This is a genomic window from Pedobacter montanisoli (assembly GCF_022809115.1).
Taxonomy (GTDB): Bacteria; Bacteroidota; Bacteroidia; order Sphingobacteriales; family Sphingobacteriaceae; genus Pedobacter; species Pedobacter montanisoli.
In genome coordinates this window covers 748721-806391 of sequence record NZ_JALGBH010000001.1, presented here as the reverse complement: position 1 = coordinate 806391, position 57671 = coordinate 748721, and the positions used below count along the sequence as shown (strand labels likewise).

The 57671-nt window shown below is 35.3% G+C and carries 55 protein-coding genes (2 of these 55 running past the window's edge); 25 read left to right on the top strand and 30 right to left on the bottom strand.

Annotation, left to right across the window (positions count from 1 at the left end; all coding sequences use genetic code 11):
• From MMF97_RS03580 to MMF97_RS03540, 9 genes are all read right to left on the bottom strand, one after another.
• Positions 1-1760, bottom strand: partial view of a multicopper oxidase family protein gene (locus MMF97_RS03580; RefSeq protein WP_243359246.1) — the 5' portion only. It extends 373 nt beyond the left edge of the window; the window shows 1760 of its 2133 coding nt (coding positions 1-1760); it begins with the start codon at positions 1758-1760; its stop codon lies off the left edge, out of view.
• A gap of 9 nt (positions 1761-1769) precedes the next feature.
• Complete coding sequence (locus MMF97_RS03575) at positions 1770-1985, bottom strand: heavy-metal-associated domain-containing protein (protein ID WP_243359245.1); 216 nt, start codon at positions 1983-1985, stop codon at positions 1770-1772.
• 119 nt (positions 1986-2104) lie between these two features.
• Positions 2105-2929 carry a 4,5-DOPA-extradiol-dioxygenase gene (gene ygiD, locus MMF97_RS03570; RefSeq protein ID WP_243359243.1) on the bottom strand — a complete coding sequence of 275 codons (825 nt, stop codon included), beginning with the start codon at positions 2927-2929 and terminating at the stop codon, positions 2105-2107.
• A 73-nt stretch (positions 2930-3002) separates the two neighbouring features.
• Positions 3003-3575 carry a YceI family protein gene (locus tag MMF97_RS03565; protein ID WP_243359241.1) on the bottom strand — a complete coding sequence of 191 codons (573 nt, stop codon included), beginning with the start codon at positions 3573-3575 and terminating at the stop codon, positions 3003-3005.
• Between the two features lie 101 nt (positions 3576-3676).
• A complete protein-coding gene (locus MMF97_RS03560) occupies positions 3677-4234 on the bottom strand; it encodes a helix-turn-helix domain-containing protein (protein WP_243359239.1) in 558 nt (185 codons plus the stop codon).
• A gap of 1 nt (position 4235) precedes the next feature.
• A complete protein-coding gene (locus MMF97_RS03555; RefSeq protein ID WP_243359237.1) occupies positions 4236-4739 on the bottom strand; it encodes a DUF3347 domain-containing protein in 504 nt (167 codons plus the stop codon).
• 34 nt (positions 4740-4773) lie between these two features.
• Positions 4774-5583 carry a hypothetical protein gene (locus MMF97_RS03550; RefSeq protein ID WP_243359235.1) on the bottom strand — a complete coding sequence of 270 codons (810 nt, stop codon included), beginning with the start codon at positions 5581-5583 and terminating at the stop codon, positions 4774-4776.
• 6 nt (positions 5584-5589) lie between these two features.
• Positions 5590-6126: a heavy-metal-associated domain-containing protein gene (locus MMF97_RS03545; RefSeq protein ID WP_243359234.1), complete on the bottom strand. Its 537-nt coding sequence runs from the start codon at positions 6124-6126 to the stop codon at positions 5590-5592.
• Between the two features lie 75 nt (positions 6127-6201).
• Positions 6202-6603: an HYC_CC_PP family protein gene (locus tag MMF97_RS03540; protein WP_243359232.1), complete on the bottom strand. Its 402-nt coding sequence runs from the start codon at positions 6601-6603 to the stop codon at positions 6202-6204.
• A 104-nt stretch (positions 6604-6707) separates the two neighbouring features.
• On the opposite strand from MMF97_RS03540, the gene MMF97_RS03535 reads away from it, so the two are divergent.
• Genes MMF97_RS03535 through MMF97_RS03520 form a run of 4 tightly spaced genes read left to right on the top strand, consistent with a single transcriptional unit; the run spans position 6708 to position 10439 of the window.
• Positions 6708-7412, top strand: a complete 705-nt coding sequence (locus tag MMF97_RS03535) for a peptidylprolyl isomerase (RefSeq protein ID WP_243359229.1) — start codon at positions 6708-6710, stop codon at positions 7410-7412.
• The gene (locus MMF97_RS03530) at positions 7413-8180 is read left to right on the top strand and encodes an exodeoxyribonuclease III (protein ID WP_243359227.1); all 768 of its coding nucleotides are present in this window, start codon (positions 7413-7415) and stop codon (positions 8178-8180) included. It abuts the gene before it with no gap.
• 23 nt (positions 8181-8203) lie between these two features.
• Positions 8204-9445 carry an imidazolonepropionase gene (hutI, locus tag MMF97_RS03525; RefSeq protein ID WP_243359221.1) on the top strand — a complete coding sequence of 414 codons (1242 nt, stop codon included), beginning with the start codon at positions 8204-8206 and terminating at the stop codon, positions 9443-9445.
• On the top strand, positions 9423-10439 hold the full coding sequence (locus tag MMF97_RS03520; RefSeq protein WP_243359220.1) for a formimidoylglutamase: 1017 nt from the start codon (positions 9423-9425) through the stop codon (positions 10437-10439). The genes hutI and MMF97_RS03520 overlap by 23 nt, the downstream gene beginning before the upstream one ends.
• On the opposite strand, the gene MMF97_RS03515 is transcribed toward MMF97_RS03520, so the two are convergent.
• The 8 genes from MMF97_RS03515 to MMF97_RS03480 form a co-directional block, all read right to left on the bottom strand.
• Positions 10402-10563: a hypothetical protein gene (locus MMF97_RS03515; RefSeq protein WP_243359218.1), complete on the bottom strand. Its 162-nt coding sequence runs from the start codon at positions 10561-10563 to the stop codon at positions 10402-10404. The genes MMF97_RS03520 and MMF97_RS03515 overlap by 38 nt on opposite strands.
• A 4-nt stretch (positions 10564-10567) precedes the next feature.
• Complete coding sequence (locus MMF97_RS03510; protein ID WP_243359217.1) at positions 10568-11137, bottom strand: 5-formyltetrahydrofolate cyclo-ligase; 570 nt, start codon at positions 11135-11137, stop codon at positions 10568-10570.
• Between the two features lie 85 nt (positions 11138-11222).
• Complete coding sequence (efp, locus tag MMF97_RS03505) at positions 11223-11783, bottom strand: elongation factor P (protein ID WP_243359215.1); 561 nt, start codon at positions 11781-11783, stop codon at positions 11223-11225.
• A 131-nt stretch (positions 11784-11914) separates the two neighbouring features.
• Positions 11915-12547, bottom strand: coding sequence for an ABC transporter ATP-binding protein (locus tag MMF97_RS03500; RefSeq protein ID WP_243359214.1), 633 nt, complete (start codon positions 12545-12547; stop codon positions 11915-11917).
• Positions 12548-12551: 4 nt separating this feature from the next.
• Positions 12552-13337, bottom strand: a complete 786-nt coding sequence (lpxA, locus tag MMF97_RS03495; protein ID WP_243359212.1) for an acyl-ACP--UDP-N-acetylglucosamine O-acyltransferase — start codon at positions 13335-13337, stop codon at positions 12552-12554.
• 19 nt (positions 13338-13356) lie between these two features.
• Complete coding sequence (locus MMF97_RS03490; protein WP_243361162.1) at positions 13357-14751, bottom strand: bifunctional UDP-3-O-[3-hydroxymyristoyl] N-acetylglucosamine deacetylase/3-hydroxyacyl-ACP dehydratase; 1395 nt, start codon at positions 14749-14751, stop codon at positions 13357-13359.
• 5 nt (positions 14752-14756) lie between these two features.
• Complete coding sequence (gene lpxD, locus MMF97_RS03485; RefSeq protein WP_243361161.1) at positions 14757-15824, bottom strand: UDP-3-O-(3-hydroxymyristoyl)glucosamine N-acyltransferase; 1068 nt, start codon at positions 15822-15824, stop codon at positions 14757-14759.
• 99 nt (positions 15825-15923) lie between these two features.
• Entirely contained in the window at positions 15924-17147 is a 1224-nt protein-coding gene (locus MMF97_RS03480) for an HD domain-containing protein (RefSeq protein ID WP_243359209.1), read from the bottom strand.
• Positions 17148-17248: 101 nt separating this feature from the next.
• On the opposite strand from MMF97_RS03480, the gene porX reads away from it, so the two are divergent.
• The 4 genes from porX (at position 17249) to MMF97_RS03460 (ending at position 21189) form a co-directional block, all read left to right on the top strand.
• On the top strand, positions 17249-18802 hold the full coding sequence (porX, locus tag MMF97_RS03475; protein ID WP_243359207.1) for a T9SS response regulator signal transducer PorX: 1554 nt from the start codon (positions 17249-17251) through the stop codon (positions 18800-18802).
• A 6-nt stretch (positions 18803-18808) separates the two neighbouring features.
• Positions 18809-19225, top strand: coding sequence for a tRNA (adenosine(37)-N6)-threonylcarbamoyltransferase complex ATPase subunit type 1 TsaE (tsaE, locus tag MMF97_RS03470; RefSeq protein ID WP_243359205.1), 417 nt, complete (start codon positions 18809-18811; stop codon positions 19223-19225).
• Between the two features lie 62 nt (positions 19226-19287).
• Positions 19288-20514 (top strand): alanine dehydrogenase, encoded by a 1227-nt coding sequence (locus tag MMF97_RS03465; RefSeq protein ID WP_243359195.1) that lies wholly within the window; start codon positions 19288-19290, stop codon positions 20512-20514.
• Positions 20515-20517: 3 nt separating this feature from the next.
• A complete protein-coding gene (locus MMF97_RS03460) occupies positions 20518-21189 on the top strand; it encodes a M15 family metallopeptidase (protein ID WP_243359193.1) in 672 nt (223 codons plus the stop codon).
• Positions 21190-21198: 9 nt separating this feature from the next.
• Here MMF97_RS03460 and MMF97_RS03455 read toward each other — a convergent pair whose 3' ends face one another.
• Genes MMF97_RS03455 through MMF97_RS03435 form a run of 5 tightly spaced genes read right to left on the bottom strand, consistent with a single transcriptional unit; the run spans position 21199 to position 25955 of the window.
• Positions 21199-21708: a histidine phosphatase family protein gene (locus MMF97_RS03455; RefSeq protein WP_243359192.1), complete on the bottom strand. Its 510-nt coding sequence runs from the start codon at positions 21706-21708 to the stop codon at positions 21199-21201.
• 4 nt (positions 21709-21712) lie between these two features.
• Positions 21713-22765: an aminotransferase class I/II-fold pyridoxal phosphate-dependent enzyme gene (locus tag MMF97_RS03450; protein ID WP_243359191.1), complete on the bottom strand. Its 1053-nt coding sequence runs from the start codon at positions 22763-22765 to the stop codon at positions 21713-21715.
• Complete coding sequence (locus tag MMF97_RS03445; protein WP_243359187.1) at positions 22765-23808, bottom strand: glycosyl hydrolase family 18 protein; 1044 nt, start codon at positions 23806-23808, stop codon at positions 22765-22767. The genes MMF97_RS03450 and MMF97_RS03445 overlap by 1 nt, the downstream gene beginning before the upstream one ends.
• 2 nt (positions 23809-23810) lie before the next feature.
• The gene (locus MMF97_RS03440; protein ID WP_243359177.1) at positions 23811-24614 is read right to left on the bottom strand and encodes an alpha/beta hydrolase; all 804 of its coding nucleotides are present in this window, start codon (positions 24612-24614) and stop codon (positions 23811-23813) included.
• A 12-nt stretch (positions 24615-24626) separates the two neighbouring features.
• Positions 24627-25955, bottom strand: a complete 1329-nt coding sequence (locus tag MMF97_RS03435) for a D-alanyl-D-alanine carboxypeptidase (RefSeq protein ID WP_243359175.1) — start codon at positions 25953-25955, stop codon at positions 24627-24629.
• 116 nt (positions 25956-26071) lie between these two features.
• Here MMF97_RS03435 and MMF97_RS03430 point away from each other — a divergent pair, with 116 nt between their 5' ends.
• From MMF97_RS03430 to MMF97_RS03415, 4 genes are all read left to right on the top strand, one after another.
• The gene (locus MMF97_RS03430) at positions 26072-27253 is read left to right on the top strand and encodes an aspartyl protease family protein (protein ID WP_243359173.1); all 1182 of its coding nucleotides are present in this window, start codon (positions 26072-26074) and stop codon (positions 27251-27253) included.
• Between the two features lie 3 nt (positions 27254-27256).
• Positions 27257-28132, top strand: a complete 876-nt coding sequence (locus MMF97_RS03425) for a phosphodiester glycosidase family protein (RefSeq protein WP_243359172.1) — start codon at positions 27257-27259, stop codon at positions 28130-28132.
• 33 nt (positions 28133-28165) lie between these two features.
• Entirely contained in the window at positions 28166-29125 is a 960-nt protein-coding gene (locus tag MMF97_RS03420) for a hypothetical protein (RefSeq protein WP_243359171.1), read from the top strand.
• Between the two features lie 95 nt (positions 29126-29220).
• Positions 29221-29412 (top strand): cold-shock protein, encoded by a 192-nt coding sequence (locus MMF97_RS03415; protein WP_243359170.1) that lies wholly within the window; start codon positions 29221-29223, stop codon positions 29410-29412.
• Between the two features lie 20 nt (positions 29413-29432).
• Here the strand turns inward: MMF97_RS03415 and MMF97_RS03410 are convergent, their stop codons facing one another.
• Positions 29433-30242 (bottom strand): glycerophosphodiester phosphodiesterase, encoded by an 810-nt coding sequence (locus MMF97_RS03410; RefSeq protein ID WP_243359168.1) that lies wholly within the window; start codon positions 30240-30242, stop codon positions 29433-29435.
• Between the two features lie 93 nt (positions 30243-30335).
• On the opposite strand from MMF97_RS03410, the gene MMF97_RS03405 reads away from it, so the two are divergent.
• The 3 genes from MMF97_RS03405 to MMF97_RS03395 all read left to right on the top strand — a co-directional run bounded on the left by MMF97_RS03405 (position 30336) and on the right by MMF97_RS03395 (position 35648).
• Complete coding sequence (locus MMF97_RS03405; protein ID WP_243359166.1) at positions 30336-33647, top strand: DUF4175 family protein; 3312 nt, start codon at positions 30336-30338, stop codon at positions 33645-33647.
• Between the two features lie 22 nt (positions 33648-33669).
• Positions 33670-34089 carry an rRNA maturation RNase YbeY gene (gene ybeY / locus MMF97_RS03400; RefSeq protein ID WP_243359164.1) on the top strand — a complete coding sequence of 140 codons (420 nt, stop codon included), beginning with the start codon at positions 33670-33672 and terminating at the stop codon, positions 34087-34089.
• A 125-nt stretch (positions 34090-34214) separates the two neighbouring features.
• The gene (locus MMF97_RS03395; protein WP_243359162.1) at positions 34215-35648 is read left to right on the top strand and encodes a serine hydrolase domain-containing protein; all 1434 of its coding nucleotides are present in this window, start codon (positions 34215-34217) and stop codon (positions 35646-35648) included.
• A 36-nt stretch (positions 35649-35684) separates the two neighbouring features.
• Here MMF97_RS03395 and MMF97_RS03390 read toward each other — a convergent pair whose 3' ends face one another.
• Positions 35685-36317 (bottom strand): PepSY-associated TM helix domain-containing protein, encoded by a 633-nt coding sequence (locus tag MMF97_RS03390; protein WP_243359161.1) that lies wholly within the window; start codon positions 36315-36317, stop codon positions 35685-35687.
• Entirely contained in the window at positions 36318-37838 is a 1521-nt protein-coding gene (locus MMF97_RS03385; RefSeq protein WP_243359160.1) for a DUF2271 domain-containing protein, read from the bottom strand.
• Between the two features lie 277 nt (positions 37839-38115).
• Here MMF97_RS03385 and MMF97_RS03380 point away from each other — a divergent pair, with 277 nt between their 5' ends.
• The 5 genes from MMF97_RS03380 to MMF97_RS03360 all read left to right on the top strand — a co-directional run bounded on the left by MMF97_RS03380 (position 38116) and on the right by MMF97_RS03360 (position 45259).
• A complete protein-coding gene (locus tag MMF97_RS03380; RefSeq protein WP_243359158.1) occupies positions 38116-38736 on the top strand; it encodes a GIN domain-containing protein in 621 nt (206 codons plus the stop codon).
• A 182-nt stretch (positions 38737-38918) separates the two neighbouring features.
• A complete protein-coding gene (locus MMF97_RS03375; RefSeq protein ID WP_243359155.1) occupies positions 38919-39596 on the top strand; it encodes an MCP four helix bundle domain-containing protein in 678 nt (225 codons plus the stop codon).
• Between the two features lie 129 nt (positions 39597-39725).
• Positions 39726-41585 (top strand): ABC-F family ATP-binding cassette domain-containing protein, encoded by a 1860-nt coding sequence (locus MMF97_RS03370; protein ID WP_243359154.1) that lies wholly within the window; start codon positions 39726-39728, stop codon positions 41583-41585.
• A gap of 85 nt (positions 41586-41670) precedes the next feature.
• The gene (mnmG, locus tag MMF97_RS03365; RefSeq protein WP_243359152.1) at positions 41671-43533 is read left to right on the top strand and encodes a tRNA uridine-5-carboxymethylaminomethyl(34) synthesis enzyme MnmG; all 1863 of its coding nucleotides are present in this window, start codon (positions 41671-41673) and stop codon (positions 43531-43533) included.
• 100 nt (positions 43534-43633) lie between these two features.
• A complete protein-coding gene (locus MMF97_RS03360; protein WP_243359150.1) occupies positions 43634-45259 on the top strand; it encodes an Ig-like domain-containing domain in 1626 nt (541 codons plus the stop codon).
• 6 nt (positions 45260-45265) lie between these two features.
• Here the strand turns inward: MMF97_RS03360 and MMF97_RS03355 are convergent, their stop codons facing one another.
• Positions 45266-45778: a gamma carbonic anhydrase family protein gene (locus MMF97_RS03355; protein ID WP_243359148.1), complete on the bottom strand. Its 513-nt coding sequence runs from the start codon at positions 45776-45778 to the stop codon at positions 45266-45268.
• A gap of 23 nt (positions 45779-45801) precedes the next feature.
• On the bottom strand, positions 45802-47388 hold the full coding sequence (gene nadB / locus MMF97_RS03350; protein ID WP_243359145.1) for an L-aspartate oxidase: 1587 nt from the start codon (positions 47386-47388) through the stop codon (positions 45802-45804).
• 447 nt (positions 47389-47835) lie between these two features.
• On the opposite strand from nadB, the gene nadA reads away from it, so the two are divergent.
• The 3 genes from nadA to MMF97_RS03335 all read left to right on the top strand — a co-directional run bounded on the left by nadA (position 47836) and on the right by MMF97_RS03335 (position 51276).
• A complete protein-coding gene (nadA, locus tag MMF97_RS03345; RefSeq protein ID WP_243359144.1) occupies positions 47836-48828 on the top strand; it encodes a quinolinate synthase NadA in 993 nt (330 codons plus the stop codon).
• Positions 48829-48916: 88 nt separating this feature from the next.
• On the top strand, positions 48917-49957 hold the full coding sequence (gene thiL / locus MMF97_RS03340) for a thiamine-phosphate kinase (RefSeq protein ID WP_243359142.1): 1041 nt from the start codon (positions 48917-48919) through the stop codon (positions 49955-49957).
• Positions 49958-50034: 77 nt separating this feature from the next.
• Entirely contained in the window at positions 50035-51276 is a 1242-nt protein-coding gene (locus MMF97_RS03335) for a glycosyltransferase family protein (RefSeq protein WP_243359139.1), read from the top strand.
• Here the strand turns inward: MMF97_RS03335 and MMF97_RS03330 are convergent.
• Together MMF97_RS03330 and MMF97_RS03325 are read right to left on the bottom strand one after the other, a co-directional pair.
• On the bottom strand, positions 51271-52554 hold the full coding sequence (locus MMF97_RS03330) for a DNA recombination protein RmuC (RefSeq protein WP_243359138.1): 1284 nt from the start codon (positions 52552-52554) through the stop codon (positions 51271-51273). The two genes, MMF97_RS03335 and MMF97_RS03330, sit on opposite strands and share 6 nt — an antisense overlap.
• A 12-nt stretch (positions 52555-52566) precedes the next feature.
• Positions 52567-53706, bottom strand: coding sequence for an NAD(P)/FAD-dependent oxidoreductase (locus tag MMF97_RS03325; protein WP_243359137.1), 1140 nt, complete (start codon positions 53704-53706; stop codon positions 52567-52569).
• Between the two features lie 87 nt (positions 53707-53793).
• On the opposite strand from MMF97_RS03325, the gene MMF97_RS03320 reads away from it, so the two are divergent.
• Entirely contained in the window at positions 53794-54486 is a 693-nt protein-coding gene (locus MMF97_RS03320; protein WP_243359136.1) for a zinc metallopeptidase, read from the top strand.
• Between the two features lie 71 nt (positions 54487-54557).
• Here the strand turns inward: MMF97_RS03320 and MMF97_RS03315 are convergent, their stop codons facing one another.
• The gene (locus tag MMF97_RS03315; protein WP_243359135.1) at positions 54558-57254 is read right to left on the bottom strand and encodes a M14 family metallopeptidase; all 2697 of its coding nucleotides are present in this window, start codon (positions 57252-57254) and stop codon (positions 54558-54560) included.
• A 116-nt stretch (positions 57255-57370) separates the two neighbouring features.
• Here MMF97_RS03315 and MMF97_RS03310 point away from each other — a divergent pair, with 116 nt between their 5' ends.
• Positions 57371-57671: the 5' portion of an acyl-CoA thioesterase gene (locus MMF97_RS03310; protein ID WP_243359134.1), read on the top strand. The gene runs 86 nt beyond the window's last position; 301 of the gene's 387 nt are visible here — the first part of the coding sequence; it begins with the start codon at positions 57371-57373; its stop codon lies off the right edge, out of view.

The window sequence follows — 57671 nt, the reverse complement described above, 5'->3', positions numbered from 1 at the left end:
TCAACATATCTTCCAAAATGTGTTTCAACTTCATAGCCATGCATATTGTTATAGCCTAAACGCCATTCTGTTGTCAAATTCCAGCGGGTATTAGCCAGCATGGCCATACCGTCATTTCCATTGCTTGCAAAATCATTCTCTGCCATAAAATGAAACATCCTATCGTCTGCATACAATTTACGTTGGGCGTATTTAGGGTCAGGTATCTCCGGATTTTTAGGTGAGTTCTCATAACTGAAAATTCTGCCCATACCACTCATCATATGGTACAATATATGGCAATGGAAGAACCAATCGCCACTGGTATTGGCGGCAAATTCAATGGTATCTCGTTCCATTGGCATAATATCCAATACATTTTTTAATGGTGCATTTTTACCTTGCTTGTTTAACAGCCTGAAATCATGCCCATGTAAGTGCATAGGGTGTCGCATCATGCTATTATTGTATAAAATGATGCGTACATTTTCTCCTTTTTTAATCAGGATACGATCTGTTTCTGAAACAGTTTTATTATCTATGGTCCACACATAACGGCTCATGTTCCCTGTCAATTCAAAACTAAGTTCTTTTACCGGCCCCTTGGGCAAGGTTGTTTCTTCGGGAGATTTCAGCATGTCATAATTCAGCGTTATCGGCATCTCTCCTTCTGCTTCAGGATACATTACCGTATTCATGTCCATAACTTGATTCTGCATTTTCATACCTTTCATCTCTATGATATTGCCCTTCGTATCCATCATATCATTCATCATCTTCATGCCTTCAAAATATTTCAGCTTAGGCATTTTTACAGCCTCAACCTTTTCTCCCGAGCCCAGCCATAAAGAAGCATGTTTTGTTCTGTCTTCAGGCGTTACCAGAAATTCATAGCTTTTGTTCTCAGGAATAGTAAGTTCTACATCATAGGTTTCAGAAACTGCGATTAAAAGTCGGTCAACCTCAACAGGAACCACATCATTGCCATCATTTGCAATCACTCTGATTTTGCCTCCGGCATAATTTAACCAGAAATAGGAAGAAGCACCAGCGTTTGCAATCCTCAATTTTATTTTATCTCCCGCTTTTAGGTTCTTATATTCTGAGCTAGGTTTTCCGTTAACCAAAAACCTGTCATAGTACACATCACTTACATCCATGGCGGTCATTCGTTTCCATTCATTTGTAATCTTAGTACCCAAATGACCTGCTCTTATCGCTTCTGCGTAACTCTGTGTTGTCCCTTTTTTAATGGCAAACCAATCTGAAGCATTGTGCAAGCTCCTGTCAATCTCTTCGGGCTTCATATCTGCCCATTCACTTAATACAACTGGAAGTGTTTTGATGGAAGGTTCATGCTTTTTATTGAGAATCATAGCGCCGTACATGCCAATCTGTTCTTGAAAACCACTATGGCTATGGTACCAGTAGGTTCCATTCTGAATGATAGGGAAACGATACAGATGAGTTGTATTGGGTTTAATTGGCATTTGTGTTAAATACGGAACGCCATCATATTGGTTGGGCAAAAACAATCCGTGCCAGTGCAAAGCTGTTTCTTCTTTAAGTTTGTTATGTACGTAAATTTCTGCGGTATCGCCCTCGGTAAAGGTTAGTGTTGGCATTGGGATGCTTCCATTTACAGCTATCGCTCTTTTTACCTTACCTGTATAGTTAACAAGGGTATCGGTTACATATAAATCATATCTAACCACTTTTTGTGCTTTAGCCACATTGCCTATCTGCAATAGCAGTGCAATACCTAACAGAAAATAACGCATAAGCCTTAATTAAATTTGTTCGCTGATCTGATAGTTTGAGGTTACACCTCCAAGTGCTTCCTGAAGTTTATCAGTTGCCACATGTTTGTCCATTGTAATTACAGCGGTATTGGTGTCTTTTGAAGGGATAACTTCTGTAATTTCAGGGATAGCCATTAATTTGGTTTTCACGGCATTTTCACAGCCAGAACAGGTCATGCCTGTTACGTTATAAGTATGTTTCATGATCAATAATTTTGATATACAAAGTTATTACAACACACAGGGCAGGTTGTTATACATTAAGCATAAAAGTTTATAAAATTTTATGCTGTTTCAGAAAAATAGACTTTAAGTTAAATCTTTTAAGCGATTAAAACCGAGGTCATAGTTAAAGAACCTCCTACTTCTTTATCGTTAAAAAGCAATGTGTTTTCTTTTTCTCCTTGTAGCGCAAGACTGTAGATCAATGGTAAATAATGCTCAGGTGTTGGTACCGCCAGACGAGCCTCGCTCCCCATATTCTGATAATTGATTAAAGTTTGATGATCACGATTTATGATTGCTTTTTTAAAGCGATGACTTGCTTCTATAGCCCAGTCGTATCCGCCGCCATGGATCATTTCCCAGCTCATCATCCTTAAATTGTGAACAATGTTTCCACTACCTAATATCAATACGCCCTTTTTACGCAATGCTATAAGTTCTTTGGCTAAATTATAATGATAGGCTGGACCTTGTGTAAAATCGATACTCAACTGCAAAACGGGAATATTTGCTTCTGGATACATATGACGAACCACTGTCCAGGCACCATGATCCAATCCCCAATCGTGATCTAGTTCTACATGGGCAGAAGTTAGTAATTCTGCCGTTTCGCGAGCTAAAATAGGGTTTCCGGGAGCAGGATACTGCACATCGAATAAAGCTTGCGGGAAACCTCCAAAATCGTGTATGGTAGACGGGAAATCCATTGCTGTTATCTTAGTGCCCCTGGTAAACCAATGCGCAGAAATTACCAATACCGCAGCGGGTTTTTCTATTCCTTGCGCTGCATTGGCCCAATTGGCGCTGAATTCATTATTTTCAATACCGTTCATAGGCGAACCATGCCCCATAAACAAAACCGGCATTGTATCTGTTTTTGCTAGATTTTGCGTAAAGTTTTTAAACTGATTTAAGGTTTCCATATCTCATCCCCTCAAAAAAAATAAGCTTGTTAAGTAAACCTAACAAGCTTATATCTAATTAATTTTTATGTTATTATTTAGATTTTACAAACTGTAGGTTTAAAGTAATATCTACATCTTTTGCTACCCCTGTACCTGTAGGGTCATATTTTATGTTGTAATCTAAACGGTTAATCGTAGTTGTTGCAGCAAACCCTACTTTTACATTTCCTCTCTGGTCTTTCACTTCTCCACCGTAAGTAACTTTAAACGTTACATCTTTAGTTACATCCCTAATAGTTAATTTACCGTTAAGCTCATATTCATTACCTTTAAGCTTTTTCATAGATGTACTTTCAAAGGTCATTTTAGGATATTTCTCTGCGTTAAAGAAATCATCAGTTTTTAGGTGATTATCTCTCATCTCAACGCTTGTACTTACGCTGGCTACTTCTACTGTAAAAGAAACTTTTGCATCAGTGAAATCAGCTTTATCAGAGGTAAACTCTCCGTTAAATTTTTTAAAAGATCCATTTACCAGAGATATTCCCGAGTGTTTTACTGAGAAGTTCACGAATGAATGCATGGGATCTGTAGTCCATTTAGTTTGTGCAAATGCAGCAACGCTAAATGTAGCCGCAATTAAGAATAGAAATAATTTTTTCATAAAATGGTATTTTTAGGGTTTTTAATTTTTCTTCTTTATTTATCTTAATCATGCAAAAGTACAATGTTGGTTTTACCCGGTCATTGATGTATGATAAGAAATCAAATCTTATCTATGGTATTACGCTCACTACTGCTTTTAAACTGCGAAGGTGTTAAACCCGTTTCTTTTTTAAACTGGGCCGAAAGATGTGCCACACTACTATAATTAAGTTGAAAAGCAATTTCACTTAAAGTTAACTCATTATACGCTAAAAGTTCTTTTACCCGTTCAATTTTTTGTCTGATATAATAATGTTCAATGGTAATTTTGGCCGTATTAGAGAACAGGGAACTCAGCTGCGAGTAATCAGTACCTAATTTATCGCTCAAATAGCTCGATAAATTAACCTTGAGCGGCTCTACTGTATGGTGAACCAAATCTATGATTAAGGTCTTGATTTTTTCCGTAATGACTTTGGCCCGGTCTTCTAAAAGCTCAAAACCCACTCCGGCTAAGGCTGACCTTACTTTTTCCAGCTGCTCATCACCTATGGTTTTATCCAGCAAAGTCACCTCACCCAATTCAATATCAACAGGGTTAAGGCCGATACTTTCCAGCTCGGCCTTAACCACCATTTTACAGCGGTCGCATACCATATTTTTGATATGCAGCTTCATCTTATTTTTTAGCTATGGTTTCTGTTACTTCTCCACAGTCAAACATTTTGCTTCCAAAGAATGGATTTTGAACTGGTTTTACCTCATTCAACCAGCTTTTTTTAGCCATAGGACAATATTGCACATAAACCTCTTCGTTGTTTAAATTAAGGTTTTTAACCAGTTTAATCATCGAAGATGCTACGCCATCAAAGTTTTTTCTTTGTGCTTTTAAATCTGTTTCTGCTAACATCGGCTGTAGAGATTTTTTCAGCTCTCCGTTTACTTTATTCCAGTCTGCTTGTTGAGTAGCGCTTAATGTTTTTACTGGAAATTCATTAACCACTGTTAACAGTTTTTGCGCACCGGCACCTGCTTCTGTCGCATTATCTTTAGTTAAAGCATTTTTGGTTTCAAAATATGCTTTAAGTGCATTGTTAAATTCTCTTTTTGCACCTACACTCTGTGCATTTACATTTAAGCCTGTAATTACAAACAGGGCTACTAAATAAAATATCTTTTTCATGCTTTTCTTTTCTGTTTTTGTGTTTTATTCATTTTTATTTTAATACGTTAAAGAAGTTTAGCTCCAAACGGGCTAAATACATATTCTTTAAATATCTGTTTTGCATATCTCCTGCTACCTGAAATCTGTATCCCAAATCTATGCGGGTACGGCTGTTAAAAATAAACTGAACGGCCGGAGCAAAATCAAGATAAGAATTTCCGTTTTCGGGATTGGTTTTTCCTAAAACCTCAAAATAAAGGTTAAAGTTTGGCTGCTGATAGTTTTTATAGACAAAAGGCAACAGCAGATAACCTGAAGACAAACTGTAGTTTATCATTTTATCTGGAGAAGGCATACCTGCCACCTGCTTACTTTTTACATTAAAAGCCTGGTTATAGCCCACAGTACCCGAGAGGGCCAATTTATGCAACAATTGCGTAAATATAACCCCTGCCTGCCATCCTGAGTTGTCTCCCTCCAAATTGATGTCTTCTGTTGCTATAGGCAAATTACTTGTACTTACTCTTCCAAATACAGCACCTCTAAAATGGCTTTGTGCCTCATCTAAAGATAAGAAGCGATATTTTGCATACACACTTCCGCCCTCAACAGCGTATTTACCTTTTGTATCAGAAGCAAAACCCTGTAAATGGAACATCAAATTTTTGTTTAACCCAAACATCACTTCAGGCATTATTCTATTGGTAAATTTAGGGTTTATTGTGCCCTCTGTAGTTAAACGTACACCAATAGATTTTTTAGGCATGTTGCTTGCAGGTTCAGAATAAATATACAGTTCTTGTGCAATTGCCGAAAGGCTTGTTAATAAAGCCACCAGCAATATCAATATTCCTTTTCTCATTCGCTATTAAATGCTTAAATGGTAAACCCTGGTTTTTTTGCCATTTATTACACTTGTTCCTGTTGCGTAAGTATCTAATTTTAACTCTTTTGATTTTTGTTTGAACGTACCGTTAGAAACAAAGTTTTTATCAATTACCGTAACCTTTGTTGGACCGCTAAGCGTTTTGTCTTTGGCATTTACAAAGCGATAAACTTTGCCATTTACCACCGTTTGTCCTTTTGAATCAACTTTTGCATTATCAAAGTCAATTGTTGCATCCAGTTTTCCAACAGAAAAGCCGGCATCGATAACTTTTTTACTCAGGTCGTCAAAATTTACTTCTGCGTCTTTTTTAAATGTGATTACAAAAACATTCTTGTTCAGGTCTGGCTGAACATCGCCCACATACGATAATGATCTGATAGATTTTTCTGTAGCCTGCGAACACATTGAACAGGTTAAACCTGTAGCTTGTAATTCAACTTTAGAAACTTGCTGAGCTGATACTTTATTTATAGCAAAAAGCACCAAAAAGCTTAAAATAACTTTTAATGATTTCATGATTTTCTATTTTTAAGATTTATAAATTTTATTTGATAAAATTTCTTCCGCAAACTTTTGTTCACGGTATAAATCCTAAATTCTGAAAACACGGTTAAGCACATATAACCCAAGCTTTGGAGGTTCGGGAGGTGCTTTATTAAAGAAATGCGTTAAAACCGGCTGGTCAATTTTGGCAACATTTGTGATTACCGGGAAAGGTAAGGCCACATCTACCGAAAAAACCTTTGGTAGTTTAATTGCACCCGCCATTTGATGGCTGTCTTTTACTTTTAGATCTACCTGGGTATTTTTACAGCATTTGTTATCTGCTTTGTTTACCGGCTCATTTTTGCAAATTCCGCAAGCCGTTTCATTTGCGAAAAGATCAACCGATGCTAATTTGCCTCCGCAAAAATGCATACTCAAAGCCAGGCCCAATACACTTACAATGTAAAAGACACAGAGACTAAAAGCTATTTTTCGGTTGAACCTCATTAAATACAAATGTAAAATATTTTTTTTTAAACCTTAAAATGCGACACAGCCACCAAGGCTCAAAAATTTTAAATATCTTAGCAAGATTACTAATAAACCACATTATGAAAAGATTTTTAGCTCTTTTTTTTACATTTCTGTGCCTTAATGCCTTTGCTGCAAAACCTAAACATCAGTACATAAAGATTACAACAGAAAAGGGAGAGTGTATCATTATGCTATATAACGAAACGCCTTTGCACCGGGATAATTTTATTAAACTGGCAAAACAGGGCTATTTTAACGGATCATTATTTCACCGGGTAATCAAAAGTTTTATGATACAAGGTGGAGATCCCACTTCAAAAAATGCCCATCCAGATTCTCTTTTAGGTAACGGAGGCCCAAAATATACCATTCCGGCAGAAGTCAGAGACAGCTTATTCCATAAAAAAGGTGTACTTGCTGCTGCCAGAGAAGGCGATAATGTTAATCCGGAAAAAGCTTCGAGCGGCAGCCAGTTCTATATTGTTCAGGGAAAAACATTTACTGACGAGCAGCTTGATCAGTTAGAGCAGAAAAGATTGAAACACAAAATTCCGGATTATCAGCGTGAAGTTTATAAAAGCATTGGTGGAACACCTCATTTAGACAGAAATTATACTGTATTTGGTGAGGTCGTAAAAGGTTTGGATATGGTTGACCGCATTGCTGATGTAAAAACCGGAAAAGCCGACAGGCCTGTTGAAGATGTAGCCATGACCGTTACTGTTTTAAAAAAGAGGGAAGCTAAAAAATTAGAAAAAGCGTTAGGATTAAATAAGATTTAAATGAAAATTATATCATATAATGTTAATGGCATTCGTGCTGCTGCCACAAAAGGTCTTTTTAATTGGTTGCAAGCCACAGATGCTGATATGATCTGTTTACAGGAAGTAAAGGCTTTAAAGGAGCAAATTCCTGATATTATTGCTCTTATTGAGCAATTAGGTTACCATCATTACTGGTTTGCTGCAGAAAAAAAAGGATACAGCGGTGTAGCCATTTTAACAAAAATAAAGCCTAATCATGTAGAATATGGTTGTGGCGAAGAATGGATTGATAAAGAAGGTAGAATATTGAGGGCAGATTTTGACTCCTTTTCTTTGATGAGCCTTTATATGCCTTCTGGCTCTAGCGGAGATGAAAGACAGGCTAAAAAATATGAGTTTATGGCTTTCTTCAACAACTACATCCATGAGTTGCGCAAAGCATATCCTAACTTGATTATCTCTGGCGATTATAATATTTGTCACAAACCTATAGATATTCATAATCCAAAATCAAATGCCAACTCGTCTGGTTTCTTACCTGAAGAACGTGAGTGGATGGAGATTTTTATCAATAACGGCTTTATCGATTCATTCAGACATTTTAACCAAGATCCACATCATTATACCTGGTGGAGTTACCGTGCAGGTTCAAGAGGAAAGAACTTAGGCTGGCGCATAGATTATCATTTAGCTACGCGTGAAATGGAAAACAGCTTAAAAAATGTACGTATTTTACCCGATGCCGTCCACTCTGATCATTGCCCTGTTTTACTGGAGCTTAATTGATTTTATTACTTAGACCCTGAGTTATGCTGATTACCTATATTAAAGGACTTGTAGGTGTGCATGCTAAAGATGTATTGTCGCTTCGCGGCAGTGAGCTTGCACATTTGCCCCTATTAGAAAATGCTTGGCTTTTAATTAAAGACGGGTTAATAGAAGATTTTGGCGAAATGGAAAACATTCCCGCTGAAATAGCTCAAATTCAACCTCAGATTTCTGCAGAAGGGCGCTTTGTTTTTCCTTCGTGGTGCGATAGTCATACCCATATTGTATTTGCTGCTCCCCGCGAAGAAGAATTTGCGATGAAAATAGCAGGCAAGACCTACGAAGAAATTGCAACTGCAGGGGGCGGAATTTTAAACTCAGCCAATAAAATGCAATCTGCAACCGAAGATGAACTGTTTGAAGCAGCAAGCATTCGCTTAAATGACATGATCAGGCAAGGAACGGGTGCCGTAGAAATCAAAAGTGGCTACGGATTAACAGTTGAAAGCGAACTGAAAATGCTTAGGGTGATTAAGCGACTTAAAGAACATTTTCCTATACCTGTTAAGGCAACATTATTAGCTGCTCATGCCTACCCTACAATTTATAAGGAGAATCATCAGGGTTATATAGACCTTATTATTAATGAACTTTTGCCTCGAGTTGCTGCAGAAGATTTAGCCGATTACATAGACGCTTTCTGCGAAAAAGGTTTTTTCTCTAATGAAGAAACGGCACAAATTCTTGAGGCCGCAGCTAAATACGGTTTAAAACCGAAAATTCATGCCAACCAGTTATCTTCAACCGGGGCTGCACAGGTTGGTATTGCACATCATGCCGTTTCTGTTGATCACTTAGAGGAAACCGATCATGAAGTATTAGAAGCACTAGGAAAAAGCACTACCATTGGCACCTTACTCCCATCTTGTTCTTTTTACATCAATATTCCTTTTGCCAACGCCAAAGGTCTTATACAAAATAATGCCATTGTAGCATTAGCCAGCGATTACAATCCGGGATCTACACCTTCTGGAAATATGAATTTTGTGGTTTCATTAGCCTGTATCAAATTAAAAATGCTACCGGAGCAGGCTATTAACTCAGCCACTCTAAATGGAGCAGCTGCAATGGAAATCAGTGATAAACTGGGTAGTATTACCAAAGGCAAAACGGCAAATATTTTCATTACGCGTCCCATGTCTTCATTGGCTTACCTGCCTTACAGCTTTGGTCAGAGCCAGGTAGAAACCGTAATTTTAAATGGTGAAATTTATCATGGATAGTTTTAAAATCTATACACAAGAAGATATCAAGGCTCATGTAAAGCTTCGTAAAGGTGAAACCAAATTGGGTGAAAAAATCCAAATCCTCAATGGCTCCTTGTCAGCTCAACATCTTAAGATTTCTAAGGCCAGAGTTGTGATTTTGGGTATTCCGGAGGATATTGGTGTTAGAGCAAATTATGGAGTAGGAGGTGCTAAAACAGCATGGCAGGCATTTTTACCCGCTTTTCTTAATTTGCAGCAAAATATTTTTTTAAATGGAGAAGACATTTTGTTATTAGGACACTTTGAAATTGGCGAACCAGAGGAAGATGATATCGAATCTCTACGCCAAAAAACTGCCGCCATCGATGAGCTTGTTTCTCCTGTTATCGAAACCATTGTAAAGGCGGGTAAAATTCCTGTAATCATAGGTGGTGGACATAACAATGCTTATCCTATCATTTCGGGCACAAGCTGGGCCTTAAGTCAGAAAATCAGCGTTATCAATATCGATGCACATACTGATTTACGTGATGTAGGTGAGGGAAGACATAGCGGAAATGGTTTTAGCAATGCTTTTACACATAAACTTTTAGCCGGATATACAGGTTTTGGCATTCACCAAAACTACATTAGTGAAAGCCTGATCAACTACAGCCAAAACAATCCCGTAAAACTCATTTATTTCGACGATATTCTCTCTAATGACCAAAGCCCCGTAAACGGTTTTAAAGACATCGTAGAAGGCTTAAAAGGTCCTTGTGGCTTAGAAATAGACCTGGATAGCATTACAGGCATTTTAGCAAGTGCAGCAACTCCATCGGGATTTGAGTTAAATGAGGTAAGAAAAATGATCTTAGCCGCAGCAAACAAATTTTGTTATCTGCATTTATGTGAAGGGGCCTTAAAGCTTGAAAACGGACGAACCGACCTTTCTATCGGCAAAACTTTAAGTTATTTAGTGAGCGATTTTATTAAAGCTCTTCATCTTCATAACGCTGTGCTTCTTTAAGCATGATGTCTATATCTGCTAATTGCTGATCTGTAAGCGGATCTTCCTGTTCCTGCATTTCAAAAATTGCAATCATGGTTTCTTCATATTGCTTAGCATTGGTTATTTTAAAATCCGCATTCATGACATTAATTTTTGAAAATAATTAATTTTTGAGGTGTTATACAGGCATCAAGCTTGATGTCATCCAAATTTACATCTTTAATTTCATCTATTGCATCAAAAAGACTCAATCCTATTTTCTGCGTGTTCATGCCAGCTAGAAATCTGTCATAAAAGCCTTTGCCATAACCCACCCTGTTTCCTTTCTGATCGAAAGCCAATAATGGGATAATTATCATATCTATTTCTCCATGATAAGCCTTTGCTTCTGAATCTGGTTCAGGAATACCATAATTGTTTATTTTAAGATTCTGCTTTCCGGTATAAACATAGTTTTCCATTAAATTTTGTGCAAAATCTGCTTTAGAAATCAGGATTTTAATTTCAGGATGTTTTTGTTCTAGCCAGTCAATAAGCAGAAAAGTATCGGGTTCTCTCTTTTTAATAATGGGTAAAAAGATATGAATGGTTTTTATGGCTGTAAAATCCAGTAGTATAAATTGCTGTAAAAGCTGTTGGTTCAGCTTTTTAAATGCTTCTTCAGCAAGTTGGTTTCTTTGCAATAAAGATTTTTTTCTTATTTCATCTTTTAGCATGTGAACTAAGGTATAAAAAAAAGATGGCTTCGGGAACCACTCCGAAGCCATAATCAACCTAAACCTAAAACTAAACTATGAAAATTTATTTTACTCTTTCTATATAGTCGCCTGTGCGTGTATCAACCTTAACTTTATCGCCTTGGTTAATGAACATTGGCACTCTTATTTCAACACCTGTTTCTACAGTAGCATATTTTAATGCGTTTGTTGATGTATTACCTTTTACGGCAGGCTCTGTATATGTTATTTCTAATTCAACATTTGAAGGTAATTGTGCCATAATTGGCTCTTCACTTTCGAAAGCCACAATTACATTGGTACCTTCTTTTATGAATTTAATTCCTTCTCCAAACAAAAACTTCGGAACGTTATATTGCTCAAAAGTATTGTTATCCATTATTACCAAATGATCTCCATCTTCATATAAATACTGAAAATCATTGGTTTCTACGCGGCAAATTTCTACCTCTTCATCAACACGGAAACGGTACTCAACCAGTTTGCCTGTTTTTACGTTACGCATTTTTGCCTGATAGAACGCTCTTAAGTTCCCTGGAGTACGGTGAATAAACTCTTCTACCGTAACTAACTCTCCGTTGAAACGAAGAATATTTCCATTTTTGATATCAGATGCTTTTGCCATTTTCTTTTTGAAATTTAGCGTCCAAAACCCGCCCTTATTTCGTGGCGCAAAGGTATAGACATTTTTTTAATTATACAATAGTCTTTTTATTTTTTTATTTTATTGCTTGTAAACAGCTCTTGTCTTGACCTTTAAACCATTTTTGGTTTGGATTTATAGGCCATGATTTGAATCTGTTCTTTACAAAAATCATATTCATGCTGTTGGTTAGACCCCAATACAACTAATTTGTTTGCTGTAAATTTTTCTATCAAAGACAAATACCAATCAGTTCCCTGAACATCTAAATTAGAGGTTGGTTCATCAAGAACGAGCATCGGCGTATCTGAACAGAATGCCAAAGCAAGTTTTGTTCGTTGTTTCATCCCTGAAGAAAAATATTTTAGCGGTTTATCCTTTGCTCCTATCAAAGCAAGAAGATCTAAAACACCTTCCGCATTGAACCCTTCTACGTAATTTTTAAAGCTGAAATGAAACGCTATAGTCTCAGCAAGGGTAAACTCTTCAATTAAATCAAGATATGGCCCGGCAAAACTAATATAGCTAAAAACCTGCTCAGGTATGATCTCTTTATCTGTCTGATATGCAATTGCTCCTTCAGAGGGGCTAAGGCTAGCCATCAATATGTTCAACAATGTTGATTTACCTGAACCATTTGGCCCTAAAATAGCATAACTGTTTCCTGCTTCAAAGGAATAATCAAGACCCTTAAAAATCCACTCTTTATTAAATCTCCTGCCTATATTTTTTAGGGTAATATGCATCTATTTACATATTTGACCCAAAGCCACGCATTACCCCACGGGCAGAATTGCGAATAAAATCTACAATTTCGTCCCTGATTTCTGTAGGTTGAAACTCTGCTTCGATTTTATCTAATGCCTTGGTTACGTTATTATTCTGCACAAACAATACTCTGTAAATTTCCTGTATCTCGTTGATCTGTTCTGATGAAAATCCTCTGCGGCGCAAACCAACAGAATTTATTCCTACATAAGAAAGCGGCTCTCTTGCTGCTTTTACATAAGGGGGAACATCTTTACGAACCAAAGAACCTCCGGTAACAAAAGCATGTGACCCGACCTTAACAAACTGATGAATGGCCACCAAGCCTGCCAAAACCACATAATCACCAATGGTGATATGCCCTGCTAAGGTTGTACTGTTAGAAAAGATACAATTGTTTCCTACCTGACAATCATGTGCAATGTGCGAGTAAGCCTGTATTAAACAGTTACTGCCAACCACTGTTTTCCATTTATCTTTGGTACCTCTGTTTATGGTAACACACTCTCTAATTACGGTATTATCGCCTATTTCTACAGTAGTTACTTCTCCGGCAAATTTCAAATCCTGAGGAACACCTGAAATCACAGCTCCGGGAAAAATACGACAATTTTTTCCGATACGGGCTCCATCCATAATTACCACATTAGACCCGATCCAGGTTCCTTCTCCAATTTCTACGTCTTTATGAATTACCGCAAAAGGCTCAACAACTACATTATCGGCAATTTTTGCCTGAGGGTGTATATACGCTAAAGGTTGTATCATGTTTCTTTGTTGGGTTCGTTTATTTAACTTTTGTTATTTGAGCCATCATTTCTGCTTCTACGGCAATTTTATCTCCTACCATACCTATACCTTTCATCTGTGCAATTCCACGACGTATAGGCTCCATCAGATCGCAACGGAAAATAAGTGTATCTCCCGGTTGTACCTGAGATCTAAAGCGTACATTATCTATTTTAAGAAAATAAGTAAGGTAGTTTTCAGGATCAGGAACGGTATTTAATACCAGAATACCACCCGTTTGAGCCATTGCTTCTATTTGTAAAACTCCTGGAAAAACAGGGGCTCCCGGAAAATGTCCTTTAAAGAACTCTTCGTTCATGGTTACATTCTTAACACCAACCACATAGGTTTTTGTTAGTTCGATTACTTTATCAACGAATAAAAATGGCTGACGGTGAGGTAAAATATTCATGATCTGAACGGTATCATAAACCGGTTTGGCATTGATATCGTAGTTCGTAATCTTTTTCTTTCCTTTTTCTTTTTTGATAGCTGCTTTAATTTTTTTAGCAAATGCCACGTTAGCGGCGTGTCCTGGCCTTGCAGCCATAATATGACCTTTTAAATGAACACCTACCAAGGCAAGGTCACCGATCATATCTAAAAGTTTGTGTCGAGCTGGCTCATTCTGGTAGCGCAACTCCATATTATTTAAAATGCCCTGAGGGGCTACATCAATTTCTTTTCTGTTAAAAATCTTAGCTAAATGCTGTAATTCTTGTTTAGTAACTTCTTTATCAACAATTACAATAGCATTATTTAAGTCACCCCCTTTAATCAGGTTATGGTTAAGTTGGTATTCCAGTTCATGCAGAAAGCAAAAAGTTCTGCATGATGCGATTTCCTTTTTAAATTCATCAATTGTAGAAATTCCAGCATGCTGGCTACCTAAAACTGGCGAATTGTAATCGATCATACAGGTAAAGCGATAATCATCAAGCGGCATAGCCACAATCTCTACTTTCCGGTCTGGTTCTGTATAAGTAATGTTATGAGGAATGGTATAATATTCTCTGTCTGTATTTTGAATAGCCAAGCCAGCTTCTTCCAAAGCTTCAACAAATTTAATTGAGCTTCCATCCATGATTGGCGTTTCCGGCCCATCCACTTTAATCAGGATATTGTCCAGATCCATTCCTACCAATGAAGCCATTACATGCTCTACTGTACTTATGCTTGCTCCGTTCTGGGTAATTGTTGTCCCTCTTGCTGTGTCTGTTACATTATCGCAATCAGCATCAATTATTGGCTGTCCGGGAAGATCTACTCGCTGGAATTTAAATCCATGATTATCAGGTGCCGGACAAAATGTTAAAGTAACATTTGCTCCAGTATGCAGACCAACGCCTTTTAATGAAATTTCTCCCTTAATTGTTTTCTGCTTAACGTTCATGCTCATTATTCTGTATCCTTAATATTATCAATTACGGCATTAAGCGCCGCAACCTTTGCTTCAAGTTCTCTTAGTTTTCTTTCAACCTCTGGCAAGTGTTTAAAAATAACGGTTGATCTCATCCATTCTTTTAATGGTTGGGCCGGACTGCCGTGCCACTGCTTATTTTCTTCGGTATTAAAGTTTATTCCTGCTTTTGCGCCCACCTGAGTTCTTTTGCCCAGATTTAAATGGCCAGCAATACCCACTTGTCCGCCTATTACCGAATTAGAACCAACCTTAGTACTACCAGAAATACCTGTTTGCGCAGCAATAACCGTATGTGATCCCACATCTACATTATGTGCTATCTGGATCAGGTTATCTAATTTTACACCTTCTCTCACATAAGTTGAGCCCATTGTTGCTCTATCTATAGTTGTATTGGCTCCAATTTCTACGTTATCTTCTATAATAACGTTTCCGATCTGCGCAATCTTACTGTAAGAGCCGTTTGCTTGTGGTGCGAAACCAAATCCATCACTGCCTATAACAGTATTGGAATGTATAATTACTTTATTGCCTATCTGGCTGTGTTTATATATTCGCACTCCCGGGTTAATCTGGCAGTTGTCTCCTAGTGTAGCGCCGGCGCCAATAAACACCTGGGCATAAAGTTTAGTATTATTGCCAATAATTGCATTTTCCTCTACACAACAAAAAGGACCTATATATACATTCTCTCCTATTTTAGCTGAAGAATGCACAAAACTCAAGTCTGAAACACCTGATTTATGCTGTTCGCTGTTTAACACTTCATCATACTTTTCTAAAAGAATGGAAAAGGCACTATATGGGTCTTTTACCTTAACCAGAGTACTACTTACCGGCTTTGAAGGTTCAAAACTCTGAGCCACAATTATTACAGAGGCTCCTGTGGTATAAATAAAGTTCTCGTATTTAGGATTAGACAAAAAGCACAAGGAACCCGGAACACCATCTTCTATCTTAGAAAGCCTGTCAACCAATACCTTTTCATCACCTACTATGGTGCCGTTTAAAAATTCGCTAATCTGCTTGGCAGTAAATTGCATCATGCAAAGTTAAATGTTAAAATGAAACGAACAAAAAACCTGTAACGTTAAGATAACGTAATTATCGTACTTTTTTATTTTGTCTTTAGTTAAAATTTGCTAAAACTCTTTAGTGTAACATAAAATATGCTTTTCTACTGTTCTGTCTAATGATTGTATATTAGACAAATCAGAAGCTTTTGCAATGTCAACCAATTTCCCTGTTTTCATCAGAATATTGGTGTTGGCAGTACTCATATTATATGCTCTGTTTTTAATCGTATCCGTAAAAACAAAATAAGAAATCTCTTTCTCATTTAAGCCTAGCTTATTTTTTGTGTTTTCTGTCAGTTGCTTTACACGATTATGATCAGGTTCTTCATTTGTGATCTCTACTTTATATAGCCTTCTGGCTTTTAACATCCTACACATTCTGGCTAAAATCTCATCGTTTGAATCTGCCCACACTTTTATAGCCGCATGGATATCCTGATCGTCAAGTTGGGTAAATTTATTTAAATGGATTTCTTCATTAAAAAAATTCGAACCATTTACATCATTTTGCAGAAAATGTTGCAAGGCAGGAGTAGCAAACAAGATATGTCCTTTAGAAGAAAGCTCTTTAGCTCTTTCAAGTATTTTTACCAACAACTGCTCTGCCGCAATCACTGTTTTATGGAGATATACCTGCCAATACATTAACCTGCGGGCTATTAAGAATTTCTCAACAGAATAAATTCCTTTTTCCTCTATTACCAACTCGTCATTAACCAGGTTAAACATCTTGATAATGCGATCAAAACTGATCACACCTTCACTTACACCGGTAAAAAAGCTATCCCTGTTGAGGTAATCCATTCTGTCTAGATCTACTTGTCCCGAAATAAGCTGGTTGAAAAATGCTCTGTGGTATTGGTTTTTGAAAATTAAAAGCGCAAGATTAAGCTTTCCATCAAATTCTTCATTCAGCTTATTCATGATCAGCTGAGAAATATCCTCATGCTGAATTCCACGAGCAAGAGTGTGTTCTAAGGAATGCGAAAAGGGCCCGTGACCTATGTCATGCAATAAAAGTGCAATTGTGGCGGCCTCTTCTTCTTCTGCACTGATGACATGGCCCTTGTTTCTTAATACTTCTAATGACAGTCCCATTAAATGCATTGCTCCAAGCGCATGATGAAAACGGGTGTGTAATGCTCCGGGGTAAACCAGGTGGGTCATTCCCAATTGCTTAATATATCTTAATCTCTGAAAGTATGGATGCGAGATAAGGTCGTAAATTAAATCTGAAGGAATAGTAATGAATCCATATACCGGATCGTTTATGATTTTCTTTTTGTTCAAATTCTAAAATGTAAATATACGGTACAAAAATTGTTAATTTTATCGACAGTAAAAAAGCGATGTCTTTTTTTACCCGTTAATTTACATAAAAAGGAGAGAAAATGCAGAAAACCAAAATTTTATGGGCCGACGACGAGATCAACCTTCTTAAACCTCATATATTATTGCTGAATGAAAAGGGCTACGATGTTGCTACATTTACCAATGGTAATGATGCTTTGGAAGCGTTCGGAAAAGAGCATTTTGACCTTGTTTTTTTAGATGAAAATATGCCCGGCTTAAGTGGTTTGGAGACACTTACGGCCATTAAAAATATTAGATCGGATATTCCGGTGGTGCTTATCACCAAAAGTGAAGAAGAAAACCTGATGGAAGATGCCATAGGTTCTAAAATAGATGACTATTTAATTAAGCCTGTTAATCCAAAGCAGGTTCTTTTAACCATTAAAAAGTTAATTGATAATAAACGTTTAGTTAGCGAAAAAACGTCATCGGCTTATCAGCAAGATTTTAGAAAGTTGGGCATGACCCTTAATGATAAGTTAAGCTATGATGAATGGGTAGATGTTTATAAAAAACTGGTTTTCTGGGAACTTGAATTAGAAAAACTTGATGATCCCCAAATGCATGAGATTTTAACTATGCAGAAATCTGAGGCTAATGCGCAATTTTCTAAATTTGTTGAAGACCATTATTTAAACTGGATAAATGATAAAGACCCCGCTCCTTTATTTTCTCATCAATTATTAAAAAATAAAGTTTTCCCTTTAATCAATAGCGGAACACCTGTTTTTTTCATTCTGATTGACAACCTGAGATATGACCAGTGGAAAGTTATTCATCCGCTTATCACAGAACATTTTAGGCTTGAGGAAGAAGATATTTATTGTAGCATTTTACCTACAGCCACTCAATACGCCCGTAATGCCATTTTTTCTGGGCTAATGCCTCTGGATATGGAAAAAAGATTTCCGGCTCTGTGGCAGAACGATGATGACGAAGGAGGGAAAAATCTGCATGAAGAGGCTTTCCTTTCAGACAATATTAAGCGTACTTTAAGAAAAGAGTGCAGGTTTTCATATCATAAAGTCTTAACCTTTGATCAGGGCAAAGACCTTACAGATCAGGTAAACAATTTAATGCACAATGATTTCAATGCTATCGTTTACAATTTTGTGGATATGCTTTCGCATGCCAGAACTGATATGCAAATGATTAGAGAGCTTGCCAACGATGATGCTGCTTACAGATCTATTACCTTATCATGGTTTGAGCATTCGCCTTTGCTTGATCTTCTTAAGAAATTAGCCCAAAAACGGGTTAAAATAGTTTTAACCACAGATCACGGAACCATCAGGGTAAAGCATCCAAGCAAAGTTATTGGTGACAGATCTACCAATACTAATTTACGTTATAAACAGGGCAAAAACCTTAATTTTAACCCTAAGGAGGTGTTTCTTATCAAAAACCCTCATGAGGCCAAATTACCGAAGATCAATATCAGTTCTAATTACATTTTTGCAAAAGAAGACCAGTATTTCGTGTATCAGAACAACTACAATCAGTTTGTAAATTACTATAATGAAACTTTTCAGCATGGAGGTATTTCTATGGAAGAGATGATTATCCCGATTGTAACTTATACTTCAAAATAGAGCAAGATGATTATTGAAATAAATAGTGAAGACGAGCTTAATGAGGTTGCAAAAAGCTTACTCAAATTTGCACAAGGTCAAAAGTTTATTGTGTTTGAAGGAGACATGGCAGCTGGAAAAACCACGTTTATTAAAGCTTTTTGTAAAGCATTGGGTTCTGAAGATATTATTAACAGCCCTACATTTTCAATTGTAAACGAATATGACAGTACTCACGGCATTATCTTCCACTTTGATTTTTACCGCCTTAAAAACATACAGGAAGCTTATGATATCGGATATGAAGAATATTTTTACAGTAATTTATATTGCCTGGTAGAATGGCCTCAAAAAGTAGAGGAACTGTTGCCTGATCATTATATAAAGGTTAAAATAGATCTTTACGGACCTTCGGGACGCAGATTTGAGTTTACAAGATTTTAAATTATTAATCCGTTAGCCGTCTTTTTTTGCTAACTTTATAATATTATAACCAGCTAATACTCATGGCCTCAGGATTAAAAGATGTTATAGCGAGCATTGCGCAAAGAGGACTAATTCAAACGCAGGAAGCTTTACTAAAAACGGATAAAAAAAATAACAGCCTCTATATTGGTATTCCTAAAGAAACTTCTTTTCAGGAGGCCAGAATTGCGCTAACTCCTTTATCCGTTGCTTTATTGATTAATAATGGCCATAAAGTCATTATTGAAGCCGGAGCCGGTGATGGCGCTAACTTTTCTGATAAAGATTACAGTGAACAAGGAGCTCAGATTTCTTACAATAAAAAGGATATTTGGGCGGCCGATATCATCGTTAAGGTGGCTCCTCCCTGTTTGGAAGAAATAGAGCTCATGCACAAAGGACAAACCCTTATTTCTTCTTTGCAGTTTGGTATGTTAAAAGAGCCTGTATTAAAAGCTCTTTTAGAAAAAAAGATCAATGGTCTTTGCTTTGAATACCTGCGTGACGAAGGGAATGTTTTAAGTGTTGTACGGGCTATGGGCGAAATAGTGGGTGCAGCATCGATCTTCATTGCGGCTGAGTATTTAAGTAGTGTACATGATGGGAAAGGTTTAATGTTAGGTGGATTCACAGGAGTTCCGCCAACAGAAATTGTAATCTTAGGTGCAGGTACCGTGGGTGAATACGCTGCAAGAACCGCCTTGTCTTTAGGTGCAGAAGTAAAAGTGTTTGACAGTTCAATTTTTAAACTCCGTCGTTTACAAAATAATTTAGGAAGCCGTGTTTTTACTTCGGTAATGCAGCCCATTGTTTTAGAAAAAGCCATTACAACCTGCGATGTGGTTATTGGTGCTATCCGTTCTGAACATGGCCGTAGTCCTTGCGTGGTTACAGAAGAAACAGTGAGTAAAATGAAACCTTTTTCAGTTGTGGTAGATGTAAGTATTGATCAGGGGGGCTGTTTCGAGACTTCAAGAGTAACCAATCATAAAGACCCGGTTTTTATTAAATATGGCGTAACGCATTATGGCGTTCCCAACATTGCTTCGAGAGTGCCAAGAACCGCTTCATATGCTTTAACAAACATTTTTGCTCCGATATTGGTAGATATTGGCGAAATGGGAGGGCTTATGAACATGATATGGAGTAAACCTGGAATAAGGGAAGGTTTATATTGCTACAGAGGTCATTTAACCAATAAAGATTTGGCCAACTTGTTTAATCTTCCTTATAAGGATTTGGATCTTCTTGTTCTTTCTAATCAATAAACCATGAAACTAATCTTACCTTTTCTTTTTTTCTGTATCACTACTTTGGGCTATGCACAAAATCCTTATGGTTTAGATATTATCAGCAATTACAATGTATACAAAAAAAGTGTGGCCCAAAATGCAGATAATGAACTTATAGAGATAAAAAAAGCTATTCCTTCTGTTGTTCTAGACATCAGGTATGCCACAACTAATAACTTTATGCGCCAAGTGATGTACAAACAGGCCCGAGCATTTGCACGCAAACCTGTTGTAGAAAAACTAAAGATTATACAGGCTCAGCTAAAAAAAGATGGTTACGGGTTAAAAATTTTTGATGGTTACAGGCCTTATGCTGTTACGATTTCTTTTTATGAAAAAGCCACAGATAAAGCATTTGTTGCCAATCCGAATAAAGGCTCAAAACATAACAGAGGCTGTGCGTTAGATTTAACCCTTATCGACCTTAAAACAGGTAAGGATATTCCTATGCCTACGCCTTACGACAGCTTTGAGGAAGCTGCATCACCTACTTATGCCTATCTACCGGCTAATATTATTAAAACCCGCGATTATTTGATTAAAATCATGCATAACAACGGCTTTAAAGTCGTTAACAATGAATGGTGGCATTTTGATTTTAACGGGTGGCAGAATTACAGCCTGATGGATATTCCTTTTGAAGCTTTATAATTCAACTATTTAGTTATCCCCGTATTTACTTACTTCCACATCGGTTTTATTTGCTTTAACAAGTAAGGTAAAAATATAGCCATATTCTTCATCTTTTATTTCTTTAACAGAAGCCTGGCCCCCAAAAGCTTTGATCAATGGCAGAATAGTATTAGAGTGACCTACAATCAGAATTTTTTTCCCTTCGCTATACTTTCTAATTCTTTCTGCTAAAAGTTCTGGTTTGGCAGGATCATAAGTATTTATAACCAAACCTATCCGGTCTGCCAGGGGAAAAGCTGTAAATTTGGTTCTTTTATAAGGTGTAGAAAAAATAGAATCGATTCCTTTCCCTTTTAATTCTTTCATTAATGTTTCTGCCCTTATTTTTCCTTGTTCAGATAGGTCCGGATCTTTATCTGCAACATTACTGATGTCTTTTTCTGCATGTCTTACAATCCATATTTTAACTGATTTCTGTGCTTTAAGATTTAAACTTAAGATAACAGATAGGAAAAGGAATAGAATTAATTTTCTCATGTCATTAGGATTTTAAAGCTGATTTTAATTGTTCTATTTGTTGTTTTGAATGCCAGCTGCAAATAATGATCCTGTTTATAACAGGGCTGCTTGTAGTTGGATAGGGAAACGACGAAACCAAGATATTATTTTTAAGCAGTTTCTTCTCCAGATCTTCTCCTTTATACAAAAAAACCGGAAAATCCTTGGCAAAATGCCAGTTACTCGTTTCAAGGAATAAAGAGACTTCTTTATTCAACAACATTAATTGCTCGTAAGATTGCCCGTAAATATCTCCGGCATGCATAAAGGCATATAGTCCCGCAGCAGATGATGGAGAGGCTCCTATAAATTCATCTGTTTGTTTTAATTCTTCAATTAGCCGTTGAGGTCCTAAAATCAATCCGGCATCAACGCCTAAAGCTTTAGCCATTGAAGCCACAAGCAAAACTTGAACGTGATCTGTTTGAGGTACAGATTTCAAGACGCTGCTTCCTTCATTCAATACCCCTATACCATGCGAATCATCTACAATTAGAATAACTTCTTTGCCGGGATTGATTTTACTGATAAACGAAAAATCATAAATCTCTGGCCAAAGGTTGTTAATGGAATTACTGACCAAAACCCATTTTTGTTGCTTGCTTTGGTTAATTTCTCTCAACAGATCTTCTGTCCATTGGGTAAATGTTCCCTGAACTCCCGGATCACCATTTATCCATAGGGAAGGATGCGTAGCCGGGGCATATCTTAACGTTCCCCTATTTGCAAAATGAGCTACCGTTAGCTTTGCGGCAAGATAGCCACTTGAGGAGACTAAAGCGCTCTCTGTTCCATATTTCGACGCCGTAAAGGCTTCAAATTCGTTGTAAATACCTAGTTGTACATTGTTACCTCTACTGGTTCCGTTATTGAGTCCGTATTTTTTTATTCCTTCAATAAAAAGTTTTATAAAGGATGTGTTCTGCGGTATTCCCAGATAGGCCGTACCACCAAAATAAAGATAGTTTTTACCTTCTATTTCTATAGATGGTGCTAACGCCTTATTAAGATTTTTAAACTTGTCTTCAATGTTCATTAGTATTTCCGTCCTAATTGATCATTTGCTGCTTTAATTAAAGAATTGGCATTGTTAGAATCGTTTGCAAACTCCCAGAACATAATACCATTTGCCTGTTCTTTTGCCAACTGGGTTTTCAGTTTAATGGTATTTATGCCGTTAAACCAATAATCTACTCCTGCCAGTGTTACTTTATCCTGAGTTATATCTAAACCCGCAGTTTCAAATTCTCTGTACGCTTTAGAACTTCCCGCTGCGTTTTTACCATATAAGGGCATACCCAATACTGCTTTATTTTTGGGTAATCCTTTTGTATTAAGCCAGACGTCTGTACTATAAACACTCATTTTATAGCTTGCGTGCTGATTAGGATCATCTTTATCCCAAGTCTGGCCATCGTACTGCATAATATTAAAAAAGTCAATATACGGATAAACCTCTGGTTTAATACCATCGCGAATTCCTCCTGTGTACACTGCGGGCGTTACGGCAGCACTTAAAAATTTACCTGTTTTATGCAGTTCGGTCGATAATTCCCTCATCAATAATGTATAATTATCTGCTGATTCAACACCCAGAGATGTAGAAGGGTACTCCCAATCCATATCTACGCCATCAAGATTGTTCCGTTTAGCAAAATCTACAATAGCTGTTACAAATTTTGTACGGGCAGCAGAAGATTTAGCAATATTTTCAAAAACGGTTTTAGCTCCCGAAACCGATATGCCGAATTTTACTTTATTGGCTTTGGCATTTGCCGAGACTGTACCAAAACGCACAGATTGAGATAAAGCTTTTAACGAGCCATCTGCAACATCTGCAGGCTCTAAAAATGCATAAAAAAGATGGGTAATCATTTTATACTTATTTATATCTACTGTAGCAGGATCCCGATAGCTTGGCATATAAGCCACAATTTTAAAACTGTTGTCTTCTATGTAGGGCGTTGGTACTGTTTCTACAGGTTTAGTATCATTAACTTCTGGTAAAGGATCAGATTTTTTACAGGATGTTACAAAAAAAAGAAGAGCGCCTACTACTGGTAAAATTCTTTTATACATTTTTATTTAGCAAGCTGAGAAGAAAAAAATTCAAATTGTTGTTTAATAGATTTAGCCCAATAAGTACGGTTGTGTTTTCCGGGCTGCGAAATATAGGTGGCATTAAGGTTCAGTTCATCGCATTTTTGCTTAAGATTGTTATTGGATTTATAGAACATATCTTCATTTCCACAATCGAAAATTATAGGTTTGGCATTTCCTTTTAGTAATTGAATATTATCTATTACCGAGTACTTTTTCCATAGCTCCCCTTCTGCGTGTTCTTCTCCCAACAATGCCGCTATGCCATATTTTCCAAAACTGTCTAACAAACGTACACCTCCGCTTGTACTACCCGCACCGCTAAACAACTCTGGTCTTTTAATGAAAAAATATAGCGCACCGTGTCCACCCATGCTTAACCCACTGATAAAGATATTACCTGTATCTACTTTGTATTTTTTCATAATATCCGGGTAAAGCTCATCAAAGAAAAAGCTTTCATATTGCCAGTCTTTTTTAACTGGGCTATTGATATACCAGCTATTGTTTAAACCATCCGGACACACAATTGTAAAACCATACTTATCTGCATATTTCTGCGCATCCATAATGGAGTTCCATTGCCTATAGGTTCCACCATAGCCATGCAAAAGAAAAATAACAGGTGTTTTTTCCTTTTGGAAATTGTTCTTTGGTGTAAATACCCAAACAGTATCAGGCTTAGACAGGTTTTTACTCTGATAAACTAACTGATCCTGGGCTGAGGCCAAAAAGCCTCCTGATATAAATAAAGAGAAAAAGAGCAGCTTTTTAACGGTTTTCATATTTAAGCACTGCTAAAAATTATCGTGTATATAGGTAACTATCCGCACCATTTCATTTCTAACTTCAGAGGTAGGCATCACAAAATTGTTATTCATAAATGAAAATAAAAACAATTTGCCCTTTTTCGTAATAATATAGCCACTTTGGTTATGGTTATTACTTAACGTTCCGGTTTTGCCAAAAACAAAAGGATGATCCGTTTTCGGATATGCATTTCTCAGGGTTCCAGCTTTACCACCTGCCGGCAGCATATTAAATAATTTCTGCTGGTTGTTTTCTTCCTGATATATTTTTTCAAGAAGCTTTATAATATCTCTCGGCGTAAAAAGATTTCCTCTCGATAATCCCGAACCATCTACCCAACTGATTTTTTGAGGCAAATCACTAAGGTATTTTTCTTCTATGTACTTAATTACTTTCCTGGTATTAAGCTCTAAGCCTAATTTATCGGCATAGGTGAGCAACAGCTGCTCTGCCACGAAGTTATCTGAGGGCAGCATCAACCGCTTTAATATTGTATCCGTTTTCAGATTGTAAATGGTTTTTGCATTGGTTGGCATTTTTTCATCAATTACCTCTATTTGTTTTTTCAAAGTATCTGTAAGTAAGTTAAGGGTAAGACCTAAGCTTACTTTATAAGGAATTTCCTGACTAAAATTATTTGGAACAACTACATTTGGTATGGTAAAATGATTTTGCAGAAAATCTCTTTTAACATTAAAATTGCCCTGTGTTTTTGCATTATCAACACTCACACATGAAGAAAATAACTGAGGAGAAACCTGAATACCTCCTTTTTTATTTGAGGTTATGGTTACAAGATTGTCCATAAGAGGCAACTCATTAATTTCTGCCTGATAATAATCATTATAATCATCCCACTGCCAGCCATTACCATAAAAATCACCGGTGTACCGGCCTGGTGCGTAAAAAAGTTTTTTATTGGTGTTTTTTAAGAAGTTAAACGCTTTGGTTCCTTTTAAGCTGGTATGCAAAAAAGACGGATCGCCCGTTCCCCAGAAAATCAATGAATCTCCTCTTTCTACATAACGCAATGAAGGGATAGAATCTGGAGCTACTTTTAAACCTGCATAAAAAGTAAACAATTTGGTATTTGATGCGGGGGTAAAGTACCGATCTCCGTTATGCTCAAATATCATTTCTTTATTGGCCAAATCATATAAGGCAAAGCCATAAAGGTATTTATCTGTGACCTTTGAGTTTTTAAATTCGTTCTTAACCTTTTTTGCGATAATCTGATTAGTTTTACACGCGGTAAAGCTTAGGGCAAATAGTAAAACAGCAGCTATTTTAGCCAGCCTCAAATACTTTTTAAACATGTATTTTGATTTAGTTGTGTTTATTATGGCTTCGAATTTATTAATTTAGTTTTATGAAGTTTCACAAAAAGAACAATTGTGTTAATTTTTTTTGTTTTTGCGGCATCGTTCTTTTATTGATAACTTCTGTTTTCAAAAAAGCTCAGGCTCAGTATTTTCAGTTTCCTGAACACCGAAAAAGACAAACTCTTTCATTCGAACTGGTAAAAAATATTGCCATTATTAAACTTTACATTAATGACAAGGGCCCTTTTAATTTTATTTTAGATACAGGTGTTGATCCGATGGTTGTTACAGACCCTTCCCTAAAAGAAAGTTTAAAAGTAAATAACACCCGCAAAATAATGATAACGGGTTATGATAATACCAATACCGTTGAGGCTTATGTTACACATGAGTTACCGGTAAAAATAGGCGATGCAGAAGCATTAAATTCTCCGGTAGTTTTTCTTAAAGAAGATGTTTTTAATCTTTCGGGTTATTTAGGTAAAAAGATATCCGGATTAATTGGTTATAACTTTTTCAGCAGCTTCGTAATTAAAATAAATTACATTAACAGAACGTTTACTTTTTATTCTCCAAAGAAAAGAGTTAATCCAAAGGGCGATAAAATTCCATTTGAATTTATCAACCATAAGCCTCATATTACTGCACAAATTCGTTTTAACCAAAGCACCTACCCTGTTAAATTGATTGTAGATTGTGGTGCCAGTCATTCTTTATCTTTAGAAACATTTAACAATCAATCTTTTGCTGTACCTTCTCCAAACATTGATGCAAATTTGGGTGTTGGCTTAACTGGGGTAATTAGCGGTAAGAAAGCCCGAATCGATTGGTTAAAAATAGGTCGTTTCGATTTTAACAATGTTATCTCCAGTTTTCCTGAACTTATCCCTGATAGTGTTAAAAAAATAGCCCGTAATGGCAATTTAGGTGCCGAGGTCTTGAATCGCTTTAACGTTACTTTTGATTATGCCAATCAGGCTATGTACCTGAAAAAAAACAGCCGGTACACAGATCCTTTTGAAGATGACATGATGGGCATTGAAATTTATATGGAAGAGGGGCCTCCATCACGTTATCTGATTACAAGAGTAGACGAAGGTTCTGTAGCGCAGAAAGCAGGCATACTGCCTAACGACGAGATCATTGCACTAAACTTTAAACCCATAGATAGTTATACCATAGACGAAATAGCCAATTTGTTTAAAGCCCGCGATGGCAATGCCATTTTAATGGAATGCTGGCGGAAAGATCAAAGAATTATTAAGTTAATCCGATTAAAAAAAAGAATATAAGCCATGTTCAAACAATTTATTTGCGTAACCGCCTTTTTAGCGCTTTTCTCTTCATCATTTGCACAACAAGCCGATTCAGTTGTTTTTGTAAACGCCCATTGGAGCAAAAAGAAAGTTTCTAAACGTACACACCTGCTTACTCATCATTTCAATGAGAAAAATCTTTTTGCAGCAAACCAGAATATTTCTTACCTGGAGGTAAAGAACAGAGGCGAGAAACCTTTCATTGCTTTCGGTTTTGATCCCCGTGTACTTAAAGAAACCAGAACTTTCGCAGATGAAAATAATGCTTTTGCAGCCATCAACGGCACTTTTTTCGACATCAAGAACGGTGGCTCTGTAGATTACTTACGTGTTAACGGTCAAACCGTAAACGAAAACCAGTTAGGAAAAGGTGGTAACAGAGCTCTTCACCAAAGAGCAGCCATTGTGATTGATCACAACAAACTGCAAATCAAAAAATGGGATGGTAGTACCGATTGGGAAAAAAACCTGGGCGAAAGCAACGTAATGTTAAGCGGTCCTTTGCTTATTATAAACAACCAAAAAGAAACATTAGATACAGTTGCTTTTAACAAATTGCGCCATCCACGTACGGCAATTGGTATAAAACCCAATGGTAACCTGTTATTTTTAACCGTAGATGGACGGAATGAAAATTCTGATGGAATGAGTTTATTTGAGTTAAGTAAAATTATGAGCTGGCTGGGTTGTACCAGTGCTATTAATTTAGATGGTGGTGGCTCTACTACTCTTTGGGTAAGAGGCCAGAATGAAAACGGTGTAGTCAATTATCCATCAGATAATAAAAAATGGGATCATAACGGTCAGCGTAAAGTAGCTAACGTAATTTTATTAAAAACATCTCCTAAACAATAATATATTTGCGGCCAAATCGTTTGCGATGGCATTATGAAAGTTCATTTTAAACTCTTTTCTATATATAGTCTACTTATTTTCAGTAGTATTTTTCTTTTTTCATGTGGTGGTTCTGAGCAACAAAATTCTTCTGCTAAAAAACAAAAGCCCGATAAAGAACTTACTTTTAGAGAAATAAACGGTATTCGTTATTATGAAGTGAAACGCCGTTTCAGTAACGGACTGTCTTTTAACAAAGATGGTTTTATGCAGGTTCCAACCTGGATTATAGAATATAAGCATCCGGATACTATGTTAGCTTATAGCCCTGAGAAAAAAGGTATGGAAGCATTTTACTTGCATTTTGATCATGGAAGGGTATATAACTTTGCCCGCGAATACTTCAGGTTAAGGATGGTTACCAAAGACAGCATTATATTACAGCGTTTAGAAGTAAAAGCTAGAATGATAGCAGGCGGAGAAGTTTCGGATGTAAACTCAACTTATTATACACTGGATTATATTCAAAATGTTCTTAAAACAACCATAGGCGAATTACAACGCCCCACAAAAGCTGATACAGCATACATCAAATCACTTTCAGAAAGAACATATAGAAATCCTGGTAATCCCGATACTGCATTTGCCGCAACAGAACCCGTAATATTTAAGCCTAAAAGTAATTTTGTTACTGCCTCAAAGATCAATGAAAGAGATACAATGAATAACCGGCAATCTTATGCTTACATGTATCCTGAATATCGGTTAGAAATAAAAAGGGCTTATAGAGATTTTAATTACAGATTTTCTGTAGTTGTTGATGTAAAGGGTAACCTGTATGTAAACCGGGTTGAAGGTGTAATGCCAGATGATATGCCTGCCAGAAAAAAATTATTGCAGGGCATTACCGATGTTTACCTTAAAAACCTGTTTACTGTAGTTCCAGGCAAAACTTTGGGTATTCCTCATTCAAGTGAAGTAACCGTAAATCTAAAGGGCATTTTTTCACAGTAGCGTGTCATAAAAAATATTTTTTCAATGTATTTGCTTCTTTTTGCTTTTTTAGAAATTTAAATCCGTACATTGCACCTTATTTAAAATTAATTCTAATGCAAGAAGGAACAGTAAAATTCTTTAATGTTACAAAAGGCTTCGGATTTATCATTCCTACAAACGGAGGTCCTGAAGTTTTTGTACACTCAACCGGTCTTATTGACGAAATTCGTGAAAACGATAAAGTACAATTTGATGTTGAGCAAGGTAGAAAAGGCTTAAATGCCGTTAATGTGAAAGTAATCTAATTATTATCATATATTTTTTTTTACCAAAAAGGGCGATGAATAAAATCATCGCCTTTTTTATGTTTAAGCCTTTCAAATAACAGTTCTGGCTCGTTTGTGGTGATATAACCTATATTCCGCTCAATCAATTTATCCATCTCCTTTGCATCATTTACCGTCCATGCATTGGTACTCAGGCCTATTTCAGTAGCTTTTTCTATCCAGTTATTTTTATTTAAGATTGTATAATGGTAATCAAAACCAGAAAGCCCGTTTTTTTTTAATTGCTCTGGATCTATATTGGCTTCTAAGTATGAAACTTTCGCTCCTTTTTCATGGGTAACCAGATATTGGCAAATATGATAGCTGAAACTAATGTATTCTATCCAATCCCGAGCTTTTAACTTATGCACGGTTTGCAATATTTTTTGCGTAAGCAAAACTTCCAGATCATTACTTTTTTGAGGTTTGATTTCTAATATCAGTTTCGTAGATTGCTGAGATAAAGCAGCTTTTATATAAGATTCTAAAGTGGGGATATACTCTCCGTTACTCAGTTGTTTCGCTCGCAATTGCTGATAAGTTGAGGTTGCAATGGGCAATCCCATAAAATCAGGATCATGGTTAACTACAGGAATACTATCTGATGTGAGCTGTACATCAAATTCAGAACCGTAACAATTTAACCTGATGGCTTCCTGCAATGACGCGATTGAGTTTTGAGGTAAATTTTTAGCTTTCCACGCTCCTCTGTGTGCAATAACCTTATTCATATTCCAGGTGCTATGATTTTGTGCCATTATTTTTGTGCTGAGTACCAACACCAAAAAAACTGATCTGATTAAATTCATTTTATTTAAAATTACAAATTGAGCAACATTTAATGGTATTTGCGTTATAAATGCATCTACTTTTTTTAACTTTAGTTTTCGTTAATACCTGATATGGGCAGCAATTACGATTTATTGATCGAAAAGATAAACGAATTTATCCGTAAATTCTATCTCAATAAACTTTTGAGGGGTAGCATATATGCGGCTACAACTCTATTGGCTTTATATCTTATCCTCTTTGTCTGGGTGTATTACAGTTATCCCGGAACTACAGCAAAAACCATTTCCTTTTTTGCTTTTATGATCATCGCTCTCGCAGCTATCATTTTCTGGATTGTTAAACCTGCTTTATCTTATTTTAATTTAGGACGAATTATCAGCTTTGAGGAGGCCGCTAATTTAATTGGCAATCATTTTTTTAATGTTAAAGATAGATTATTAAATACGCTGCAACTGCATGAACTGGTAAAAACATCTTCGCAAAATACAGATCTTATTCTTGCTGGTATAGATCAGAAGATCAGCGAATTAAAACCTATCCCTTTTACGCAGGCAGTAAACATAGGTGACAATAGAAAATATCTTAAATTTCTGTTTATTCCTTTAAGCATTATCTTATTGATTGCTATTATAGCTCCTACCATACTAAAAGAAGGCACTCATGGATTTATTCGCTATGATCAGGAAATACTCCCAAAAGCTCCTTTCGATTTTATTTTAGAAAACAAATCTCTTATGGTTACACAGGGAGATGATATTACCCTGAAACTAAAATTAAAAGGCGATAATTTTCCTCAGGATATTTATGTGGAAGATGGCCGTAATTCTTACAAGTTAGAAAAAGAGAACATCAGCACTTTCTCTTATACATTTAAAAACTTACAACAGAGTAAGCATTTATTTTTTAATGGTGGAGGATTTAGATCGGCCTCTTACCTTATTGAGGTAAAATCCAGACCAGGCCTGTTAAACATAAGTGCTCGTCTGGTATTTCCTGCTTATTTAAACCGAAAAAATGAACAGATTGCCAACGCAGGAGATCTGTTGGTACCCGAGGGCACAAAAATAATCTGGACCTTAAGAACAGAGAATAGTGATAAGATTGACTTTACTTTACAAAAACGAAAAGAAGTCATTGTGGTAAAAGACAACATTGCACAATTCAATGCTGTTTTAAGGCGTAATGCCGATTATAGTGTAACTCCGCTCAATGGCTTTGTTGCCAACCGTGATACTTTAAAACACCAGATCAATGTTATTAATGATCAGTATCCGGCAATCACCGTTACTGAAACACCTGACAGTTTAAGCCGTAAAGCGCTTTATTTTAGCGGAAATACTACTGACGATTATGGCTTTTCTTCGCTCAGATTTAAGTTTATCATTAAGGAAAAGAACCGGAAAATAAATGAAACCTCAACAATAATTCCAATCAAAAATAACCAGACGGAGAACAGCTTTTTCTTTTTGTGGAATCTTAAGAATATTGAGCTGAAACCTGGTCAGCAGATAGAATATTTTTTTGAAGTAGCAGATAATGATGGGGTAAATGGTCCTAAAATAACCCGATCAGAAACCAAAATTTATCAGGAACCAACTCAACAGCAAATAGCTGAACAGATTACCGAAAACAGCAATACGCTTAAACAAAAGGTAGAGCAAACCATAAAACTGGCCAATACCATAGAAAAAGAGAGCAAAAAATTAAGCGAAAACCTCCTTCAAAAAAAATCACTCACCTTTGAGGATAAAAAAGCAATAGATCAATTGCTCGAAAAACAAAAACAACTTGACCAGTCTATCAAAGACATTAAAGAACAGAATCAGAAAAACTCTTTCCAAAAGGAAGAAAATAATGCCTTGAACGAAGAACTTAAAGAAAAACAAAAGAAAATAGACGACCTGTTTAATAATGTTCTGGATGAAAAAACCCGTGATCTGCTTAAGAAATTACAACAGCTCATGGATCAGAATAATAAAGACCAAACCCGTAATGAACTGTCTAAAATGCAAATGGATAACAAGTCATTAAAGAACGAGTTAGATCGTATTTTAGAATTGTACAAGCAACTGGAATTTGAACAGAACCTGCAAAATAAAATAGATAGGCTTAATGATCTGGGCCAACAACAAAATGAGTTGAGCAAGCAAAGTAAGGACAAAAATACACCTGTAAGTGATCTGAAGGAAAAACAGGATCAGCTTAACAAAGAATTTAATGATCTGAAGAAGGAGTTGAAACAGTTGGATGAAAAAAATCAAGGTTTGGAGCGCCCTAACAACTTTAAAAACCCAGATAAAGAAACTGCAGATATTGAAAAAAACCAAAAAGAAAGCAGTGATCAGCTTAACCAGAACAACAAGCAAAAAGCTTCGGATAAACAGCAGAAAGCAGCCCAACAAATGCAGGATCTGGCTCAGCAAATGCAGGAGCAGCAACAAGCTGGAGCAGAGCAGGAAAATAAAGTAAATGTGCAGGAACTCCGAAAAATTCTGGAAAACCTGTTAAATGCTTCTTTTGAGCAGGAAAAGGTTATGCTTGCTTTGAGAAAAATGTCTTCAACAGATCCTGGCTACGTGGCTCAGGCACAACAGCAGAGTCTCATTAAAGATAATATGAAAACAATTGCCGATAGTTTACATTCGCTTGCCAAAAGAGTTCCACAGATAGAAAGTACCGTTAATGACGAAGTAGAAAAGATCAATTTCAATATCGGTAAAGCTTTAGAGCTTTTAGGTGACAGAAGAACTCCTGAAGCCAATCGTTCGCAACAGTTTGCCATGACATCCATTAACAACCTTGCTTTAATGCTCAACGAAGCGTTGGAACAACTTCAGAACGCAATGAAGAACTCTAAAGGCGGTAAGGGAAAAGGACAACAAAGCTTACAGGAATTGCAAAAAATGCAGGAACAGCTTAACAAGAACATGCAAAATGCCAAAGAAAAAATGCAGCAGGAGGGCAATAAAGGAACTGTGCCTAAAGGGCAAATGAGCCAAGAATTTGCAAAGATGGCACAACAGCAGCAGATGATAAGAGAAGCCTTAGAGAAACTTAACCGCGAAGAAAACAAAGACGGAAAAAACGGAATGGGTAATCTTGATCAAACGGTACAGGAAATGAAGAAAACGGAGAATGAGTTGGTAAATAAGCGCATATCAGAAGAGACTATGAACCGCCAACGCAATCTAATGGTTAAATTGTTGGAAGCAGAAAAAGCACAAAGAGAACAAGACGAAAGCTCGAAAAGAGAAAGTAAATCGGGAAAAGAATTTCCGCCACAATATAAGCAGATGTTAGATAAATTCAATAAGCAACAGCTTACAGAAACAGAATTGCTCCAAAAACTTCCACCTAACCTCAATTATTATTACAAAATTAAGGTGGCCGAATATTTCAAATTACTAAATTCGCCTCGTTAATCAACCCGTAGAGAATCAGCTCATGGCAAAAATCAATTTTTTTAACGAAGACACCACTTATAACCTTAAAGGAAAACGGACTTTAAAAAGCTGGATAGAAAAGGTTATTACTGCCGAAGGTTATCAATTGGAGGAATTGAACTTTATTTTTTGCTCAGACGAGTTTTTATTGCGTATAAATCAAGATTTTTTACAGCATGACTATTATACTGATGTCATCACTTTTGATAACTCAGAGAAGCCGAAAACCATAGTGAGCGATATTTTTATCAGTATAGATCGAGTTAAAGATAATGCCAAACAAAATAATGCTACTACATACGATGAACTTTGTCGCATTATGATACACGGAACGCTTCACCTTTTAGGCTATAGGGATAAAACATCAAAAGAAAAATCTTTAATGACCCAAAAGGAAGATTTCTGCTTAGGCTTACGCTAATTCTTATTCTGTTTTTTGCAACATTTTGCAGGTTTAACCATGTTATTCCTGATGACTTCTTTTTGTTTGGAAAATTTTATATTTTGGTTTTATTATAAAAACTAACCAAACACCTGTTTTAAGCTATGAATTTCAAGTTAACATCAAGCAATGTTGCAAGACTACTTGCATCCTTAATGCTCTTTTCTGCGGTTTTATCTTCCTGTTCTAAGAAAGGAGACCCTAAACCCGAAGAAATACAGAAACCTAAATCAGAGGCTAAAGATCTGAGTGGTCTGAGCATCCTAAAATCTGAGAACCCCTCATTAACGGGTGATGGTTATGTTTACAAGTCGGGAGCTAAATTTTATGTAACCTTACCAATGGGTTCAACAATCAATGCCGTTAAAGTTAAATTCATCTTTTCAGATAACGCGACCTTAAAAGTTAACGGATCGGCTGTTTCTGGCAATACCGCAACTGTAGATTTGAATAACACACAAGAAGTAGAAATTACTTCAGAAAGCGGTTTCAAATCAAATTATACTATTCTTGCTCAGGTAGGAATCAAAGAAATTGACGAAATGGTCTATCCTTTCATAGAAAAATATGGCATGCCTGCAGTATCTTATGCGATCGGAAAAAACAGCATAGAAAATCTGGTTTATAAAAATGCTACAGGTTTTGCTGTGGTAGAAACAAAAGAACGGGTAAGACCTGATTATATGTTCAGACTGGCTTCCATGTCTAAACAACACACGGCTATCGCCATTATGACTTTAATTCAGCAGGGCAAAATAGGTATTGACGACTTAGTTTTTGGCCCCACAGGAATTCTTAAAGATTCTTTTCCATCGGTAGGGCCAAAATCTGCAAAGGTTACGGTTAGACATTTACTGGAACATACAGCCGGCTATACCGGAGATCCAATGTTTTCTGCCACTTATAATGGTTATACATTAGATCAGCGCATACAGGTTATGCTCAATTCAACACAAAGTGAGCCTGGAACCGTTTTCTATTATTACAACATGGGCTATGGCGTTTTAGGGAAAATTATAGAAGTGGTTTCAGGAAAAGATTATGAAACTTATTTAAAAGAAATATATGCGCCAACAGGGGCACAAGTTTACATTTGTGGAACCAGCCCCAATCAGAGGCGACAGAAAGAAGTGGCTTATTATGCTCAAAATGGCTCATCTGGTTATGGCAATGATATGAATGTTGCAAAAGCAGCGGGAGGCGTGCTGATCAACACAGAAGATCTGTTCAAAGTATTATATAGCGTAGATGGAGGTACCATTAGGCAGGATATTTTAAATTCAGCCACAAGAACATTAATGTTCACGCCTTCAACCGTAACCAAAGGTTATGCAAAAGGATGGCGAACCAATCACTCCCTTTTCAATGGTTTTTACCATGGGGGTAATCTGGCCGGAACAGCAACCTTTTGGATATATGGCGAAGATTACAGCGTTGCCGTATTATTGAACTCAAGAAGCGAAGACAGCCAGTTTGATGTTGACCTGATTGTGTTAACAAACAACATTATGAAAAAAGCCAAAGAATTAGGCTTATAATAAAAAAGCGGAGATAGCCTCCGCTTTTTTATTTTTTTAAGGTACAAGTAAAATATAAAGCAGGTAACAAAATATTAATCCTGCAACTGCGGTAACTACTCCCGATACTCGTTTCTTTTTTATGAAAAGTAACAGGATCAATCCTGTTAATGAAATAATGATAAGGAATAGTGCCGAAACATCAATGACCAAGGCCCAGCCCTTTCCTGAATCACGACCTTTATGAAGATCGTTCATCAGTGCCATCAATCCCATTTTTATTTCTGTTATCTCATATTTGCCCGTTTCTCTGTCTATAAAAACATCGCATGAATATGCCGGGCCTTTAAAAGTAACCGCTACCTCATAATCATCTGTTTTAAATTCAGTAACAGCTCCCCTAACACCGTATTTATTTCTGATAAACTCTACGATTTCTAATTTGGCTATTTTACCTGTATCGGGCATATTTACCCATTTTACGTTTAGCTGGCCTGAATTTTTAACATCAATCTGCTTATCACCACCAAACCAGGAAGGATGATTTAATGTTAATCCTGTAAAAGCAAAAAACAGAACAATGGCAAAGCTTATCATCGAAAGATAAATATGCAGCCATCGCGATAATTTTGCTAGTTCTTTCTTGGGCTTTTTGGCTTTAGATGTTGTTGTTTTCTTAATCTCTGCCACTTATTTTTTCTTTACAAAATCAAAAACAACATTTGATATTTCTACATTTCCCGCATTAGTTGCACGTTTAGCTGATTTTTTTAGCTCCATAGGCTGACGTAAAATCTCATCAGTACCATGCTCTTTAGAAGTTTCTATGATAATAGTATAATTCCCTTGGGCTACATAATTACCATTATCATCTTTACCATCCCATTTTATAGTGTATTTACCCGGATTTCTGGTTGCACCTGTAACAGAAGCATAATTTTCTTTATCTGCTTTAAAGCGCTCTCCGTTTATACGATACCAATTTCTAAGATCAGGAACCCATTTAGTTTTATTATACATTAAAGCTAGGTTTCTAACCGGTTCTCTTTTGTCATTCTCAACCCATATAGCCACAAACGGACGGTGCGTATTTCCTTGAATGGCATTAAATTCAAAGTTGACAATTAACTCATATTTTGCATCCCAAGGTTTTTCTGCCTGATTAAAGGCTACTGAAGGATTAATTGTTTTAATGATATGATCTTCTTTTACCAGATAATCTTTCCAATTATCGCTCTCTATAATTTGGCCGTTTTTAGTTACAATAAGATAGGCTGCGCCTTCAACAGTTTTAGCCAATTCTTTACTTTCATTTACATTTAAAACATTAAAAGCAGTTGCCAATGCTCCGGCATCAGTTGCACTTGGTGCAATTACTGTGGCGCTGATGATCTCATTAACTGGTTGAGCGGTTTTAGGATTAATAATGTGTGAATACCATTCTTTACCTATCTGGAAGCCTCTGCGGTAATTACCGCTGGTTGCTACAGCATTATTGCCAACATTTAATTTAGCTAAAGGCAAATCGTTTTCTGCATTGGCTAAAGGATTAGTTACATAAATTAAATCTTTCTCGTCTCCTTTAATAACCAGATCTCCTCCAATGTTTACTACGATATTATCAATTTTTGCCGTTTTTAATGCTGCTTCGCAAGCCTTGTTAATAATATAGCTCTTTGCAAAAGTATTCATAGCTAAAGGAGCATTATCTAACCTTGTAGCCATTAAATGTTTCTGATCTAACATATAATGTTGCTCTTGCATTTGACTAACAGCTAAAGCAAGTTCTGCTTTCGACGGTTTTTTCTGACTTTTTTCAGCTTGTGCCCATAAATTCCCTGCAACTGCAGCAGATACATTTAAGGCTCCATTAGTTTTTGTTTTCCATTGCTCAAACAGATTAAGCATTTCAAACAGTTCGGCAGAAACCTTAATCGGTTTATTCATTCCGGCGATCATCCACTTATTAATTTCGCTATTACGATCATACGAGCTTAAAATTGCCGAAAGCCTTTTAATTTCAGTTAAAGCGGCCTGTTCTGCCAGTTCTACCTGTTTTTCTGAAGCACTAATTATTTTGAACTCTAAAGAAGTACCTAAAACATTTTCATAGTTATTTACATAGAGTTGTTTAAGGGGTTTTTCATCTGCTTTTACTGTAGAAATAGAAAGTGATAACCCTAACGCCAATATCAAGGCTGAGAATTTCATATCTTATTAAGTTTAATTCTAAATAATAAGCAAATGTAAAAGCCTTATTTTATATAAACGATTCTTTCAGAATTTTTTTTAGCTACCACTCAATTAATTTATAAAAAGTTTTGTCGAAAAATAATGCCCGTTCGTCGATAAGTACGGTTTGCATGTATAATACAGGGCATAGTCATGCAACCTTTTTAACTGTTTACGGTCTTATAGATGTAACCAGTTGATTAACAGGTTAAGAAAAAGACACACAAATTTTTAAATATATTAAAATAACACACAAATGAAAACCTCTATTAAAAACATTATTATTTTAAGCATAAGCGCATTTACTTTAATATGCTCTGATTTTACAGCCCATGCAGCTGAAACAAGTAAAAAGGTTACTACCCTTGCTGAAATCAGAACTTTTAACCAGCTTAACGTAAGTGGCAATGTAGAAATCATTGTAGTACAAAGTGAAACACCGGGCGTTAAAGTTTACGATAGTTATTATTCAAAAAATGCCTTAGTACAAGAAAAAAATGGCGAGTTAAGAATTAGTTCTTTTGATAAAGAGCCTCTAACAGTAGTTGTTTATGCCAACACATTAAAATCTATCACTGCAAGCGGAAATGCCAACGTACGTACTTTAGGAAAATTCTCTGGATTATCATTAGACATTGATCTTAAAGATAATGCAAATGCAACTTTAAATAGCCAGACTTTAAGTCTTTCTGCTAAAGTAAATGACAAAGCACAGCTAACCCTAACAGGTAGCTCAAATGAGTACAATGCAGTATTAAATAATTTGGCAAAACTTAATCTAAATCAGTTTGTTACAGAGAGTACAAACATTGAAACACAAAATTTAGTTAGTCAAAACAAAAGCATAAATACACTTGTTATTTCACAAACACTTTAAAAATCATTATACATCATAAATTTAGTTTAGTTTTAGTTAGTTAGAAAATGCGGGTGGATGTCCGCATTTTCTGCTTTTATAACTCTTCACTCCTTATAACATCTGTATCATTTTTATCGCTTTATGCTCCAATCTGGGTATAATTTAACTATTTTGTAAGTATAAATCTGTTCATTATGAAAATGGCTTATACCCTAAAGCAAAAAACTAAAATTGCCTTATTATTATTTGCGATCATGGCTTGCATGTTACTAATTCGCGTACTGGAAGACAGAAGCATGATTAAAATGGAGAAAGCTTTCAGTTCTTTATATAAAGATCGTCTTATTCCTGCAACAGATCTTTTTTTCATTTCAGAAAAGCTTTACACCAAGAAATATTACCTGGAAGACTATGTATATCGTTCAGAAAAGTCTTTACCTCTGCAGCAACTTAAACTTAAATTCAATGATCTGAATCAAGGAATAGACTCTTTAATTGGTTCATATGAAAAGACTTTTTTAATAAACAAAGAAAAAGTAAGCTTGGCTCATCTAAAAGTCAAACTTGCTGAAAACAGAAAACTTGAAGAAAATTTAATGGGCACCTCCCATTCTGATGAATCACAAATTAGGGAATTATACCATTCTATAAACGAAAAATCGTTCAGAAATATAACGGCACTCCTAAAAGAACTTACTCAAGTACAATCTTCAATAGGCAAAGAAATTAGCCGTGAAACAGAAAAAATTATAAAAGGAACCAAATTATATAGCAATGCCCAATTAGTACTGGCTATCATTATTGGCATTCTTATCGTAGGAATTATTTTCACATCAAATGCCATTAAGGTAAAAAACGACCATTTCAGGCTTAATTAATTCTCTTCAATCCCTTATTTCTGTTTAGCTATCGTAAAAAACTTTAGCGCTGATAAACATGTAAACCTGATTAAAGTTATTAATGTTTACTTTTGCATCTAATTTCTTATCAGCTAATACATTAATAATTTGAGCACATTAATCGCAGCAGAAGGTCTTGGCCATGCATATAACGACGAGTGGTTATTTAAAAATCTTACCCTGGGCATCAATGCCGGGCAACGCGTTGCCCTTGTAGGCATAAATGGAGCCGGTAAAAGCACCTTACTTAAACTTCTTGCAGAACAATTTCCCCCTTTGGAAGGAAAGATTGTAAAGAATAAATCTGTAAAAATTGGTTTTTTAAATCAGGATCCTTCTTTCCCTTCAGAATATACAATAAGCGACTTCATTTTCTCTGCTGATAACAAGCAGCAACAATTGATTAAAGAATATGAAGAATTACTTGAACAAAAAGATATAGATCAAAATAAAATCAATGATTTATATGACAAATTAACCGAACACAATGCCTGGGAATATGAGCATCAGATTAAGACCATTTTAAGTCGTATGGGCATAAATAATCTGGCTCAAAAAATAGAGACTCTGTCTGGTGGACAGAAAAAGAGGTTAGCTCTTGCCAAATTATTAATAGAAGATCCGGAAATCTATGTTTTGGATGAGCCAACTAACCATTTAGATATAGATACCATTGAATGGTTAGAGAAGTTATTGACTACTGGCAACAAAACCATTTTATTAGTTACACACGACAGGTATTTTTTAGACAATATATGTAATGTAATTATTGAATTAGACAGAGGTAAAACATTTAATTACAATGGAAATTATGCTTATTTTTTAGAAAGAAAAGCAGAGAGAGAAGCATCAGACGAAGCTACCTTTCAAAAAAATAAAAACTTATTAAAAAAAGAATTGGAATGGATGCGTAGAATGCCACAGGCCCGTGCAACAAAGTCTAAATCAAGAATAGACGCTTTTTATGATCTCGAAGAAAAAACCAAACAGAAATCAGACCATCAAAAAGTAAGTTTAAATATAAAAATGTCTCGCCAAGGCGGTAAGATTATTGAATTAGAAAATATTTCTCATGGTTTTGACGAGAAATTACTCATAAATCATTTTAGTTATACTTTCAAAAAAGGTGATAGAATTGGATTGGCAGGAAAGAATGGAACCGGTAAATCTACTTTTCTAAACATTATTACCCAGAATATTATCCCTAATTCTGGAAAAATTGAAACCGGAGAAACAACTGTTATTGGTTATTACAAACAAGGTGGTTTAAGTTTTAATGAAAAAGATCGGGTAATAGATGTAGTTAAAGCAGAAGCAGAATATATAAAAATGGCCGACGGTCAAACGATTTCAGCCTCAGCCCTGCTTACCTTATTTTTATTTCCTCCTAAAAAACAACATGGTCTTATAGAAAAGTTAAGCGGAGGAGAAAAAAAACGTTTGCATTTAATGAAAGTATTAATGCAAAATCCTAATTTCTTAATTTTAGATGAGCCAACTAATGACCTGGATATAGACACTTTAAATGTGCTAGAAGAATTTTTAGAAAATTATCCCGGTGTTTTAATGCTTGTATCACATGACAGGTACCTCTTAGATAAAATGAGCGAACAGCTCTTTATTCTTGAAGGTGACGGCAACGTTAAAATATTTAACGGAAATTATTCCGAATATCGTTTAGATCTTGAAGCACAAAAAGAAGCTTCAGTTAAAAAATCTAAATCTACAGAAAGTAATAAAACAGAAAATAACAGCAAAAAATTAAGCTACAAAGAGCAAAAAGAACTAACCAATCTAGAACTTAACTTAGCTAAACTTGAAAATGATGTTAAAGAGAAATCAGAATTATTAAACAACATTGATCCTTCTGACTATTTAAAAATTCAGGAAGTTTCTGCAGAAATAGAGAAATTAAATCAAATGCTCGAAGCAGAAATGATGAGATGGATAGAGCTATCCGAAAAATAATTTTTATTTTTTCAGATGTTTCACGTGAAACATCTGAAAACAAGTAACGTTAAATACACGTGTTTCACGTGAAACAAAAAAATATATGTTCAAAGAATATGATGTAATTGTGGTGGGTGGTGGCCATGCAGGATGTGAAGCAGCAGCAGCAGCAGCTAATCTGGGCTCGTCTGTTTTGCTAATAACCATGAATATGGAAACTATAGCGCAGATGAGTTGTAATCCTGCCATGGGCGGAGTTGCCAAAGGTCAAATTGTACGGGAGATAGACGCTATGGGTGGATACTCAGGTATTATCGCCGACAAAACGACTATTCAATTCAGGATGCTAAATAAGTCTAAAGGCCCTGCGATGTGGAGTCCGCGTACACAAAACGATAGAAAACGCTTTGCAGAAGAATGGAGATTAGCTTTAGAAAGAACTCCAAATATTGATTTTTGGCAAGAAATGGTAAGTTCATTGCTCATAAAAAACAACACTGTTATAGGCGTAAAAACAAATTTAGGGGTAGAAATAAAAGGAAAATCTGTAGTACTAACCAATGGCACTTTCTTAAATGGAGTAATTCATATAGGAGAGAAAAGAATGGGTGGTGGCAGAACAGGTGAAAAATCTGCAACTGGTTTAACAGAGCAATTGGTAGAATTAGGTTTCGAATCAGGAAGAATGAAAACAGGAACTCCCCCACGTATTGATGGAAGATCTTTAAATTATTCAGTGATGGAGGAGCAATGGGGAGATGAAGAACGAGGCAGATTCTCTTATACTAATGTTGAATTACCACAAGAACAACGTTGTTGCTGGATCACTTATACCAATGAAAAAGTTCATGAAACTTTAAAAGAAGGCTTTGAAAAATCGCCAATGTTTACAGGCAGAATAAAAGGTTTAGGCCCAAGATACTGTCCGTCTATAGAAGATAAAATAAACAGATTTGCCGAGCGTGAAAGACACCAGATCTTTGTAGAGCCAGAAGGGTGGAACACTTGTGAAATCTATGTAAATGGTTTTTCAACTTCTTTACCTGAAGACGTACAATACAAAGCGCTTACACAGATTCCTGGTTTTGAAAATGCAAAGATGTTTAGACCCGGATATGCTATAGAATATGATTTCTTCCCTCCTACACAACTCAATTTAACCTTAGAAACCAAACTAATCAGCAATTTATTCTTCGCAGGTCAGATTAATGGCACAACAGGATACGAAGAAGCTGCAAGTCAAGGATTTATAGCAGGAATTAATGCGCATCAGAAGATAAATGAACAACATGAACTTATCTTAAAAAGATCTGAGTCTTATATAGGCGTTTTGATTGATGATTTGGTAACTAAAGGTACTGAAGAGCCTTATAGAATGTTTACTTCAAGAGCGGAGCACCGTTTGTTATTAAGACAAGACAATGCAGATATACGCCTCTCTCCTATTGCACATCAATTGGGTTTAATAAATGATGAGCGCATGGAAATCGTAAACAGAAAAATTAAAAATGCAGATGATATTTTTTCCTTTACAAAAAAACAAGGCGTTGATATGAACGAAGTAAATCCATTATTAGATGAATTGGGGAGCTCACCTTTAACACAAAATGTAAAGCTTTTTAATTTACTAAGTCGTCCACAGGTAAGTATAAATGATATCAGAAAAGCGAACAGTTCTTTTAACGAGTTCTTAAATAACTTTGACAAAGAAACGATAGAGCAGGCTGAGATTAAAATTAAATACGATAGCTATTTTGAAAAGGAAAATGAAATTGTAGCCAAAATGCAAAAAATGGAAGACAAAACTATTAACCCTGATTTTGATTATAATCTTCTTACCTCTTTATCAAAAGAAGCAAGAGAAAAACTTTTAAGAATAAAACCAAGAACTTTAGGCCAAGCGTCAAGAATTTCTGGGGTTTCACCTTCAGATATTTCAGTTTTAATGATTCACATGGCTAAATAATTGATTTTCAATAAGATAAAAATTTTGTATATAAACGATTATCTTTTTGTTTTAATGATATTGATCCAAAAATGATAAAAACCAATTAAATCGCTTAAAAATGGCTAAAAATAGAAAGTATAAAAATTCAGGGTACTTTTTAACCTATTCTGTTCTGATGATGTTCATTTTTGGTTGTGCAAGTATGAGAACACCCGAAGGAGGTCCCAGAGATACAACACCTCCAAAGGTTTTAAAAATGGAACCTAAAAATTTTACTACAAATTTTTCGGCCAAGAAAATTTTCATAGATTTTGACGAATACATCAAACTTCAAAATGAGTTTAAAGAATTTTCAGTTTCTCCTGAATTAGAAACCCCTGCTCAGCTTAAATATAAGTTAAGAAGATTAGAGATAACTTTGCCAGATACACTTGAAAAAAACACAACTTATACTTTAAACTTTGGAAAAGCAATCACGGATATCAATGAAGGAAATATTTTAAAGAATTTCACTTATGTATTTTCTACCGGCCCTACCCTAGACTCTTTAAGCATATCAGGAAATGTTCGTGACGCCATTACTTTAGATCCTGTATTAGATGCAACCGTTTTAATTTTTCCATTAGAAAGAGATAGTCTTTTCGGGAAAAAGAAAGCTTCTATTTTTACCAGTACAGATAGCAGCGGAAATTTCAAACTAAACAATCTAAAAAAGGATAAATATAAAGTCTATGCTATTAAAGAAAATAACGGAGATAGAATCTACCAACAGGAAAATGACCAACTGGCTTTTATAAAAGAACCAGTTACCTTAAATAGCAATATAGATTCTATAAAATTGCTTTTATTTAAAGAAAAGGCAAATAATTTTAGGGTCACAGATCGTAAAATCAATAGTGACGGAAGTATATTTCTTGCATTTAATCAACAGTTGAATAAACCCGAAATAACTGTTACTGAACCTTCAAATATAGACGGAAACAAGCTTTTACAGTTTACAAAGAATAAAGATTCAGTCAAATTCTGGTTGAAAGATCTTTCTTTTGATTCCGTTAAAATTGCAATTAAAGACCAGGGAAAGTTATTAGAAAGTGTAAAATTAACCCGTGGAAAAAGAGATACATATACGCGAAATATCGCTGCTGCAGATAATTTACAAAGTGGTAAATTAAAACCATCTACGCCCTTAAAATTAACTTTTAATCTCCCAGTCGAAAATATAGATATGAGTAAAGTTCTTTTATTGGAAGATTCTATTCCAAGAAATGGCTTCACATTAAAAAAAGATTCGGCAGATTTATTAAGTTACGTTATGGAATATCCGTGGAAGAAACAGGAAAAATACATATTGAACATCAAACCTGATGCAATAACTGGCATTTTTAATAGCAAAAACAAAGAAATCATTAAGTCATTTACACTTGCTGACGCATCTGATTACAGTACTCTATCACTTAATATAAAAGTTCCAGATACCAGCAAAAATTACATTGTTGAAGTGGTAGATGAAAAGAAGAATTTAATATATGCAGAATCTGTAAACAAAAACAAAATAATTACGCTAACTAACTTTAAAACAGGTATTTATTTTGCCCGTATTATTTATGATGATAATAAAAATGGTAAATGGGATACAGGTAATTTAAAAACTGGTTTACAACCAGAAAAAATATGGTATGAACCAAAAGAGCTCTCTATAAGAGCCAATTGGAAAAGAGAAGAAATTATAAATATTCCTAAATAAAAAGAATTACTGATCAAACCAGCCTGAATACATAATATAATTATCAGGTAATTTATTTAATAAAGCCCGTTGCTCATCTGTAATGGGCTTTATCTTTTTTGCAGGAGTACCAGCATAGATATAACCACTTTCACAAATGGTATTTTCTAAAACAACTGAGCCGGCAGCTATAATACAATACTCTTCGATTACAGCATGATCCATAACAATTGCTCCCATACCTATTAAAACATGATCTTTAACTACACAGCCATGAACAATAGCATTATGACCTATATTAACCCTGTTTCCTATATGAGTTGCTGCTTTTAAATAAGTTGCATGTATAACAGCACCGTCCTGTATATTAGTTTGATTACCTATGGTAATGCTATTTACATCTCCTCTTATTACTGCATTGAACCATACAGAACATTGGTTGCCCATGTTTACATCTCCAACAATAGTAGCATTTGGTGCTATAAAGCAATTATCGCCCCATACAGGACTAACATCTTTTACAGGTAATATGATTGGCATTTCGGTAGTCAAAATTTTAAATATTAAATAATAGTATCTTCCAGTTTATTGGCATGGTTGGGATAATCTGTTGTATAATGAAGTCCCCTACTCTCCTTACGATGCATGGCAGATTTAATAACCATATAAGCCACCTGAATCACATTTCTTAATTCACATAGTTTCACAGAAACCTTATTATTTTTATAAAATTCTTCAGTTTCTTCAAATAACAAATATAAACGACGTAATGCACGATCTAATCTGAAATCAGACCTTACAATACCTACGTAATCACTCATGATCTTTTGTGTTTCACGTAAATTATGTGTAACCAGGATGTCTTCATTGATCTGTATAACACCTTTATCATCCCATTCTGGAATATTGTCAGGGATAACATTATCTTTAAATGAAGCTACAGCAGATTCAAAAATACGATGTGCAAAAACGGTTGCTTCTAATAAAGAATTAGATGCCAGCCTGTTAGCACCATGCAAGCCAGTTGAAGAAACTTCTCCACAAGCATATAAATTATTAATAGAAGATTTTCCATGCTCATCAACCATAACACCACCACACATATAATGGGCTGCAGGTGTAACTGGTATATAATCTTTGGTCATGTCTATACCAATAGATAAACATTTGGCATAAATATTTGGAAAATGTCTTAAAATATCTTCTTTGCTACGCATGGTAATATCGAGATAAACAAAATCATCTCCTGATTTTTTCATTTCATTATCAATAGCCCTTGCTACAATATCACGTGGGGCTAAAGAACCTCTCTCATCATATTCATACATGAATTCTTCGCCATTCCTTCTTTTTAAAACGCCTCCAAAACCTCGAACTGCTTCAGAAATTAAAAAAGAAGGGTATTCTCCAGGATTGTATAAAGCTGTAGGGTGAAACTGAATAAATTCCATGTTTCTAATTTTTCCTTTAGCTCTATATACCATAGCCATTCCATCACCGGTGGCAATTACAGGATTTGTTGTAGTACTGTAAATATGTCCGCATCCTCCTGAAGCCATCACCGTAACATTTGCCAATATCTTTTCAACATCGTTACGTTCTGTATTAAAGGCATATATGCCATAGCAGTTAATATCTTTACTACTTTTATCAACATGCACTCCTAAGTGATGCTGGGTAATCAGCTCTAAACAAAAGTAATGTGTTAATATTTCTATGTTTTCATTTTCATGTATCTGCTTTAACAATACACGCTCTATTTCATAACCTGTAATGTCTTTATAATGCAGTACGCGATGTTCAGAATGCCCACCCTCTTTAGCCAAATCAAACACTCCAGAAGGGTCTTTATCGAAATTTGTACCGTAATCTATGATTTCTTGTATGCGTTGCGGACCTTCTTTAACAACAATTTCTACAACCTTTTCATCACATAGACCATCACCTGCAATTAAAGTATCCTGTATATGTTTTTCAAAGGAATCAGACTTATCAACAACAACTGCTACTCCACCTTGAGCATATTTGGTATTAGATTCATCTTCATTAGATTTGGTAACTATCAGAACCTTACCATATTTAGCAGCTTTCAATGCAAAACTTAAACCTGCTATACCTGATCCAATAACCAAAAAATCTACTTTTTTCATTATAATATGTAAGCTAAAACAAATGTGTGTTGATAATTTTTAAAACTATGTGAATAGATGTATAAATATTTACAACAACTTTTTTTGATTGTTTAAAGCTAATGTAAAAAGGTAAATTGATCACAATATTTTAGTAATTTTTAAGCAACTTTATAACACTTATTAACTTTTGACAAACATTGCAAGAATACACATTCTGGTATTGATAAGTTTTTAATCTGAAAAGTATAACATTGAAAATCAGCTAAAGTTTAAAATAAAAAGCCTTAAAAATTGTTAGTAACTATAGGAAAACTCATTTTTCAAAATTATATCTGAGAAGTTTTAAACAATATTCACATCCTAATAAACAACAAGAATCCTTTTATATAAAAAAATTATATTTTATTGAACTGTTGAAAGCTGTGTATCTTTACAGAAAATTAATGAACGCTAAAAGCATATCGAATGGAAGTTTTAGAAGAATTAAATAGAAAAGGTTATATAGAAGAAGAAATAGATCCTATGCTGGATTTATTTGCTGAAATAGATAAGCTTAAAAAAGAGAAGAATGCAATTATTTTAGCACATTATTATCAGGATCCTGATATACAGGATATTGCAGATTACATAGGCGATAGTTTAGGCTTATCTCAGGAAGCTGCAAAAACAGAAGCTGATGTAATTGTTTTTGCAGGGGTGCATTTTATGGCCGAAACTGCTAAGATTTTATCGCCACAGAAAAAGGTTTTATTACCAGATCTAAAAGCGGGATGTTCATTAGCTGATAGTTGTCCACCACATTTATTTAAGAAATTTAAAGAGAATTACCCTGATCATCTGGTGATTACTTATGTAAACTGCACGGCAGAACTGAAAGCCCTAAGTGATATTGTTTGTACATCAACAAATGCGGTTCAAATTGTTGAAAGTTTACCAAAAGAGCAGAAAATAATTTTTGGACCTGATAAGAACTTAGGTGCTTATGTGGCCAAAAAAACCGGCAGAGATCTGGTTTTATGGAATGGAGCTTGCATGGTGCATGAGATTTTTAGCAGAGAGAAAATTACAAAACTTAAATCGAGACATCCTGAGGCTAAATTTATTGCTCATCCTGAATGTGAAGATGCTGTACTGGAAATGGCTGATTACATTGGTTCTACCACCGGATTGTTAAAATATACTATAAATAGCGATGTAAAAGAGTTTATTGTAGCTACAGAAAGTGGTATTATACACCAGATGGAGAAAGCAAATCCGGATAAAACATTTATTCCAGCACCTCCAAATAATAGCTGTGCATGTAATGACTGTCCTTATATGAAACGAAATACACTGGAAAAATTATACCTGTGTATGAAAAATGAAATACCTGAAGTTACTGTACCTGAACATATTATTGCAGAAGCTAAAAAGCCGATTGAAAGAATGCTGGAGATTTCAGCTAGTTTAGGCCTATAGAATTAAAGCTGTTATTTATAAACATATCAGCTTGTAAAAGTAAATTAATACAGAAAAACTACCGAGTACCCCTACATAATTTTATTATATGTTTGAAAATAAAGAACGTACATCAATAGCAGAATTAGGCGAGTTTGGTTTGATTAAACACTTAACAGATAATTTTAAGATTAAACATGAAAGCAGCGTAAAAGGAATTGGAGATGATGCTGCAGTATTTGATTTTAAAGATAAACAAGTATTGGTATCAACTGATCTGTTATTAGAAGGTATTCATTTTGATCTTTCCTATGTACCCTTGATGCATCTTGGTTATAAAGCAGTACAGGTTAACCTGAGCGATATTTATGCTATGAATGGTATGGCTACCCAGATTACTGTTTCTATAGGTGTTTCAAGTAAATTTCCTTTAGAGGCTGTGGAAGAAATTTATAAAGGAATTGAGCTGGCTTGTAATAAGTTTAATATAGATCTGGTTGGTGGAGATACATCAGCCAGTAAACAAGGTTTGGTGATCAGTATTACCAGTATAGGTTATGCTGCTAAAGAAGATGTAACCTATAGAAATGGTGCACAAGAAGGAGATTTATTGTGCGTATCTGGAGATTTAGGTGGGGCTTATGTAGGTTTACAAATTTTAGAAAGAGAAAAACAGATATTTTTGGAAAACCCTCAAATTCAACCAGATTTAGAAGGAAAAGATTATATCATAGAGCGACAGTTAAAACCAGAAGGCAGACGAGATATTGTTGATTTATTGGCTCAAATAAAAGTAAAACCTACATCAATGATCGATGTTTCTGATGGTTTGGCTTCTGAGATTTTACATATTGCTACACAAAGTAATGTTGGTGTTAGAATTTATGAAGATAAACTACCTATAGATCCGCAAACTTATGAAACAGCCCGTGAACTAGGATTAGATCCTACAGTATGCGCTTTAAATGGCGGCGAAGATTATGAACTGTTATTTACCATTAAACAGGCTGATTATGATAAAATTAAAAATGATGTGGATATTAGTGTTATTGGACACATAACAGATCAAAACTCTGGATGTGTAATGGTATCAAAATCAGATGTTTTACATGAATTAAAAGCTCAGGGATGGAATGCTTTTAAAAAATAATTGTGTTTATTTGTGATAAAAAGGTAAGAGAAAATCTAATCTTTTTAAAGAATTGAACCAAACAAACACTCTAAAAATTGAAGCGTATTTTTGTATTTTCTTATCATGGTAAGGAAACCTATCATACGGGTTATTACAGGTTATTGAGTCTTGCCAATACTTTAGCTGAAAATTTTGAAGTTTATTTCATTCATGGAAATATAAATGAGGTAAAAAAAGGAGAAAATAAAGAAAACTTAATAGAAATTCCATTATTATACAGAAATGGTATTTTACAGAAAGTATATGCATTTCTGAAGAAAAAAAGCCCGTATAGTGCTAAATTATTGGTAATTATTAATTATCTATTTACTAAACGAGAAATATTTGATTTACAAAAAGAAACACTTTTCTATTTTAATAAGAGTGAAATTAAACCGGCTAAAGACGATATAATTTTCACATCTTTTCCTTCATTGTCAGCACATAATTTAGGATATGAATTAAAGAAAAAATACCATTCAAAATTGGTTTTAGAATATAGAGATCCTGGAGTTTTTGGTTATAATCTGATCTATGAAAATGAATGGATGTCTAGAGTAAGAAAATCATTTTTGAAAAAGCAAGAAATCAGAAATCTGGAAAGTGCAGATTTATTATTAACAATTTCTGATTCTATAAAGAAATTTTTTCCAGAAAGATATTACAACAATGTCCATGTGGTTGGAAATGGATTTAACAACCATAAGATAGATATCTCTTTAATAAGAGATAATAAACAAAAGTTTATTTTATCTTATTTAGGTTCAATATATAGCAGCCAGTTAGAGGATCTTACTTTTTTTGAGGCTGTTAAAGATTTTACAGTTAAATATAAGGTTTCACCAGATCGGTTTTTATTGAAATTTATAGGTATAAATGATGTTCCAGTACTGAATAAAATCATTACCAGATTTGGTTTAGAAAACTACACCAGTATCTTGGCTAAAATGCCTATAGAAAAAGCCTATGATGAACTTTATGATTCATCCATGTTTTTTCACCTGAAATATGGAAATAGAAAAGAAGTGATTACAACGAAGCAGTATGAATATCTAGCATTTCAAAAGCCTATTTTACTTCCTGTTTCTGATGATGGAGATATTGCTGAGAGCATTAAAAAATATAATGCAGGATATATTTGTAATCATAAAAAAGAAATTATAGAGGTATTGCACATATCTTTTAAAAATCATTTAGAAGGAAAGCCATTAAAAATTAATCATACCGCAGAAGAATTGTATGAATTAAGTAGGCAGTCTCAGGAAGAAAAGTTAGTAAACTTAATGAATGAACTATAGTTCTTCACTGTCTAGAAATTTTTTATCTATTTGTTTATTACCTTTTGTTTTAGCACCTAATTTTTTGATTTTTTCAACTTTTCCAATCAGATTTCCGCTGCCAAATTGTAATTTTTTAAAAGCATCATCATGCGCTTTTTGAGTTTGTTCAATATACTTACCTATTTTTTCCATATCAGCTAAAAAGCCTACAAATTTGTCGTATAAAGAACCAGCTTCTTCAGCTATTTCAAAAACATTTCTGTTCTGCCTTTCTACTTTCCATATACTAGCAATTGTACGTAATGTGGCTAACAATGTGCTTGGACTTACAATAACAACTTTTCTATCCCAGGCATAATTAAACAATTCTGTATTGCTTTGTACTGTAGTACTGAAAGATGATTCTATAGGCATGAAAAGTAAAACAAAGTCGGGAGAATTTATTTGATATAAATGCTGATAATTTTTTGCAGCAAGACCATCTATATGGTTTCTAACAGAAGCAATATGTTGTTTAAGAAAAACGGATTTTTCACTTTCATCGATAGCATTCACCATTCTTTCATAAGCTATAAGCGATATTTTAGCGTCTATGATCAAATGTTTTTCATCTGGAAGGTAAATGATTACATCAGGTTGCAAACGTGAGCCTTCGGCGCTTAATAAGCTTTTTTGGATACTGTACTCTCGATCCTTAATTAATCCTGAGTTTTCTAAAACTCTTTCTAAAATAATTTCACCCCAGTTGCCTTGTTTTTTATTGTCGCCTTTTAAAGCGCGGGTCAGGTTATTTGCATCGTTTTGAATTTGTTTACTTTGGTCCATCAGTTGAAAAATAACACCCTTTAATTGGTTTCTTTCATCAGCTTCGCTTTTATATACCTTATCTACCTTCTCTTCAAAAGATTTGATGTTTTCTTTTAGGGGCTTTAAAATCTCATTAAGCTGTGTTTGATTTTGAATGGTGAATTTGGCTGTTTTCTCTTCGAGTATGGCATTAGCCATTTTATCAAACTCTAATTTAAATTGATTTTGTAGCTCTGTTAAATTTTGTTGTTGCTGTTTATAGAGTTCTTTTTGCAATTGCAGATTTTCTTCTGCTTTTGTAGCTCGCGTATATTCATTTAACAATTGGGCCCTAACCTGTGTGAGTTCCTGTTGAATTTTTTGGTTCTCTTCTTTTAAAAAATTAACAGTGAATATATCCTCAGGATTGCTTTTTCCAGATTTTTTAAATAAAAAAACGAAGAATAAAATCAATAAAACAACTAATAAACAAATAATGATGAGCTCCATAAAGAGAAGAAATTAAAAAGTACTTAAAACTAAATCGGCTACATCCTGCCCTGTCTGGCTGCCCATGGCCACACCCATTCCATTACAGCGAACCGCACAAAATACATCAGGTTCAACCTCTTTAATTATAGGTTCTAATTGATTACCAAAAGCCATGATACCACTCCAGTTATAATCTATTTCAAACGCCGTATCAGGTAAAATAATATCTTTCAATATAGCAGAAAGAGCTTGTAGGATTTTTTCTGTATGGCCAAAGATAGTAGTTTCCTCAGTTTTAAAATCCAGATTTCGGCCCCCGCCAAATAATATGCGATGATCAATATTTCTGAAATAGTAATAACCCTTATCATAATGAAAAGTTCCCTTTACTTTTAAAGAAGGTATAGGTTTAGTTACGATGACCTGTCCTCTGCCCGGTTTTACATCCAAATCTTTAAAAAAAGAAGAAATGAATGCATTATTAGCGAAGATCAGTTTTTTGCAAATGAAAATTCCTTGTTGTGTTTTAATATGAATCCGTTGGTCAGAACCTTTTTCAAAACCTTCAACTTCACATGAATTTAATATTTGAACACCTGAAGCAGCTACTTTATTAATTAAAGCTCGCATCATTTTACCCGTATTGATCTGTCCTTCAAATTGGTTTTCAATTAAAGAACTAATGTGGTTAAAACCAAAATAGTCTATCTTTTCATGAGCTTCAGAAAAAGCGTGTTTACCTACAATATCTTCAATTAAAGCATTAAAATGGCTAATTTTTGATACACATAAATTGGTCAATTCTTCGTCTTCTTTCCTAAAGAGCTCAAAACCTCCGTAGCCGTTAAAATCTATATGCTTATCGCCTAGCAATTGTCTTAACTTTTGCAGGCCATTCCATCTTCTTTGAATTAAAGCATGAAGTCCGTCTGTTCCTGAAGTTTTTTCCTGCTCAATTAACTCAGAAAGGCTTCCAAAGCAGGCAAAACCAGCGTTTTTGGTGCTTGCTCCACTGGGTAGAAATCCTCTTTCCAAAACCAATACATTTAATTTCGGATTATGCTGTTTTAAAGCGATAGCAGCCGTTAAACCTACAATTCCGCTTCCAACAATAATAATGTCTGCAGAAAAAAAACTGGTTTTTTCCCAATAAGAAAAGTTGTAATTCATGCTCCTAAATGTAAAAAAATAATAAGAAATAAATATGGGAACGCTTTTTGATTATCAGATTTTGAGATTGAAAAACACATACAAAAAATGGAAACCTATTTAATTTTATTCGTTCCAGTCCTTCTACTTAGTATGTTTGTGCAGTGGCGATTTAAAAACAAATTTGCTAAATATGCAGAAATGCAGCTCAATTCTGGTTTTTCAGGAAAAGAGGTTGCAGAGAAAATGCTACATGATAATGGCATTTATAACGTAAAAGTAGTAAGCTCTGAAGGTCAACTTACTGATCATTATAATCCACAAGATTTAACAGTAAACCTAAGTACAGATGTGTACTATGGTCGTAGTGTGGCTGCTGCTGCTGTTGCAGCACATGAATGCGGACATGCTGTACAGCATGCCAAATCCTATCACTGGCTGCAATTCAGATCCAATATGGTACCTGTAGTAAGCATCTCTTCTACCCTTTTACAATGGGTATTATTGATTGGTGTATTGCTCATAGGATTTACAGGAAACCCGGTTGTTTTAGGTATAGGGGTGTTAGGCCTGGCTTTAATAACCATCTTTAGTTTAATTACTTTACCCGTTGAGTTTGATGCAAGTAACAGAGCTTTGGCATGGTTAAAAAATAACCAGAATGTAATGTACACCAGCGAAGAAAATGCACAGGCAAAAGATGCTTTATGGTGGGCAGCTATGACTTATGTAGTGGCCGCATTAGGTTCATTGGCTAACTTACTTTATTACGCTTCAATGTTATTTAGAAGCAGAGATTAGGAAAAAAGTTAGTGAATAAAAAAACCGATGTAATTTACATCGGTTTTTTTAGTTTAAAAGCTTATTATTAATTAGTTATATAATTGGTTGAACATCCATTTAAAAGTTCCGTGGGTTTGAGATCTGAAAGTAATTTCAGGTCCAAAAGCAATTAACTTTCCTTTTCCTACAGGAGCTTCAAATGCAGCCACTCCATCTTTCAAATAACTTTGCCCCCAAGCCCAACCACTACGTAAAGGCTTATCTGTGTTAAACCAGGCTAAAGGTTTAATGTTATTATCTGTAATCTTAAATACAGGACTGTTGTCAAAATAAACATCTGTTAATTCATCCAGACCCCAGTTTGCATTTAAATTTTTATCCAGTTTAACACTTAATACACTACCTGGAACATAGAATTTTTCTGCTGAAAGTTTAACTTCTTTACCATTTGTAGTTTCAGTTAAAGCATCTTTTACGCCCAAGTTTAAATGACTTGCCAAGTTGGTTGCCGAACCGATAGCCACGATATTCCCACCTGCTTCAAGGAAATTTTTTAACTCAGGAATAGATTTTTCAACAGTCATACGGCCTACCCTCGATTTATACTCATCAGGAATATTGGTTACATCCTGATTAAATTGTCCTCCTCTTCCTCCTGCTGTTCTTGAAGGAATAGAACCACCTACCAAAATGATTACATCATATTTATCTTTAAGCTTTCCTGCGTCAACATCTGACGGATAAATTACCGTTGTATTGTAATGATATTGTTCCATGATATATCTGATCCATCCAGAAGGCATGGAACCTCCATAAACATCCCAAAGTGCAATACGGGCAGGTTTTACAGCTTTTGCATTCTTAGGTTTTTCTGCAGCAACTAATCTCATACCAAAATTGCGCTCGGCCTTAGTGAGTGCTTCCTTAGCTTTTGCGCTGGCAGGTACATAGAAAGAACCATTAGAAGGATCACGTAAAACTTCTATACCTGCTTTTAAAAGGTCGTTTACGGCTAAAAAACTTTCATTAGCTTGTGCACTTAAAGCGTATCCTCGGGCATTGGCAGGTAAAGGTTTAGGTTTTGCAGTTAATAATTCGCCAACAGGAAGTTTAGTAAAAGGGCCATTAAAACCATCTAATATTCTGTCGAATTTAACATTCATTAAATAAGCTAAGGTCCATCCGGCTGCATCATAAGGTGCAATTGGAGGGCCGCCCTCATATTTGAAATCGTTAGGGTGATCCTGAGGTTCGAACATATCTAAAATATGTGGTCTGAAAGCCTGATCTGTTTTTACAATATATGAGCCTGCAGGGTATTTTTTGCCATTAACCGTAAAATCTGTAGTTGCTTCCTGTACTTGGATGCCTGTTCTGATCAATGCATTTAAGAAACGGATAGCAGTGGTAAAATCAGGCTGATCTGAAGGGATAATATAACCACGTGCATCTCTGTTTGCCGGATCTTTCATTACCTGATCAAGGTATTTTTCAGGTATTTGTTTTCTTTCGGTTACACTTACAGGTGCAGTATTGGTTTCTTTTGCATAATTGGCATTAATGGCTTCAATTTTTTTAGGAGAAAACGACCAGGTATCCTTAAGGCCTCTATCAATTGAATTTCTTCCCATTTGATAAATATTGTAAAGTAACTCATCGCTGTAACGTTGTGCGTAGTTAAGCACGGCATAATTTAATGAAACCGAATAATCAATTGCATCTTTGTAATACCATACTTTAGGCTGTACCGGATTTGGAGAATCTCCGTTTGGCAATAAACGAGCTGGTACAAGAGGGATGTTCATTGGGTTTGGACTACCAACAATTTCAGTTAATAAACCAATCATATTATGGAAATAGGTAGTTGTACGTAAACCACCATTATACCATGTAGAAAAAACAGATCCACCACGTTGTGTATATCCAGGTTTCCCCTCAATGTTTAAACGGTTATGCATGGCCGCTCCTACAGCATCAAGACTGGTCATGATAATAGGATCAAAAACATAGTTATAAGGATCGCGATAGGGGGCACCGGCAACAATGGTTCCGGCAGGACCGGCCTGATGGTGGTTGTACATGATCTGTGGAATCCATTCTATAAATAATTGGCGACCCATATTTTGTGTTTCTTTTAAATTCAGCATAAAGAAATCACGGTTGTTATCATGGCCTGCATATTTTTCGTACAAACGAGGTAAGCCTGATAAAGACCTTTTTTCGGGAGTATTTTCACGCATATACCAATTGCTCTGTAGCTCTTGCCCATCTGGATTGGCGTGTGTCATTAAGATAATTACCTTATCTAAAATATTTTTGGTTTCATCATCATTTCTGCTGGCAAACGTATAGGCAGTTTGGATCAACTGATGTATACCTACTGTTTCATTGGCATGTAAGCCCCCGTCAATCCAAACAATGGCTTTTCCGCTTTTAGCTAAAGTCTTGGCCTGCTCAGGTGTTAAACCCTCTGCTCTTGCCAGTTTTTGCGAAATTTCCTTGTACTTTGCTAAATTTTTGTGATTTTCAGGAGAAGTAACAATCAGCATAAACTGGTCTCTGCCTTCTTCAGTTTTACCAATGGTGGTATATTTAATCCTATCAGAACTTGCAGCAAGTTTCTTGAGATAGGCTTCGGTTTGTGTAAAATTGGCCAGGTTATAATTATCGCCAATGTTAAAACCGAAAAAAGACTTGGGTGTAGGTATTTCTTGGGCATGTACATTTAATGCACCTACCATCAGAAATGCTATACACGCTTTCCTAACGTAGCTTTTTAACATCATTTAAAGTTTAGTTTACAATTTGTTATCAAATATAGAAGTGAAAAACATTGAAAAATATAACTCTTATATTTGTTACATTTTTCAATAAGACCTTAAGTTCGGTATAATCTTTAGATATGACTTTAGAAGAAAGAATAGCCAGTTCAAAGACCAGTATTTTCAAAGCGGTTTTTCCAAGTACAACAAATCATTACGATACGCTTTTTGGCGGCACGGCCATGCATATGATGGATGAAGTTGCTTTTATCACAGCTACACGCTTTAGCAGACAGAAAATGGTTACTGTAAGTAGCGACAGAATTGATTTTAAACAGCCTATACCAGCCGGAACTATTGTTGAGTTAGTTGGGCATGTTACGCATGTGGGGAATACCAGTTTAAAAGTAAGCGTAGAAATATATATAGAGCAGATGTATG

Coding starts and splice junctions, on each gene's coding strand:
- MMF97_RS03560 (WP_243359239.1), bottom strand. CDS start 4,234: ATGAAGCTGCATATCAAAAATATGGTATGCGACCGCTGTAAAATGGTG.
- MMF97_RS03435 (WP_243359175.1), bottom strand. CDS start 25,955: ATGTTTAAAAAGTATTTGAGGCTGGCTAAAATAGCTGCTGTTTTACTA.
- MMF97_RS03380 (WP_243359158.1), top strand. CDS start 38,116: ATGAAAACCTCTATTAAAAACATTATTATTTTAAGCATAAGCGCATTT.
- thiL (WP_243359142.1), top strand. CDS start 48,917: ATGTTTGAAAATAAAGAACGTACATCAATAGCAGAATTAGGCGAGTTT.
- lpxD (WP_243361161.1), bottom strand. CDS start 15,824: ATGCAATTTACTGCCAAGCAGATTAGCGAATTTTTAAACGGCACCATA.
- MMF97_RS03360 (WP_243359150.1), top strand. CDS start 43,634: ATGGCTAAAAATAGAAAGTATAAAAATTCAGGGTACTTTTTAACCTAT.
- MMF97_RS03500 (WP_243359214.1), bottom strand. CDS start 12,547: ATGCATATTACCCTAAAAAATATAGGCAGGAGATTTAATAAAGAGTGG.
- MMF97_RS03385 (WP_243359160.1), bottom strand. CDS start 37,838: ATGAAATTCTCAGCCTTGATATTGGCGTTAGGGTTATCACTTTCTATT.
- MMF97_RS03555 (WP_243359237.1), bottom strand. CDS start 4,739: ATGAAAAAGATATTTTATTTAGTAGCCCTGTTTGTAATTACAGGCTTA.
- MMF97_RS03395 (WP_243359162.1), top strand. CDS start 34,215: ATGAATTTCAAGTTAACATCAAGCAATGTTGCAAGACTACTTGCATCC.
- ygiD (WP_243359243.1), bottom strand. CDS start 2,929: ATGGAAACCTTAAATCAGTTTAAAAACTTTACGCAAAATCTAGCAAAA.
- MMF97_RS03315 (WP_243359135.1), bottom strand. CDS start 57,254: ATGATGTTAAAAAGCTACGTTAGGAAAGCGTGTATAGCATTTCTGATG.
- tsaE (WP_243359205.1), top strand. CDS start 18,809: ATGATTATTGAAATAAATAGTGAAGACGAGCTTAATGAGGTTGCAAAA.
- lpxA (WP_243359212.1), bottom strand. CDS start 13,337: ATGATACAACCTTTAGCGTATATACACCCTCAGGCAAAAATTGCCGAT.
- MMF97_RS03530 (WP_243359227.1), top strand. CDS start 7,413: ATGAAAATTATATCATATAATGTTAATGGCATTCGTGCTGCTGCCACA.
- MMF97_RS03515 (WP_243359218.1), bottom strand. CDS start 10,563: ATGAATGCGGATTTTAAAATAACCAATGCTAAGCAATATGAAGAAACC.
- nadB (WP_243359145.1), bottom strand. CDS start 47,388: ATGAAAAAAGTAGATTTTTTGGTTATTGGATCAGGTATAGCAGGTTTA.
- MMF97_RS03540 (WP_243359232.1), bottom strand. CDS start 6,603: ATGAGGTTCAACCGAAAAATAGCTTTTAGTCTCTGTGTCTTTTACATT.
- MMF97_RS03490 (WP_243361162.1), bottom strand. CDS start 14,751: ATGAACGTTAAGCAGAAAACAATTAAGGGAGAAATTTCATTAAAAGGC.
- MMF97_RS03545 (WP_243359234.1), bottom strand. CDS start 6,126: ATGAAATCATTAAAAGTTATTTTAAGCTTTTTGGTGCTTTTTGCTATA.
- MMF97_RS03575 (WP_243359245.1), bottom strand. CDS start 1,985: ATGAAACATACTTATAACGTAACAGGCATGACCTGTTCTGGCTGTGAA.
- nadA (WP_243359144.1), top strand. CDS start 47,836: ATGGAAGTTTTAGAAGAATTAAATAGAAAAGGTTATATAGAAGAAGAA.
- MMF97_RS03550 (WP_243359235.1), bottom strand. CDS start 5,583: ATGAGAAAAGGAATATTGATATTGCTGGTGGCTTTATTAACAAGCCTT.
- efp (WP_243359215.1), bottom strand. CDS start 11,783: ATGGCAAAAGCATCTGATATCAAAAATGGAAATATTCTTCGTTTCAAC.
- MMF97_RS03565 (WP_243359241.1), bottom strand. CDS start 3,575: ATGAAAAAATTATTTCTATTCTTAATTGCGGCTACATTTAGCGTTGCT.
- MMF97_RS03325 (WP_243359137.1), bottom strand. CDS start 53,706: ATGAATTACAACTTTTCTTATTGGGAAAAAACCAGTTTTTTTTCTGCA.
- MMF97_RS03410 (WP_243359168.1), bottom strand. CDS start 30,242: ATGAATTTAATCAGATCAGTTTTTTTGGTGTTGGTACTCAGCACAAAA.
- MMF97_RS03450 (WP_243359191.1), bottom strand. CDS start 22,765: ATGAACATTGAAGACAAGTTTAAAAATCTTAATAAGGCGTTAGCACCA.
- MMF97_RS03465 (WP_243359195.1), top strand. CDS start 19,288: ATGGCCTCAGGATTAAAAGATGTTATAGCGAGCATTGCGCAAAGAGGA.
- MMF97_RS03460 (WP_243359193.1), top strand. CDS start 20,518: ATGAAACTAATCTTACCTTTTCTTTTTTTCTGTATCACTACTTTGGGC.
- MMF97_RS03320 (WP_243359136.1), top strand. CDS start 53,794: ATGGAAACCTATTTAATTTTATTCGTTCCAGTCCTTCTACTTAGTATG.
- MMF97_RS03355 (WP_243359148.1), bottom strand. CDS start 45,778: ATGCCAATCATATTACCTGTAAAAGATGTTAGTCCTGTATGGGGCGAT.
- MMF97_RS03440 (WP_243359177.1), bottom strand. CDS start 24,614: ATGAAAACCGTTAAAAAGCTGCTCTTTTTCTCTTTATTTATATCAGGA.
- MMF97_RS03405 (WP_243359166.1), top strand. CDS start 30,336: ATGGGCAGCAATTACGATTTATTGATCGAAAAGATAAACGAATTTATC.
- MMF97_RS03520 (WP_243359220.1), top strand. CDS start 9,423: ATGGTGAAATTTATCATGGATAGTTTTAAAATCTATACACAAGAAGAT.
- porX (WP_243359207.1), top strand. CDS start 17,249: ATGCAGAAAACCAAAATTTTATGGGCCGACGACGAGATCAACCTTCTT.
- MMF97_RS03425 (WP_243359172.1), top strand. CDS start 27,257: ATGTTCAAACAATTTATTTGCGTAACCGCCTTTTTAGCGCTTTTCTCT.
- MMF97_RS03535 (WP_243359229.1), top strand. CDS start 6,708: ATGAAAAGATTTTTAGCTCTTTTTTTTACATTTCTGTGCCTTAATGCC.
- hutI (WP_243359221.1), top strand. CDS start 8,204: ATGCTGATTACCTATATTAAAGGACTTGTAGGTGTGCATGCTAAAGAT.
- mnmG (WP_243359152.1), top strand. CDS start 41,671: ATGTTCAAAGAATATGATGTAATTGTGGTGGGTGGTGGCCATGCAGGA.
- ybeY (WP_243359164.1), top strand. CDS start 33,670: ATGGCAAAAATCAATTTTTTTAACGAAGACACCACTTATAACCTTAAA.
- MMF97_RS03415 (WP_243359170.1), top strand. CDS start 29,221: ATGCAAGAAGGAACAGTAAAATTCTTTAATGTTACAAAAGGCTTCGGA.
- MMF97_RS03330 (WP_243359138.1), bottom strand. CDS start 52,554: ATGGAGCTCATCATTATTTGTTTATTAGTTGTTTTATTGATTTTATTC.
- MMF97_RS03455 (WP_243359192.1), bottom strand. CDS start 21,708: ATGAGAAAATTAATTCTATTCCTTTTCCTATCTGTTATCTTAAGTTTA.
- MMF97_RS03445 (WP_243359187.1), bottom strand. CDS start 23,808: ATGTATAAAAGAATTTTACCAGTAGTAGGCGCTCTTCTTTTTTTTGTA.
- MMF97_RS03420 (WP_243359171.1), top strand. CDS start 28,166: ATGAAAGTTCATTTTAAACTCTTTTCTATATATAGTCTACTTATTTTC.
- MMF97_RS03375 (WP_243359155.1), top strand. CDS start 38,919: ATGGCTTATACCCTAAAGCAAAAAACTAAAATTGCCTTATTATTATTT.
- MMF97_RS03510 (WP_243359217.1), bottom strand. CDS start 11,137: ATGCTAAAAGATGAAATAAGAAAAAAATCTTTATTGCAAAGAAACCAA.